Here is a 57,671-nt window from a genome sequence, read left to right on the forward strand (position 1 = left end):
TTGAAAATCAGGAATATTTAATGGAAACTATAGATGCTATATATGAGCATGATAGAGGATGGATAGGGCTAGATAAAATCCCGATTTTGAACGATGCTAAAAATGTTCCATATACATTTATGGATTGTCCAAGCCCATTGCGCTTTGTTTTTTATACGATTGGCTTAAATGAAATTGAAGAATCTAGTCCATACGGGGCATTACTTTGTAGTAAACACTTTTTATCATTTCCACTAAATGAAGAAGATGAAGAGATGATGTCTTTTTATAAACATGAATTGGAACGACAAAAAAGAATATTGAAAACGTTAACAAAAGAACAATATACGATGTTCGATAAACATTATAGATTATTAAAGTTTTGTGATGAGCTTTCATTATATGTATGTATGAATAAACCTGGTGTAAAAAAGAAAGATGAAATTGATTTATTTAAAGATGGTTTTGAGGGAACAGAAATGTTTAATAGTAAGGAGGAGAAACTTATTCAAGCTGAGTGGGTGGATGAAGAAACAATTCGAATTACACCGTTTCCATTTAAAAAAGAATTTCATGCGTATGTAAAATATAAAACTATAAATAAACATGAAATTGAAGAAAAAGGGATTGCAAGGGAGGATAGAGAATCGGAAATTCAGAAGCAAACGATATATTTTATACAATAGAGAGGGCATAACAAGAAAAAGGAATGATCTCACTTTATGAGTCATTCCTTTTAGAAATAAATTAACTTACACGTTTTTTATTTAATTCCTTTAATTTTTCTGCTTGTAGAAACCGATTTGTTTCAGCGACAACTACACCACTTAATCCAATAAGGCCAATTAGGTTTGGAATTGCCATAAGTCCATTTGCAATATCAGCAAATGTCCATACGATGCCTAGCTTTAAATTAGCACCAATAGCAATCATCACGATGAAAATTGCTTTATAATATCGAACAGCACCTTCTCCAAATAAATAAGCGACGCATTTCTCACCGTAATACGACCAGCCTAAAATAGTAGAGTAGGCGAATAAAATAATAGCAATACCAAGGATCATACTGCCAGCGGTGCCGAATACAGACTGGAATGCAAGTGTTGTAGCTTCAACACCGGTTTTACCTGATTTCCATGCCCCTGTTGTAATTAATACAAGTCCTGTAATTGTACAAACAATAAACGTATCTAGAAAAGTACCAGTCATAGAAACGAGTGCTTGCTTTGCAGGTGAATCAGTTTTTGCTGCAGCGGCTGCGATAGGAGCACTCCCTAAACCAGCTTCGTTCGCAAATACACCGCGCGCCATTCCGATTTGAATAGCTGATGCAACTGTTGCTCCAATAAAACCACCAGCAGCTGCTGTACCTTGAAATGCACCAGAAAAAATAAGTGAAAATGCTTCTGGAATTTGATCAAAGTGATAGAAAATAATAATAAGACCAGCAATTATATAAAAGAAAGCTTTAATAGGAACGATAAATCCCGTCACTTTCCCGATTTTTTTTACACCGCCTAAAATGACAATAGCGATTAAAAATGACATTAATATACCAGTTAAAGCAGGGGGGAAAGAGAAATTAATTCGCATTGCCTCTGCAACTGAGTTAGATTGCACCATATTACCGATACCGAAAGAAGCAGTTGTACCGAATATAGCGAATAAAACAGCAAGCCATTTCTTACCTAAGCCATGCTCTAAATAATACATCGGTCCACCTGAGTATTCACCATTTTCATTACTAACACGGTATTTCACCGCAAGGATTGCCTCGGCATACTTTGTTGCCATTCCGAACAAAGCGGTAATCCACATCCAAAAGATAGCGCCGGGTCCACCGATTGTCACAGCGGTTGCGACACCGGCTATATTTCCCATACCAATCGTTGCAGCCATAGCTGTCATGAGCGCCTGGAAGTGACTAATATCTCCAGAAGAAGATGTATCTTCTGATTTTTTAAATGCAAGTTTATGAGCGTATAATAGTTTACTAAACTGTAAACCTTTTAGACGCACTGTGAGAATGATTCCAGTTCCGACTAGTAGCAACAAAGTCGGTAATCCCCACACATAATGATTCATTTGTTCTAATACTTTACTTACTGTCTCCATCTTTATTCTCCTTTTTTTAGAAAAAATAAAAACCACTTCAAGTAAATGAAATGGTCTCTGGAGAAACAAGGGATAGAAAAATAAACCGATACAAATCGGCTTTTTCTTTCGCTTGTCTCTGTCCTTTTACCTGAGAGATTATCCGCTAAAGTAGCGGATTTGCTCCTTCGGTGCTCGTTTTCCTCCGCGCTATACAAAAGCGAGAGGGAGTCTCTCCAGAGATTCGTCCCCATGCAGTTCTACTTGTAACCAAGACCTGAGAGTTTCAAAGTTCGTTTAACAACTTCTTGCCCCGTCGGTAGATCAATAGATCTTCTCCTGAATGGTTCATCCGAATTATAAAATTAATAACTTAAACGCATTGAATGTAAGTAAATATACATAATCAATAAAAACATTATAGATAGACATTAAGTAGATTGCAATCATTTTTTATTTTGAAATAGTAAAAATATTTATTTTTTTGATATTCCTAATTTATCTTCTATTTCATTTAAAGTAGACAAAGCGATTACAATATGTTGATCTGCAAGCCCTAAAGCATGCTTTGTATTTTCAATTGTTTCATTGGTTGGAGTAGAATTGTTGTATCCGTCTATAATCAAATCTGCTGCATTTTTCATGAAATTAGAAGCGGCCTTAAATTCAGTTGTGAAATAGACTAGTTGCTTTTGTATATGTGGTTCTGTTATATTTTCTTCGTTTTTCATAGTGTCTATATCTTTAATAATTGCTTCATATTGTTTGGAAACAGCATTCATTGTAACTAATAGTTTGTTTTTATCTACTGAATCTCCGTTTGTGTTAATCTCTTCCCAGGCAGGCAACCAATCTTTCTCAATTATGTCATTATAATTAGTAGTTAATTCATTCATTCATTTTAGGTTGTAATTGAGTTCGGAACGTTGTGGTATCAACGGTTTCTACAGTTGTTTTTTTAGCATTTTTTCGATCTTTAGCTGCGTAGAAAATAGTGCCGGAAATAATAAGAATAGAAACCAAAAGCAGCCATTTGTTTAAAAGTAATTTCTTCAATATATAAATCCTCCAAATTCTAAAAACTTATAATATATAATAATAATAATGTTAATGAGGGCAAAGAGTATAGTACAGAAGTGATTTGAATTACATTTATTCTATACACGAATAATTAAAACTAGTAAAATAATGAAGATATTATGTAAGAAAAGAGGATTTTTAGTGGGAACGAAAAGAAAAAAACGAGCTTCAAGTATTGCAACGGCTATGTTATTAGTTGGTTTACTTGCACTCATATATATGAGCAAAGAATCCAAAATTGAAGATTTTCCAGTACCAATGTCAGCGATACATGTTAATGATGATAATGAAGAGACTTATCAATATATAAGTGTTATGCCTATTACGGAGGCAAACGGATGGGAGAACTTAGGGGAAAACGGACATACTGTTAGTTTTAAAAAAGGGAATCGGAAAGTAACTGTATTACATTATCCGGGAGAGATTACTTATTATTTATTTGAGCAATAGATATACAAGGGAGATAAGATTGAGATGTAATTCGTATAGGGTTACATCTTTTTTTATGTTCCGAATTATTTGAAATTAAAATAGATAGATGGTTTGATAGATATAGTGCTAAAAAATGATTGTTTGTATATTTGTACAAAAGTAAAAATCTTTAGTTACCATAGTTTTATTATGTAAATTGATTATTGTAAGAGAGAGATTGTATTATAGGGGGAAATTAGAAATGTTACTAAAAACAATTTACTGTAAAGTGGAAGAAGAGAAAAGGGAATTGTTTTCTGATGCGCAAGAAAAATGGCGTGACTTACAGCATTTAGATGGATTTCATGGACAATTTGGTGGGTGGAATGAAGACGAGGCATGTGTATATACTTTATGGGAAGATAGAAATGCATATCAATCATTTATGAATGGTGCTCACGATACAATTTATTTAAATAGTAATCAAAAAGATACGTTTTTTTCATGTGAAATTGAACTATTTCAAACGTTGTATGATATAAATGATATTCCTTTGAAAGATGTTATTACACAAGGATCTTTTGTAAGAGTTGCTATTTGTGATGTAAAACAACAGAAAGGAAATCAATTTTTACATAAGCAAGAAACAATTTGGGATAAAGAAATGGAAAAAATAAAAGGAATGTTAGGTGGAGTAGTTGGGAAGTCTTTAAAAAATGAAAATCGTTACATAGTGTTAACTTATTGGAAAGATGAAGTAGCACATGAACGTTATATGAAAGAAATTTTCCCTGAGTTATATCAGTTAGCAAATGTAAATGAGTATGTTGAAAGTATAAATGGAAAGAAAATTATTCGGAAGGAAGAATGGTCTGTTACCGTTTCGAAATAAAGTTAGAACTTGTTAAAGTATCTGGTTTAGATAAAGTTGATATAGAACATTTGTTCTTGTATAATTGTTTTGTACAAGAACAAGAGGGGGAGTTAAAATGGGTAAAGTTTTAAGATTTGAAATTCAAGTTCCAAACCCTGAAGAAGCTATTCAATTTTATACAAAAAGTTTTGGATGGAAGTTTGAAAAAATGCCTGGGCCACATGACTATTGGTTCATAATTACAGGTGAAAGTGATAGACCCGGTATCGATGGTGGACTAATGAAATCCCCTGATGGTGCTACTAGGACGACTAATTCGATTGAAGTACCTTCAGTTGATGAGTACATAAATAAAGTTATTGAAAATGGTGGACAAGTAGTTGTACCGAAAACTGCTATTCCTAATTGGGGTTACTTTGCTTATTGTATAGATAATCAAGGGCTTCTTTTTGGAGTATGTGAAGAAAATATTGAAGCGTAAAAAATTAGGGGTTTTGAGATTATTTTGTTTGTTGAACGATGTTTTCAATTAAAGGTTATAATTATTAAAAACCCTTTTGTATAAAAACTAGTATTATTTGAGCTGAAGAAGGATCCATTTTGATTATTTTCAAAAGGATTCTTTTTTTGTATTTCACATATTACGAGTTATTTAGGCATTATTAATCAAACTTATATCGGTATATTATCTATGAAAAAAGTAAATAAATGATGTTATATTCAAATGTAAATCTATGGACTGCAAAATAGTTTAAAGTGAAAAGGAAAAGAGGAGCAATTATTTTCTCATAAACATGTAATTAAAGGAAGACGTCATATACCCTTTCATGTTAATATATTTAAGTTATAATAGGAGGCTTACCCTTTTTTATTGTAGGGTAGAAGCAGTGTGAGCTTGAAATTTTTTTTAGAAAAGGATGTGCCTAATTTGCGTATAAATAAATTTATTAGTGAAGCTGGAAAAGCGTCTCGACGTGGAGCAGATAAACTAATTAATGAAAGAAGAGTAATTATTAACGGTAAGGTTGCAAAAATTGGTGACCAAGTAAATCCAGGTGATGACGTGCGCGTAAATGGAGAGCAACTTCGTATTGCTCGAGATCATGTGTATATAGCTTTAAATAAACCAGTAGGTATTACATGTACGAGTGAAAAAGCTGTAAAAGGTAATATTATCGATTTAGTGAATCATCCTTTACGAATTAGTCATATTGGACGTCTTGATAAAGACTCAGACGGCTTAATTTTGTTAACGAATGATGGCGATATTGTTAATGAAATTTTACGTGCTGAAAACAAGCATGAGAAAGAATATATCGTTTCAGTAGATAAACCGATTACACCGGAGTTTTTAGAGAAAATGGCAGCAGGGGTTAAAATTTTAGATACAAAAACTCTTCCTTGTGAGATTACACAGTTATCAAAATATGAGTTCAAAATTATTTTGACACAAGGGCTAAATCGCCAAATTCGCCGTATGTGTGAAGCTTTAGGTTATCAAGTATATACGTTAAAACGTACGAGAATTATGAATATTGAATTGAATAATTTACCGGTTGGACAGTGGAGAGATTTATCGAAAAAAGAGAAAAAACGACTATTTTCAGACTTAAATTACGAACCACAAGATTGGTAATAAAGAGAAGGGGAAACCAAAAATGGATTTTTGGTTTCTTTTTTTATTGGCTCTGTTAAAGGTAAATAAAGGTGTAGCTACAAAATATCTGGATAACTACCTGTTTTGGTTCTTGTTTGTCGATAGTCGTAGTAATGAAAGTACTAAACATAATATTAAGGAATTTCTATTATCGTCGTTTGTATTTGAAATGTCAGATATTTATGAGAGTTTATGTTTATTTAAGTTTATCGTGTAATTGTTCATTCTTAGGCAAATAAAAAATGATTATCGTTCACCCCTTAAAATGGTAAAATCATATTTGGAGGTGGAATTGTGAAAAGATTTAGTATATTGTCAATAACTTTTATGGTTATAGGGCTATTATTATTCGGATTAAATTGGATAATAGTTGGCTATTCTGAACCCATTGTCCTTTTAGGCTTTATTTCTTCTTTAGTAGGAATTGTATTAAGTTTTATAGCAATTGCTAAACGGGAAGTGGGAACCATAAAATTCATATCACTTCTTTCTTTCTTTGTTGTTATGTTTTTAATTACTTGGTTTGAACCATTTCAGGTTCTTCGTATTATTACTTGGTTAAAAAGTAGCTCTTAATAGCGAAAATATAGGAATTAGTGGGAAACCTTTAAACTTAGGTTTCTCACTAATTTATTTAAAAATCAACATTAAAATTTAACAGAGCCTTGTTATTAAATAAAAAATGTTTTTTAAACACTTGCAAAAATAAAATGAATAAGATATAGTAAATAACAATTAATGGATGTACTTTTAAAAGCAAAGAAAAGGACACGAGTTATTTTAAACGGTTATACAGAGAAGGAAGAAAAGCTGAGAACTTCCTAACGCAGAAAAATAACTTACCACCTTAGAGCTGCACTGGGGAAATTAAGTATCTAGTGCCGTGTAAGCGACGTTACCGCAAAAGAAGCCATTATGTTTTTTGTAATGGGAATCTGGGTGGAACCACGAATATAAGCATATTCGTCCCTATTTACTAGGGATGAATATGCTTTTTTGCATTCAATTTCATAATAAGCGAAGAAAAGGACACGAGTTATTTTAAACGGTTATACAGAGAAGGAAGGAAAGCTGAGAGCTTCCTAACGCAGAAAAATAACTTACCACCTTAGAGCTGCACTGGGGAAATTAAGTATCTAGTGCCGTGTAAACGACGTTACCGTAAAAGAAGCCATTGCAATTTGTGATGGGAATCTGGGTGGAACCACGGGTAAAAGCACGCTCGTCCCTATTTTAGGGATGAGTGTGCTTTTTATTATGAAATGGAGAGATGAAAAATGAAAGAACAGATGATTGAAATTAAATTTCCAGATGGTAGTGTTAAAGAATTTGTAAAAGGAATTACTTTAGAAGAAATTGCAGGATCCATTAGTAGTAGTTTAAAAAAGAAAGCAGTCGCAGGAAAAGTAGACGATCAGTTATTTGATTTACACCGTAATATTGAAGGAAATGCGAATGTTGAAATCATTACTATGGATTCAGATGAAGGGGTAAAAATTGCAAGACACTCCGCTGCACATATTTTAGCGCAAGCTGTAAAAAGAATGTATGGTGACATAAACCTGGGGGTAGGACCTGTTATTGAAAATGGATTTTATTATGATATGGATCTTCCAAGCAGTGTAAACGTAGAAGACTTACCGAAAATCGAAAAAGAAATGAAAAATATTATAAATGAAAATGTAAAGATAGAACGAGTTGAAATCTCTCGGGAAGAAGCAAAAAAACTGTTTCAAGAAATGAATGATAGTTTGAAATTAGAACTGTTAGAAGCAATTCCTAATGATGAAAGTGTAACTATTTATAAACAAGGTGAATTTATAGATTTATGTAGAGGACCTCATTTACCATCTACAGGTTATTTGAAAGCATTCCAATTAACTCATGTTTCAGGAGCATATTGGAGAGGAGATAGTAATAATCAAGTGCTTCAGCGTATATATGGTGTTGCGTTTTCTTCTCAAAAAGACTTAGAAGAGCATTTACATTTTGTTGAAGAGGCGGCAAAGAGGAATCACCGAAAACTAGGTAGTGAACTTGAATTATTTATGTTTTCAGAAGAAGCGCCAGGAATGCCATTTTATTTACCGAAAGGGCAAATCATTCGAAATGAATTAGAAGCGTTTTTAAGAGAAATTCAAAAAGAGTATGATTACCAAGAAGTACGCACTCCATTTATGATGAACCAAGAATTATGGGAGAAGTCAGGACACTGGGGCCATTATAAAGACAATATGTATTTCTCGGAAGTAGATCATAAAAGCTTTGCGTTAAAACCGATGAACTGCCCGGGTCATATGCTTATATTTAAAAACAAATTGCATTCTTATCGAGAATTACCGATTCGCATGTGTGAGTTCGGTCAAGTGCATCGACATGAATTTAGTGGCGCTTTAAACGGATTATTAAGAGTTCGTACTTTCTGTCAAGATGATGCTCATTTATTTGTAACACCAGAACAAATAGAAAGTGAGATTAAGTCAGTATTGAAACAAATTGATTATGTGTATAAAACTTTTGGATTCCAATATGAAGTAGAACTTTCTACTCGTCCAGAAGATTCAATGGGTGACGCTAAATTATGGGAGCAAGCAGAATCGGCATTAGAAAATGTATTACAATCATTAAATTATAAATATAGACTAAATGAAGGTGACGGTGCATTCTACGGACCGAAAATCGATTTCCATATTAAAGATGCTTTAAATAGAAGTCATCAATGCGGAACAGTCCAACTAGATTTCCAAATGCCCGAGAAATTCGATTTAAATTATATAGATGAGAATAATGAAAAGAGAAGACCAGTTGTCATTCACCGAGCAGTTTTAGGATCTTTAGACCGCTTCTTAGCGATATTAATTGAACACTTTGGAGGCGCGTTCCCAGCGTGGGTGGCACCGGTTCAAGTGAAAGTAATTCCAGTTTCAAATGCAGTTCATGTACAATATGCAAATGAGGTTGCAGACAAGTTAGCACAAGCTGGAATTCGAGTTGAGCGAGATATAAGAGATGAAAAATTAGGATATAAAATAAGAGAAGCACAAATGCAAAAAGTTCCTTATGTTCTCGTTATTGGGGATCAGGAAATGGAAAGCGAAGCTGTAAATGTCCGAAAATATGGTGAAGAGAAGTCAGAAGTTATTGAATTAGATGCGTTTGTGGAAAGTATGAAAGAGGAAATAAAAAATAGGAAATGAGATTGATAATAAAAAACACCATTAATATGTAATACTGAATTTAAAGTAATTAAAGATATATAAGATATACTACACGACGACGCATGTTGTTTAACAAAGTAGTTTTAAGGTGTATCAACACTTTGCTTGATACGCCTATTTTTTATGTTTTTTATCACTACATTCCTCAAAACGACAAATATATTGCTTTGAAATAACGTTGTTTCTGTAATATTTAAAGAATAGCGTTATATAAAATGACAATAAAGGTATTTAATTTTAAAAACCCAAACAAGCATAACCCCATTCTAAATGTAGGACGGGGTTATGCTTGTTTTTATTGAGTGTATTCGTCGCTTTTATACTCCAAAATATCACCTGGTTGACAATTTAAAGTCTTACATATCGCTTCTAATGTTGAAAAACGAACCGCTTTTGCTTTCCCATTTTTCAGAATGGAAAGATTCGCCATCGTAATCCCGACCCTCTCCGAAAGCTCCGTTACGCTCATTTTTCGTTTTGCTAACATCACATCAATATTAATAATAATTGCCATATCCTCCACCTCAGACCGTTAAATCATTTTCTGATTTTATATTAATAGCTTCTTGTAAAAGTCTTTGGAGAACAGCAGCAAAAACGGCGATCACCATAGAGGCGAAAATAATGACCAATCCGATTGGTATGAAACTTGGAGGGTCAATTTTTTTCGCCATGAGATAGTAGAGTGGCATACCTAGCAAGTACAAGGTACTGATCGTGATGGCACAGTATTTTATATTCTTTAAAGCCTTTACCGATAATTCCGAGAACGCTTGGCTCTTATCAATATAGCTTAAAAGTTTAAAAGCTTGATACAGAGCAAAGTAAAAAGGTATCGTTGCCGCGTACATATCGATTAAAACGAGATATTGCATATAAGCAATATCTGGATATAATTCTTCAGCAAAATTCCCGATCTTAGGCACCAAAAATATGCACAATGCAAGAACTGGGATTCCTATAAAAATAATAGCTAGCTTTAAAAAGAGTGTCGTAACTTGTTTCATAAAAAGCACCTCGTTTATTTAATGACAACATGATTTTATCATACGATTTATCGTTTTACAATAAAATTGTATTGTTTTTTATTATGTTATTATTGTTATTGAAATATCCTTTTAATTTTGACAAAAATAAAAAACATTTCTCATTACAAAGAAATGCTCTTATGAAGTGGTGTGTTTTATTTTTACCTTACAAAAATGTAAGGTAAATGTAAGGGAAATCGAATGAACGGATTTTAGAAAAATGAGAATATTAAGTAGAGAAATCGTTCGTATTTCTTATGTATTTCAATGTGTGGTTGAAAAAATTAAAAATTCTTAAGAATTTTTATGAGAAAAATATAAGAAATATATGGGAAATTAATACTATACAAAAGGGATGGAGTGAATGAGATGTCAACAAATGTAGTAACAGTAGAAAGTGTAGAAAAAACGTATGGGAAAAGAAATGAGAATCAGTCGAAAGCGTTAAGGGGTGTATCACTAAGTATTAAAGAAGGAGAATTCGTTGGGATTATGGGTCCTTCTGGATCTGGAAAAACGACTTTACTTAATGTCATTAGTACACTGGATCAAGCGACAGGTGGTAGTGTAACAATAGCTGGCACAAATATTACTTCTATGAAGGGGAATGCATTATCAGATTTTCGCTCTCAAAAATTAGGATTTATTTTTCAAGATTTTAATTTACTAGAAAACTTATCAATTTATGAAAATATCGCTTTACCACTTTCTCTGCAAGGCGTACCTTCAAGTGAGATTACTGGAAAAGTAAATGGAGTAGCAAAGAAATTAGGGATTACTGAAATTTTAACGAAATATCCGTCATCCGTTTCTGGTGGACAAAAACAAAGAACAGCGGCAGCACGAGCTTTAGTACATAATCCAGCAATCGTATTAGCAGATGAACCAACAGGAGCGCTCGATAGTAAAAATGCAAAAAGTTTATTAGAAGCGATGCAAGATTTACATGAAAATCACAATGTAAGTATTTTGATGGTAACACACGATGCATTTAGTGCGAGCTATTGTGAACGTATTTTATTTATTCAGGATGGACTTCTTTATAAAGAGTTAAATCGTCAAGGAACACGAGAAAATTTCTATCAAGATATTTTAGGTGTGCTTGCCCAAATGGGCTCAGCAACTGAGTCGAAGTAAGGGGGCGAGACTATGTTATTCAAATTATCACGTCATAGTATGAAAAAAATGTTAAAGGATTATATGGTTTTACTTATTGGTCTAGTCATTAGTATTAGTATTTTTTACATGTTCCAAACGATGGCGATGAATAGTGAATTTACAAAAGATAATAGCCTCATTAGTAGTATTAGGCTCGTCTTCTGGGTTGGTGCAATATTACTTTCTTTCATTACAGTTTTTTACATCATATATGCCAATTCTTTTTTACTTACATTAAGAAGAAAAGAACTCGGGATGTACATGATGCTTGGGGCGAAAAAGAAAAAAGTAGCGCAATTATTATTTATTGAGACGTTTGGTATGGGTATTGTCAGTATTATTATCGGTATTTTAGTAGGAATAGTACTTGCTAGTGTAGCAGGGAATTTTTTAATGAATGGAATGGAAATTTCAGCAAAAGGTAATTACGCATCTGTGTACACACCAGCTATATTAGTTACATCTATTTTCTTCGTAATATTATTTTTCATTACTGGTTTAATGAATAGTTTCCGATTATTACGTAAAACAGAATTAGAGTTAATACGTGAAGACGAAACGCAAGATGAGGTTAAGAAAAACAAAACTCGTACTGTTATTATGACAGTACTAGGTGTGTTACTAGTAAGTGCAGGATACTATTTTATGGTAAATATAAAAATGTTTGCTGAACTAGGATTTATAATAGCGACAATCGTTACGACATTAGGAACGTATTTCATTTTTAACTCATTACTTCCACTTTTTGTAATGAAAATTAAGGGGAATAAAAAACGAAATGAAACGGGCTTAAATAGTTTTACTTATGCACAGTTACGTTTTCGAGTAACTAGTTTATCGAGAGTACTAGGTACTGTAGCGATGTTAATTGCATTAGGTGCAGGTGCGATGACAGCAGGTATGGCATTTCAAAAAAATGTAGGCATTATGACAGACTTTTCACGTGTATATGATGTCGTAATTCATGATCCAAATGAACAAGATACAGCAGCATTAAAAGAAATGCAAATTGTTGAGGAAAGCAAGTATAAGTATAAGGTAGATGGAGAGGCGGTTTATTATTTACGTAACGACTTAACTGCAAAACCGCCACTTGTTTCCGATCATTTTGATACAAAAACTTTAAAAGAGCCTGCACGTAAACGTGTGGCTGAACCTTTAACTGAACCTGTCTATTCTGCTTTGGAAGCTCCCGAAGCAGCGAAAAAGCTTCCTCCTATGCCAAAAGATTGGGAAGATGCAGTTGTAAGAGAAATACAAATTACACATAATCAATTTAACGGAAAACCTGTAAGAATTGCTGATGAAGAACACTACAAAGCAGTTCAAGGAACAGAACATAGTGTAATGCTAGTAAGAGTAGACGATATGAAAAAATATAAACCATTGTTACTCGACATAGATAAGAGACAAAAAGAATTAATTGAAAAAACAACAGGCGCAAAAGTAGAACTATATACGAAAATGACAATTTATCAGTTTATGAACAGTTTCATGAGCGGAACAATGTTTATGGGATTTTTCCTCGGAATTGCCTTTTTAGCTATGATGGCAAGTTCCCTTATGTTCAAAATATTAACAGGTGCTTCTCGTGACGTACGCCGATATGAAATGCTGCGGAAAATTGGTGTGAGACGTAGTATGTTAACAAAAAGTATATATAAAGAAATCTCATATTTATTTATCTTCCCAGCAATTATTGGAATTTCCCACGTTTTAGTAGGGCTTAACTTATTCAGCTTCATATTAGTTGACCCGTTTGTAAAAGTGTGGATGCCAATAGGAATCTTCATAGTAATTTATTTCATTTATTATTGGATTACTGTCCAACTCTATAAAGGTATGGTAATGCCGAGAGAAGAAGTGGCGAAATAGTAAAAAAAGACTCTTGTTTTCATAACAGGGGTCTTTTTTATAGGATGTTCTTTATAAAGAAGGAAAAGATTGGATAATAGTCGAAAAATATAATATAACTTCCTAGAAATGACTGAAATAACAATATTTTGTCGGAAGAAATGCTACAGTTATTTCGTAACAAAGTTTATTTAGCCCATTAACGACAGGATTCCAACTGTTATCTCTTGGCGCCATAGCAATGTTGTTCCCAAAATGGATTAGTGCAGATACATTGTATATTATTTTATTTGGTTTATTATTATTTGTTACGTGTTTATATCAAGCTCTTTTACCTAGTGGGCAAAAGAGAGAGCAGGGTGTAGCTGAAGAGATGTAATATATCTGGGTTTTAAATTCTGAATATTCTTTCTAAAAGTAAGGGGTAATAGTTATGTTCATTCGAATTGGTAAGTGGTGTGGGGTTACTTGTTTACAGTTATTTGCTGCAATCTTATGTATTATCTGTCTAGGTGCGCTCCCTCGGTTATTTAAGGGATTGCAAATTGATTTAATCGGTTTTTGGAATGCAATCATATATGTAGGAGAGAAAGTACTTCACCCAGCTGAAATTACATATGGGTTTCAGGTACCGAAAAAATTGTTCCCGCAAATTTGGACCCATTATATTGAAACGATGATAGTATTTCTTTCGGCTTTTTTACTTTCTTTATGTATAGCGTATGTACTTGTTGTTTTTGTACTACAGCGTTCTCCTATGAAACAAAGAATATGGAACGGGATTTTTCTTGCGCTTGAAAGCATACCAGATATTTTACTTATTTTATTATCGCAACTTCTTGTCATAATTATTTTTCAAAAAACAGGTTTTATGCCTATCAAACTTGCTGGATTAGGAGAAGAAAAAGTACGTTTGTTACCAATAATATGTCTTGCTATACCTACAACGTTATTATTTATGAAGCTACTATTATTACGTTTTAGGGAAGAATTAGAGAAAGATTATAGTATATTTGCAAAGAGCAAAGGACTAAGTTTAAGACATATTTTGACGCACCATATTTCAAGGAATGTCTTGTTAACAACAGTCTATTATGCAAAAACAAATATTTTATTTATGCTATCCAATCTATATATTATTGAATGGATTTTTAACACATATGGAATGTTTGTATTCGTAAAAGAATATTCGAATATAGAAATTTTCACAGTAAGTTTAATTATATTATACGTACCGATCTTTATCATATTTCGCTTATTACATACGTTCTTACAAAATGTAATACAGGAGGATGCGTAATATGTGGCAAGTTGTAAAAAGAGATATAAGATTTTGGTTTGGTGTAACTTTTTTAAGTGTCCTTATGATTACTAGTATTGGGAATACGTTGTTTTTCGATGGGAATATTCGTGAACTAACGATGATGTATGACGAAAAAGGAGAATTAAAGGTTGCTCCGTTTTCACCATCGAGTAAATTTTGGTTCGGAAGTGATGTGAAAGGCCGCGATCTATTTCAATTAATAATAGAAGGGGCAAAATGGACCGTAGGAGCGAGTATAGTTATCGCAGTTTTACGTGTAGTGATTGGGGGAGCTATTGGTTTATTACTTGGTATGTACAGTAAACGCTCATTTCCAGTTATCTCATCTTTTTTTGATCCGTTTAGTATCGTACCGATGATTATGATTTCCTATTTTATATTAAAGACAGTTTTAATGTTCGACAGTGGGGAGGTAGCTGCTCCGTTTCATTTGCGAGTTACGTTTCAAATTTTAGTTCTTACATGTCTTGCAGTACCAACAGTTATGTTGTATGTAGCGCAAGAAGTCAAACGTATTAAGAAAGAAGAATTTATGTTGGCGGCAACAGTGCTTGGCGGAAATAAGTGGCAGAGACTGAAACGCCATGTATGGCCGCATATGTTATCATCATTTCTTTTGTTAGTAGCTCAGCAATTTGTAAGCACTTTATTACTTCTCTTACACCTTGGTTTGTTGCAATTGTTTTTTGGTGGAACAATAATCTTTGGTACAGAGGCAGATAGTGTAACAAAAGAATGGACAGGATTAATTGGTCAAAATTTCCGTCATTTAACTACTCATACTTGGATCGTGGTAATACCAATACTTTTTTATAGTATGACAATCTTATCTGGAAATTTGATTAGTAATAGTATGCAAGATGCGATTAAACTAGGAAATGTGAGAAGGCCAAAGAGGGAAAAGAAAGAAGGGAAAGTAGAGAAACAAACACAGCCTACCGTGAACGATTTTTCATTTCATAGAGAGGTATCAAAATAGAGAAAGGTAGCTGGAAATAATAAGTTTTCAGCTACCTTTCTTTTATATTTTTAAGTGGAGGTAAAACTGCAAATAATTGTTTATCCGGAAAAACAATTGTTCCAGCAAGTGCACCAGGAAAATTATAATTTCCATTTATAAAAATGAATCCATAGTAAAAAAATAAAAATAGGTATATAAACAAGGTGCATCATCTAGTGATAGGTCATATTTTGTTGGTGTACGTATTGAACTTAGTTTATAGCGCTATTTCTACTTAGATTTAACAAACAGAAATATAGGAAAACATCGATGGGGTTGTAGTTAACAAACGGAGGTCATGAAAATGAATAAGTTTCAACAAGAACTACAAGCGTTAAGCCTGAATGATTACCATTCTGGAAATATTGTGTATTGGGACCAGCAAAATCAATATCCATATTACTATATAGAAGATGCTGCTCGTCGCTGTGGTGGCTGTGGTGGCTGTGGTCGTTGTGGCGGTTGTGGTCGTTGTGGTGGTGGCGGTGGATTTCGTTGTGGTGGATTCCGTTGTTTTGGTTGCTTCGGTTGCTTTAGTTGTGGCGGCTGTGGCGGTTGTGGTGGTTGCTCGAATTGTTTTGATGGTTTTACTGATACTACTGGTACTATTGTAACATATGAATATTGATAAGAGACAAAAGGAATCCATTTTGAAAAAGATTGATTAAGTAGATAATATTAATGTGAATACTCAATAAATCATTCGTGATATTAGTAATAGTATGCAAGATGCAATTAAGCTAGGAAATGTGAGAAGGCCGAAGAGGGAAAATAAAGAAGTGAAAGTAGAGAAGCAAATACAGTCTAATGTGAATGATTTTTCTTTTTATAGAGAGGTACAAAAATAAAAAAAGATAGCTGAAGACAAATTGTTTTCAGCTATCTTTTTTCGTTTAAAGTGGAGGTAAATCAATCTTACCTTCTTCAAATAATTCTTTTATCATATGTTTCGTATAACCAGCTGCTTGCCCAAATGTGATTTTTGCGGGCATTGGCGCTTCATTTACATCTACAACTACATCAATAATACATGGTTTATTTTGTTTTACTGCGTTTTCAAAAGCAGGGAGTAAGTCATCTAACTGTTCGACGCGGTATCCAATACCACCACAAGCTTCTGCGTATTTTGCGAAATCAGGATTTGTTAAGTCTGTGCCGAATTCGATATTACCCATAACCTCTTGTTCGAATTTAATCATGGCGATTTTATTATTATTTAATACGACTACAACGATTGGCAGTTTATATTTAACAGCTGTTACGAAGTCATTCATTGTCATTCCGAACCCGCCGTCACCACAAACTGCAAACACTTGTTTATCTGGGAAAGCAATTTGTCCAGCAAGTGCACCAGGTAAACCGCAGCCAAGTGTTGCAAGCCAACTAGAAATGATAAATTGCTGATTCGTCATACGGAAGTGCCTTGCCGTCCATACTGTTACATTTCCAACATCGACTGAAAGAATTGCGTCATCTTCTGCTACTTTCTGCAGTGCATGCATAACTCGCTGTGGTTTAATTGGAGTCGAAGAATCTTCTTCTTGATTGTGTAATTTTTCTTCCCACTTTTTCATCATTTCTTGATGATGCTCTAAGAAGGAATGGTCTTCATGTTTTTCTACATTTTCAATTAACCATTTTAATGTTTTATCAGCATCACCAGCTAAGCCGATGTCGGTCGCATAACGTTTCCCGATTTGAGCAGGATCTGTATCAATATGAAGTGTTTTTGCTTTCTCAGGTAAGAAACCAGTGAACGGATAAGAAGTACCAACCATAATTAAAGTATCCGCATGCTTCATTGCCTCATAAGATGGTTTCGTTCCAATTAATCCTAATCCACCAATACAAAGAGGGTGTTCATCAGGGATGATTCCTTTAGCGGGTAATGTAAGTACGATTGGAGCACCGATATGTTCTGCGAATGCAAGTAAAGATTCTCTCGCATGCTTTGCTCCTTTCCCAGCTAAAATAACAGGTTTTTTTGCTTCATTTATTGCGAGTTTCGCTGCATGTAAATCTTCTTCTTGCGGAAATAACTCAGGCAATGTAAAAGAAGTGTTTGTAACACGAGCACCATTTTTCACTTCGAATTTAGGAACATCATCTGGAATAGTAAGAACAGATACCCCTTTTTTCGTATAAGCCATTCGAATCGCTTGATTCACTACAGCAGGTAGTTGTTCTGCTGACATGATGCGCTGGTTATAAACCGCGACATCATCAAACATTCTTTCTAAGTTTACTTCTTGGAAAAAATCTGTTCCGAGTAAATCAGATTCCACTTGTCCTGAAATTGCTAGTACAGGGGCTTTATCGAGTTTCGCATCATATAAACCGTTTAATAAATGAATAGCGCCAGGTCCTGCGATTGCCATACAAACACCAAGTTTTCCTGTTAATTTTGCATAGGCAGCCGCTGCTAATGCACCAGCTTCTTCATGGCGAACTTGAATAAATTTAATTTTATCTTGTTTTTTTCTTAAAGCTTCAATTATAGAATTGATGGAATCTCCAGGCATTCCGTATATGTGTTCTACTCCCCAGTCAATTAATAGATCAACTAATGCTTCACCGGCTGTTTTCCCAAACATAATTGTTCCTCCTTATAATAGGTAGATACTATTATGTTTTGGAAAAAGAGGGAAAATATACAAATAATAAAGTGAATTTATTTTAGTGGTGTCCAGAGAATAGAGTGAATACTGTTATTAGTAAAAAACCGCTAGTCGCCCATGTTAGAAATGTAAGGAAAGAAAGCTGTTTCTTTGCTTTCCAAAGCATTTCATGAATTGTGACATAGCCAAGTGAACCGATAGCACTTCCCATAATGAGTCCTTGTAAATGAAGAGCTTTTCCTTCCATCAAAATGCCAAAAACAGTACCGGTACCGAGAATAAGAGAAAGTAATAAAGTGGTTAATAAAAATGAAATATATTTATGTTTTGTAAAGAGAAAGGGGATAATTAAAGCTAATCCCTCAGGAATATGGTGAATAACAATCGCAAGCAAGAAAGGAATGGCAGATTCGTTATGATTAATAAAAGCTGTGCCTAACGCAAATCCACTCGGCATATTGTGGATGAATATAGCGAAAGAGAGAAAAAGGAAGGTTTGCCATGCTTGTTGATCCTTTTTATGTATCATAGGATGATGACAATAGTTATCTAATAAACTCATAACTAAAATACCGACAGCTATACCAAGTATAGGGCCAATGATTTCATAGCTTGAAAATGTTTCAGGAATAATTTCAAGTGATAATAGCCCAAGTAAAATTCCGCCACATAATGCGTATAAACGATGCATCTTTTCTTCAATTAGTTGGCGTGTTGCTACTCCAACAGCACCTCCTAATAGTAATCCACCGAACGAAAAAAATGTAACGATTATTGGAATCCATAAACGTTCCATATTATCACACTCCGATTTTATACCCTTTTTTTAGCTTACTAACAGGCGAGGCAGATTAGTCCAAATAATAGTGTTTGATTATGGAGAAAAATATACTGATTCTTTATAATTTATATATTGAATTTAAATGGATGTAATAATGGAATATGCAGGGATTTCTTGAAAAGGTTTCGAAGTAGTTATTATACTGACGTTATTCAAAGAAGCAGGAAAATATATTAATTCTTTTAAGTAATGTAACATTAAAATAGTTGAGAAAGAGAAAGAGAAAGAGAAAGAGAAAGAGAAAGAGAAAGAGAAAGAGAAAGAGAAAGAGAAAGAGAAAGAGAAAGAGAAAGAGAAAGAGAAAGAAATATCAAAAATACAGAGGTGGCTTGCTTGCTAAGAGAAGAATTAAAGAAACGTGCAATATCGATGGTCCAAATTCCTAGTCATTTTCAACCTATCATAGAGGAGTATGTTGAGCGAGAGAATGGAGAAGGGGAGGCTATTTTTTCATGGACAAACGAAGAACAAGATGAGGGTATTACTATTAACCTAGATTTATCTGGTAATTTGACGGGTTTATCAATTGATAATAACGATAAAAATTCAGATGTGATGCCTTTAAATATAGAGGAAAAAAGAGAATGTGCCGAACAATTCTTACTTAGCAATTATCCTGAAGCATTAAAAGATTTAACATACTATAAAACAAAAAAAATTACTTGTGCAGACCGTTTTTACTATGAACAAATTGTTATGGACTTACCGTTAGAACATGCGGGCTGTTATATTGATATAGACCTCGCGGGGAATATTGTTAACTTTACATATAAAGGTGTAAAAAGGATTCATGATATTCCAAAAATGTTGATTTCAAAAGAAAAACTAGTTGAACACGTACAAAATAGACTTAATTTTCAACTGACAATTGCAAAGTTGTCTACCGCTACTCATGATGTAGCAGTAGATGGACTCCGTCTTGTGTACGAACCTGAGCAATTTTTTATGAAATATAAAGCTGACGTTTTGAAACCAACGTTAACGATTATACATGAAGAAGACGCTCCGCATACATATGTCTCGCTTACTCCTCCTTCGAGTACGACCGTACGAAGAGATTTATCTATTGAAGATATCATTGGTATTACCGAGAGGATGGAAGTCATTCGTGAAGTAGATATGGGAGAAGAAACGGGCATAGTGTGGCGTAATCGGGACTGGGAGATGAAGGAAGGGGATTTATCTATAAATGGCTTTTTCAAAAGACAGTCAGAAGATACAGTTAAAGCCTTCATTTCCAAGAAAACTGGTAAAATCAGAAGCTTTATGTGGTTTAATGAACGAAGTGGCAATCTTAGACTTAGTCGTGAAGCATGTTATCAAAAAGCCATTGCGTTTTTACAAATGATTGTTCCAGATTATTATCGGTATTTACAAATGATTGTTCGAGAAAACGAGGAAGAAGAGGATGATTCTTCAATGAAAGAATCATATACATTCCATATGCATAACGGTCATGGTATACCAATTCAACTTGAATTAGTTATGGTTGTTGTTAATCGTCAAACAGGACAGGTTGATCATTATAGTGGACCGTGTTTTGATATGGAACAATTGAGCCATATCCCTGTTGAACCGGTTATTTCAAAAAAAGAAGCGAGTGAAATATTTATCAATCATTTGGATTTTGAATTAGCTTGGAACAAAAATTATGATAGTGAAACAGAATCCTATATCCTTGTTTATCAAGCGTGTGATCGTCATTCCAGGACCGCTATCCAGTACATTGATGCCATGACTGGAGCGGTTATTTCCAATATAGATAAATAATATGTGATGATTTCAAATTGGACAGGTTCAAAGGGATAAAATTAACTAACCAAACTACAACTATGTTTTCTTTTTCATGGTATTTCAAATGTTAACGTTGACTGGGATTTATTTCTCATGCTAACATATAGATAATTTAATCAAGGCGGTGGAAATGTATTGGACTCAGATGTTGACTCGGATAGGTGGCTAAATGACCTCGATTTTCTCAGAGTACCCCTCATCATTTTGAGAATGTAGATTGTATTCAATCTCATGTTAATGTGTATGAAATTGTAGGTATGGAAAGAGAAAATATATCAGGAGGTGAATCCTTTAGTTTCAAGGAAGCTAAGGGAATTAGTTGGACATATTTAATTTAATCATGGTAGCGGTTTTAGTCGCATGTACTGCATTTTTCGTGGCAATTGAGTTTGCTATTGTAAAAGTAAGAGGATCAAAGATTGATCAATTTGTATTAGAAGGAAAGAAGGGTGCACTGGCAGCTAAGAAAGTGACATCAAACTTGGATGAATATTTGTCAGCTTGTCAATTGGGGATTACAGTTACAGCAATGGGACTCGGGGCACTAGGTGAACCAACGATTGAGAGGCTTTTACATCCTTTATTTGATAAGTGGAACATCAATCCTTCCATTGCAGGTGTATTATCTTTAGGAATTGCTTTTACTATAATGACGTACTTACATGTTGTAGTTGGTGAATTAGCACCAAAAACATTGGCGATTCAAAAGGCTGAGAAGGTTACTTTATTACTTTCGGCTCCGCTTATCTGGTTCTACAAAATCATGTATCCGTTTATTCGCTTGTTAAATGGCTCTGCAAGGATGATAACAGGAATGTTCGGCTTAAAACCTGCATCAGAGCATGATGTAGCACATACAGAAGAAGAATTACGACTGATTCTTTCTGAAAGTTATGAACGTGGAGAAATTAATCAAGCTGAATACAAATATGTAAATAATATTTTTGAATTTGATAATCGGATTGCGAAAGAAATCATGGTCCCACGTACAGAAATTATAGGGCTACATGTAGATAATTCTTTAGCAGACCATATGAAAATAATCCATGATGAAAAGTACACACGTTACCCAGTATTTGGGGAAGATAAAGATGAAATCATTGGTATGGTGAATGTGAAAGATTTCTTTATTCGTTATATGAATAAGGAAACAAAAGAATTCAGTTCTATTCAATCGTATACACGTCCAGTAATCGAAGCAATTGAAACCATACCAATACATGATCTTTTACTACAAATGCAAAAGAAACGTATTCCATTGGCTGTGTTATATGATGAATATGGCGGTACGGCTGGTATTGTAACCATTGAGGATATATTGGAAGAGATTGTAGGAGAAATACGTGATGAATACGATGAAGATGAGCGTCCGCCCATCCAGCAAATGAATGAAGGTCATGTTGTCGTAGAAGGTAAGGTATTAATTAGCGAATTAAATGATTTACTAGGATTACATATGAATGATAGTGATGTTGACACGATTGGTGGTTGGATTCTGATGCAGAATTATGATATAGAGGAAGGGCAAACAATAAATAGCGAAGGATATGCATTTAAAATTCTTTCTAAAGACCCTCACCAAATCAAACGTGTTGAAATACAAAAAGAAATGTTGGAAGCAGCAACTGTATAGTTGCTGCTTTTTATTCAGCTGATAACATGGTAGCCCTCCTCATTAAATTCATTGATTGATCAACTCTTTACCTGTTAACACATTACCGAAATAGGGAACGATTGTTTTCTTTGCATTCAAGGTTCAACACCCCTTCGATATTGTAAAATGTATCTCATTTATACAAATTGTAATATAATTTAAATGTAAATTCGTAGCGTAAAATAGATTAAAAGTAACAAATGTTGAGAAAGGATTCCCTTGTCAAAATTAGTATTTATATTTCACTAGATAATAAAAAATGTAGAATGATTTCATTTCTGACATTGTTATTTAATAGTAATCAAAATACAAAATAAAGGAATTTCTCGTCTGGAAATTGTTACACAGTCATAAAATGGAGGAATTAGTTATGCAGCAAATTAAAAAAATAGGAAACTCATTTTGGTATATGACACCAGTTTCTGAAACAGATAGACCTATATTAGGAATGGTCGTTGGAAAAGAAAAAACTTTAATGATTGATGCAGGAAATTCAGAAGCACATGCGAGATTGTTTTTAGAAATGCTAAAAGAACAGAATGTATCAAATCCTGATTTCGTAGCATTAACACATTGGCATTGGGATCATATTTTTGGATTGCCTGTACTACAAGATGCATTGTCTATTGCACATTCTGAAACGAAAAAAGAGATGAGTACACTTGTTTCTTATGAATGGACAGATGAAGCGTTGGACGCACGTGTAAAAGAGGGTACTGAAATTGAATTTTGTGCGGATTGTATCAAAAAAGAGTTTAATGAAAAAGCGAGAAATATTAAAATTATTCCTCCGACCTTAACGTTCCAGAATCAACTTGAATTAGACCTTGGTGAAGTGACATGCGTGTTAAAACATGTGGGCGGAGATCATTCACATGACTCTGTTGTTATGTATATAAAAGAAGAAAAGATATTGTTTTTAGGAGACTGTATATATGCAGATATTTTTTCTTCGAAGTGGAACTATACGACGAAACGAACGTTTACATTAATAGAAGAATTAGAGAAATTTGATGCTGAGACCTATATTCTTTCTCATGGAGAGGCAATAGATCGGGCTGAATTTTTACAAGAAATTCATTTGCTTAAAACAGTAGGAACTTATACGGAAACTCATAAAGGCGATGAAGAGAAGATAAAGGCAGCGTATAAACAAAAATTGGGTAGAGAATTAAATGAAGATGAGCTAGAAACAATAACATATTTTGTGAATGGTTATGAAATGGTTAATCTGTAAAACTTAACTCAAATTAAATTGAAGCTTATGCTGTTCAAATATAATTTAAATGTACGAAAAGAGTATTGAAGGTAAATTCAATACTCTTTTTTATGTTTTGTCATGATTCATATATTTACAGATTATTGGCAGTTGAAAAATCATCAATAATTTCCACCACTTCAATTTTCCCGTTAATTAATAGCTCAGGAAGTTCATTTCTAACATTTCCTTTCCAATACTCTCTAGCTTGTTCAATTTTTTGAGCGAAAGGAATACCATCTTCTTTCGGTAAAAGATTCCCGTCACCTTCAAAAGAACTTCCGATTACTCGTAGTTTAACAATCTGCAAAACTTCTCGATTGTAAGAATCAAATAGCGCTTTCCATTTCAAAGCATCTTCATAGCTTTTGGAAGCATATAAGCAAGACAACCTTGAAGGATATTCAGGAAATTCTTGCAGTCTAACCATTTCGACAATGGTTTCCCTAACAGCTCTAATTGTTTGATCCATATAATTCATAACTACTTGAGCATTTTCATTATTTATATGTAGTTCGTTATTTATATAATGGCTTTTTAAAATTTGAATAGAATCTTCGCCAGTAGCATTTAATTGTTCTCTTTCAAAAAAGAAGTGATATAGGGTATTAGTTTGATTTTTATCAAAATGAATGATTTGTCCGATATTCATTTTTTTCTTTGTAACGATGTGATATGCGTAAAATTCTGCTTCATTCATAGTTATCCTCCTAGTAGTAATGCATTTCAATGTTAAAATTAGTAATTCAACATTGAAATATATAAAACCTTTATAAGCATACAGTTATAGAATGGGAAGATTTGAGTGAAGAGTGAAAGAAATACACGTAAACGCTTTTGAAACGTTCACAAAATGTTCACTTACGAAGAGGTTTCCAATATCGATATAATGACAAAGACTCAAAGAGAAGGGATGATGGAAATTGCCAACAACAAGAAAGGAAAACCTCCAATTTGGTATGATGATGTGCCTCGGGATGGTTATCGTTATGACGTTTTACAATTTATTAATGAATGGAGCAGGATGGCCAATTCATATTAAGGAGATCGTATTAGAACTAATAATTGGATTTATTATTGCGCTATTAATTGAAATATGTATCGTTGGACCGTGTGCGAAAAAGATTGTATTTGCATTACCATTTGATAAATCAAAAAAAGTAAACATAATTATTGCGATGGCAACAACAATGGTAATCGGAATGGTATTCTTTATGTCATTTTACGGAATGGCTATGATGTATTTACATAATGGGTTACATGGTGACTCATTCGTTGCTATTTACTTTTCAATTTTTATTAAAAATTTCATTATGGCGTATCCATTACAATTAATTATTATGGGGCCACTTGTGCGTTTCTTATTTGCAAAGTTTGTTATGAAGAATAAACCTGTTAATATAGCGTAGTTTTAATTTGTTAAATGTTATATATTGATCATTCTATAAAGGCGCATCTCAAATATTTTGAGGTGTGTTTTTTTGTTCATTTCTCGTTATTTTCATAGTGATGTGACATTTGTCCTTTTGCCTTTGTAGGATTATAGCTTTTAATTAAGTCAGAAATAGAAGATTAGGAGATGATTTTTTGAAAGGTATTGTATTTGCTGTTTTTGCTGGCGTATTTATAACACTCCAAGGAACCTTTAATGCGAAACTTAGTTCACATATCGGCATATGGTCAACAAGTATTATAACTCATTTAATGGGGTTCCTTATTGCAACAACTGTATTTTTGTTAAAGAAAGAAGAGAAAGTAACTGATTTAAAGGGTGTGAAAAAAGTATATTTAGCAGCTGGTGCATTTGGTGGATTAATTATTTGTGCAGAAACTATGGCGATATATTCACTGGGAGTTACATTGACAGCTGGAACACTTATGGTTGCTCAATTGTTAACAGCAACCTTTATTGAAATGAAAGGATTATTTCAAATAAAAAAGATACAGATGGAGAGATATCATATTGTGGGAACAATAGTAATGATTATAGGTATTGTTGTGTTTAATATGTAAGGAAAGAAGGGACTGTAAGTGGAGAATAAATCAGACTTAATTATTCAATATTTGAAAGCTTATAATATGCTTGAAATTTTTTCAGGAATAAGTACTGATTATTTTCAAGTAAATCATTTTGAAAAAGGCAAGCTTATTTGCAATATAGATGATGAAATGGATCGTTTGTATTTTGTTGTTAAAGGTAAAGTAAAAGTGTACACGATTACACCAGAAGGAAAGAAGCTAATCCTTCGCTTTATCAATCCATTGGCAATTGTAGGTGATATTGAATTAATACAAAATAGCAAAGCACATAATGTTGTTGAAGCTTGTTCAGATGTTGTAGCTATCTCCATTTCTAATACGGTAATGAGAAATAAGTTATTACATGATCCTATATTTATAAATTTCCTGCTTGAAAACATTGCGAATACGTTAAAAATATCGACTCGTTTTACAGCTCTAAATTTACTTTATTCAGTAGAAGTACGTGTAGCTAGTTATTTACTTTCAATTTCAACAGATAGTAACGGGAATATGTATAAAGAGGATTTGGATGCAACTTCTGTATCAAGTATTGCAGATTTTGTAGGAGTAAGTTATAGGCACGTAATTCGGGTGTTACAAAAATTTTATAAAGAAAAATTAATTGAAAAGGATAATGGAGTTATTGTAATTAAAGATCTTTCTGGAATGAAGGAAGTTGCTAAAGATAATATATATGAGTAATGAAAGGGAGAGGAAGATTTTGATTGGATTTAGTTTAGCTATATTAGCTGGAATATTAATTAGCTTACAATCTGTTTTTAATACGAAAGTGAATGAAAATGTAGGACAGTGGTTAACAACTGCATGTGTTCTTGGAATAGGTCTCATGAGTTCTGTTCTATTTTATATCATAACAGAGAAAAGTATTAGCATTAATTTTTATACTACAAACTATTTGTTTTATATAAGCGGATTGTTTGGCATTGGATTAATTATTTGTATAATGGGTGCAATAAAGAGTTTAGGTCCAGCGTATACGGTGTTAATTAGTCTTATTACTCAATTAGTTGTTGCATTATGTATCGATACATTGGGATTGTTTGGAATGGAGAGCGTTCCAATACAAATAAATAAATTAGTTGGAATAGGTGTATTAATTGTAGGGGTAGGAATTTTTAAAAATCTATTTTCGAATAAGAAAGCTATTCATATAAACAAGGATAGGGTCTAACGAATTTAAAGGGAAAATGAGTATGTTTTGCTTGTACGTCTGTCCATGTTGGTTTCATTATTGGTAGTAAAAAACAAAGCTCACTTATTCCATTTCATTTTATTTTATAGTTTTCTTTTTAAGTAGGTTGGTTTTGAACAATAAGAAGGGCTCTTATTTACAAATTTATAAAATAAAAAAGCACTCAAAATGAGTGCTTTTTTATTTTAAACTTGTACTTGTTGTACTTGTAAAACTTTTAAAGTAAGATCTAGTACAATTTTTTCACGAAGAGTCTCAAATGGTTCGTTTAGGTCTGTTGGACAAGGTGAAAAGTCTAATTCGAAAAATTGAGCGCTGACTAATTCGCAATACGGTTGTTCATTATAAAAAACTGTATTTTCGAAGAAGTATTTGTCTAAACGTGGTAGATCACCATTTTTAGGATTAATAAAGTGAGAAGTAGTATCTGAGGAAGCCGCTACTATAGCTTGTGATAGAAAATCACCAGCTGTTAAATCAGCAAAACCTGAAAATGGAACATTGGCAATGCGGTCATATAGCACTCCATTACACTCGTCATTTGCATATTCAATGTTTTTACGAATATATCCTTGTACAAATAATTTTGCTCTTGTAACTCGGCGGTAATTTGTACCTGGTACTGGAGTAAATGCTACAGGAACTAACTTACATTGTGTTAAAAATGCATTTTTTAAGATACGTTTAATTTCAACTGCTGGAGGATCTAATGAAATATCAGATTCTACAACAATTTGAATCGTTCTTTCTGCTAATACAACTGGTATTTTTACAATCGGTGCTCCCGGAGTAAGAATTGGTGTTGCTGCCGCATCACTTAATGGTGTTTGAGTTCGTCCGTCTACCTGACATGGTACATTAATTGGACATTGTTCGCTCATATTATCTAATCTCCTTTTTGAAATTACTTTAGATTTTTAAAACTATTCAATGTCAATATATTCGTTTTTTTTATTTATGTATGAGCATGTACAATGGTTTTTAAAATTTATTTATTAAAGTGTATTAATAAAATACCGACAATAGCCTATAATCATTAGTATTTTATTAATAGGAAATGTTTTTATAAGGTATATCCTTCTATTACATTTAATTATCCTTATATAGAAACCAAAAGGAGTTTTGTGCTAATAAGGTTTATAGAAAGAGCAATATGAGTTTTTTATTTTTGAGTCTTTTGATTTCTTTTATGATGAAATTAAATCCTAGTATATCTTTGTTATTTTGCAGCGTTTTCAAGTGCAATGAAACTACGATCTTGTTGACGTCCATCGTGCTGCTCAAAAGCCCGTTAGATAGCGTTACCAAATGTGAAATTTCTTACCAATTGTAAAAAAAAATATTACTAAACATATATAACTAATGAATGCAATGTCTTTTTCAGTTATTATGTTGTAAATCATTTTATGATAAAATCTTTTACATAATTAAATAAAGGGGTAGTATTCTATGGGTTATTTCTCAAATAGTTTATTAGTTTTGTTTGTTCTTATCGTATGTAGCTGTATGATTTTTGGTTGATAATATAATGATAGTCTTATATAAAAGAAGTTAACTCAGGTGAGGTAACTTCTTTTTATTTTATGTTGAGAAGGAATTCTATTTTTCTTATTGAAGTTTGTACTAGTTATTTTCACGTCGATCAAATTTTTTTTATAAAGGGTAGTTTTATGAAATATAAACAAGTCAGAGAATAGGGAGTATTACATGGAAAATAGTATACGCTACACAAGTGAACATCCTACAGATTTTAATGGATTATTAGTCTTATACGAATCTTTAGGATGGAATTCTCTTAAATTAACGGTTAATGAATTGGAACAAATGTGTAAACAAAGTTGGTATGCAATATATGCTTTTAAAGAGCAACGATTAATTGGGATGGGGCGTGTTATATCCGATGGAGTAATAACAGGTGTTATTTGTGGTGTATGTGTATTGCCAGAATATCAGTCCATTGGTATTGGAAAAGAAATAGTAGAACGATTAATCCAGCACTGTGAACAAAACAAAGTTATTCCGCAACTAATGTGTGTAGATAAATTGCAATCTTACTATGAAGCTATAGGGTTTCAGGCATTCTCTATTGGGATGACAAAACAAATTATAAGATAGCAGGGTTTTAAATTCTCGGTGTAATCGTACATATTTTCAAACTTCATTATAAAGGAGAATTACTGTATGGAGATTGCTAAAGGAGTAGGAATGCTACATCTTGAGTTTCAAGAGTATATTATTCACCCGATTCTTTTATGGGATGATGAAATGGCAGTTTTAATAGATACTGGATTTCCTGGACAATTTAGAGATATACAAGTAGAGATGGAGAGGGTTGGGGTATCATTTGAAAAGCTAAAAGTCGTGATTTTGACGCATCAGGATATAGATCATATAGGTAGCCTTCCTGAATTATTAGAGAACGGTGTAAGCGATATTAAAGTTTATGCGCACGAGCTAGATAAGCCATATATTGAGGGGGATTTACCTTTATTGAAAGATGGAAATGTAGAGAATCCACCAAAAGGAAAAGTAAGTGCTACTGTGATTGATGGGCAAGAACTTCCGTATTGCGGTGGGATACTAATTCTCCATACTCCAGGGCACACTCCGGGTCATATCAGTTTATATTTGAAACAAAGTAAAACTCTTGTCGCTGGGGACTCTATGTATAGTGTGAATGGAAAGTTAGGAGGAGTTCATGCCCCAACTACACTAAATGTAAAGGAAGCACAACAGTCTTTAGAGAAGTATTTAAATCTAGATATCGAATCTGTAGTTTGTTACCATGGGGGATTAAGTAAGGAGAATATAAATGTTCAACTTCAAAAATTGTAAAAGTTGAGGATAAAATTTTTTTGTTAAATAGTGCTAAAGTATCATCTAATTACTAGTATATAAATAATAAAAGAGCATGTTTGAATTATACCAAACATGCTCTTTTATTAAAGGAAATCTATTTAGTATTAATTACTTAGTCCATTCCAATAAAAAGAAACGATTTCTTTTGCTAATTCATCTATATTTGCAGTAATAGGATTGTGATTCTCATCCTTAAAATTCCCCATTGATAATAAAGCTACGAAAGCGTGGGCAGAAAATTTAGGATTTCCTTTAGGTATTTCTCCAAGGTTAATAGCGTTATCGAGTGCTTTTTCCAATACTTTATACATGTTATCTTCTGCATTTTTTAATTGTTTCAATTGTTCTTCAGATAATGACAGTTTTGCATCTTTCATAAAATTTTTCATATCAATATCCATCGTTGCGTGTAAGTATACTTTAGCGAAGTCTAACAATCTTGCTTCCAAAGCTTTATTCGTGGAAAGTATTTGATCCATATTCTCTCTTATACGTATCATCATTTGAATCATAGTAGCGGTAAATAAATCGGCTTTTGTTGAATAATAATAGTAGACGGTTGCTTTCGTAACACCGCATTCTTTCGCGACCTCATCCATTGAAACTACTTGATAATTTTGAGTAAGAAATAACCGAGTTGCAACTTCTAAAATCAGTTCTTTTGTAGATTTTGTATTTTTATTTTGACGAGGCCTTCCGAGAGGACGTTGTTTGTGCTCCAAATACATTCGCTCCTGACATTTATTATTGAGTTAATTATAACATAATTTTTAAACATTCTTGATTAATTAACTGACCAGTATATATAATTAATATTGGATGGAAAAAGGAAGGTGGGTTTTTATGAAAAAGCACCCGTTACATATGTTAGGGAGGCTTGTAGCAGGGAAGCATACGCAATGGATAACTTTATCGGTTTGGATTCTTATTACATTAGTACTTTCATTTACGTTACCACAAGTAAACAGTACGAAAGAACCGAATCCGAAAAATTTACCTGAAACAGCTATGTCACAGCAAGCTGAAGCAGTTATGAAAAAAGAATTTCCTAATAATGCAGGAAATCCGTTGCTGGTAGTATGGCATAGAGATGGTGGATTACAGTCAAAAGACTATAAACTAATACAAGACGTCTATAAAGAATTAAAGGCTAGTCCTTTAAAAGAACAATCAACATTACCACCATTTGATACAATTCCAGAGCAAGTACTTTTGAAAAGTGTATCAAAAGATGGTACATCATTTGTAACACCTATATTCTTTAATAAGGCTGCTGGAACTGATGTATTAAAAGGTAATTTAGAAGAGTTACGGAAAGTAGTGAATAGTAAGGTGGATGTAGATCCATTCAAACAAAAAATAAATGACTCCGGTTTACATGTTCGATTATCTGGACCTGTAGGGATTCAAACGGACGCAGTTAGTTTATTTAGTCAAGCAGATGTGAAATTATTAGTTGCTACTGTACTACTCGTATTAGTTTTATTAATTTTACTGTACCGTTCACCAATTTTAGCAATTTTACCTTTACTTGTTGTTGGCTTTGCATACGGTATTATTAGTCCGACACTTGGTTTTTTAGTTGATCATGGATGGATTAAAGTAGATGCCCAAGCGATATCAATCATGACAGTATTATTGTTTGGCGCTGGAACGGACTATTGTCTATTTTTAATTTCGAGATATAGAGAGTACTTGTTAGAAGAAGAAAGTAAATATAAAGCATTGCAACTTGCGATTAAAGCATCTGGCGGGGCAATTATAATGAGTGCATTAACGGTCGTACTTGGGTTAGGAACATTATTACTTGCTCATTATGGTGCCTTTCATCGATTTGCAGTACCATTTAGTGTTGCTGTATTTATAATGGGAATCGCAGCTTTAACAATTCTTCCTGCATTTTTATTAATTTTCGGTAGGATTGCATTCTTCCCGTTTATACCGAGAACAACTTCGATGAATGAGGAGTTTGCAAGAAAGAAAAAGAAAGTAATAAAAGTCAAAAAATCAAAAGGCTTATTTAGTAAAAAACTTGGAGATATTGTAGTACGAAGACCGTGGACAATTATTATGCTAACTGTATTTGTATTAGGTGGATTGGCTTCATTTGTACCACGTATTCAATACACTTATGATCTATTAGAATCGTTTCCAAAGGATATGCCTTCACGTGAAGGATTTACGTTAATTAGTGAGCATTTTTCAGCTGGTGAATTAGCACCTGTAAAAATTGTGGTTGATACGAAAGGAAAAAATCTTCCTATTAAACAAGAGATAGAGAAATTTTCTTTTGTAAATACGGTGAAAGAGCCAAAAGAGGGAAAAGAAAATAATCAAATCAAAATGTATGAAGTTTCTTTAGCAGAAAATCCGTACTCAATTGAAGCATTAGATCAAATCCCTCAATTAAAAAGTAGTGTAGAAAAGGTATTAAAAACTGCTGGGATTAGTAATGCTGAAGATCAATTGTGGATTGGGGGAGAAACAGCTTCATTGTATGATACAAAACAAATAACGGAACGTGATGAAGCGGTTATTATTCCCGTGATGATTAGTATCATCGCTTTATTATTGCTAGTTTATTTACGGTCTATCGTCGCAATGGTTTATTTAATTGTAACTGTTGTTTTATCATTCTTTTCAGCGTTAGGAGCAGGATGGATTTTACTTCATTTTGGTATGGGAACTCCGGCAATACAAGGAGCGATACCGTTATACGCATTCGTATTTTTAGTTGCTTTAGGAGAAGATTATAATATCTTTATGATTTCTGAAATATGGAAGAATAAAAAGAAACAAAATCATTTAGAAGCAGTTAAAAATGGCGTTATACAAACAGGCAGTGTTATTACATCCGCAGGTTTAATTTTAGCAGGAACATTTGCAGTATTAGGTACGTTACCAATTCAAGTTCTTGTTCAATTTGGTATTGTGACAGCAATCGGTGTATTGCTAGATACATTTATTGTAAGACCACTGCTTGTGCCTGCGATTACAGTCGTTTTAGGACGCTTCGCTTTTTGGCCAGGAAAGCTTTGGAAAGAAGAAAAGCAATTACAAAAAGAAGATACTTTATAAAAGAAGGTTGCCGATAAAGTCAGTAAAACTGATTTTTAGGCAACCTTCTTTTTTGTTGGGATGATAAAGAATGGTCATTTTGAACAGGCTTCGAAAAATATAGAGTAAATGTATGACGAAGTTTTAAGTGCATTAAAATTTTTCTTAACAGACATAATAATTCATAAGAAATTCCAATTGAGTGAGGAATTTCTAAAATTATGTATTGTTATAGGATGATTAAAATGTGGGACACGATTGTTTCGTATGTACCTGAGTGGAAAGTTTTTATACAAGCCTTTATCGCACTGTTCATTCCATATATAATTTCAAGATTTTTTAGTTGGATTCGCACATTAGAAAAAGAATAATATAACGAACTATACGGGGCATTTAAGTGAGAATAAATATTGATATGTAAAGAAGAGTAGTATAGGAAGTTTTTTGAGAAAGAGTGATGAAGGTGAAAGCGCAGGATTCAATAGTTAATCAAAGCCAAGAACAAGGCAATGCATATGAGAATAACACGACCAAAGTTTCTGAAGACTATTTTACAGGTGATTTCAACTTAGATTTAGAGGTCATAAAAAAAGAAGCTCTTGATAATTCGGACGTGTATTGTCGAGAGTTTAATATCGGCGGGACTAGCATCCGGGCAGTTCTTGTTTTTGTAGAAGGGCTGTCAGATAAAGATCTTATTGATACGCACATTATGAAATCATTAATGTGTAATTTTTTTGATGAGTATAAAGATGAATCATCTTATAAGGAAGAAAGAGTTTCAAAAGAGTTTATTAAAAACCGAGTGCTTCCTATTAGTGGCGTGGAAGAGATGCAATCTGCACAAAAAATGATGTCAAAAGTGTTAATTGGTTCCACAGCATTATTAATTGATGGATTGTCAGATGTATTTATACTTAATACAAAAAAAGGAAAAACACGTAATATTGAAGAGCCAATATCTGAGGGCTCGGTCAGAGGTCCACGGATAGGTTTCACAGAAGTTTTGTCGGATAATACTGCTTTGTTGCGGTTACATGGTGAAAATGAAGGATTATCTTTAATGAAATTTCATGTAGGAGAACGGGCCAAGAAAGAGTTGGTCGTTGCCTTTATGAAAGAAATTGCTGATCCAGAATTAGTAGAAGAAGTTAAGAAGAGAATTCAGAAAATTAATATTGATAATGTGCCAGAATCAGGTTATATAGAACAACTTATTGAAGATAATTATCTTAGTCCTTTCCCGCAAGTACAGAGTACGGAACGTCCTGATAAAGTTATCGCTGCATTAATGGAAGGAAGGGTTGCAATTTTATTGGATGGAACACCTTTTGTATTAATTGTTCCGGTTACATTTAGCATGATGATGCAATCACCCGAAGATTATTATGAACGCTGGATACCAGGTACGCTGATTCGGTTATTGCGCTTTGGAACGGCTATTATTTCTCTATTTGCTCCCGCTCTGTACATTTCATTTATTTCATTCCATCCTGGATTGATTCCAACTAAGTTAGCCATTTCAATTATAGGAGGGCGAGAAGGCGTCCCGTTTCCTGCAATTATAGAAGGATTATTTATGGAAATTGCAATTGAAATTTTACGAGAAGCAGGGCTACGACTACCTAAGCCTATTGGTTCAGCGATGGGAATTGTAGGAGGATTAATCATTGGGCAATCAGCTGTATCAGCTGGAATTGTGAGTCCAATAATGGTAATTGTTGTGGCGGCCACAGCTATTTCTTCTTTTGCACTTTCTCATTATAGTACAGCAATTCCATTACGTATTCTTCGCTTTGTAGCTATGTTTTTCGCTGCTATATTCGGATTATATGGAGTTATTCTATTTTTCTTATTTATATGCAGTCATATTTCAAGGCTTAAAAGTTTTGGTGTACCTTATGCTAGCCCAGCTGTCTTATATCAATTTACCGATTGGAAGGATTTTATTGTTCGTATGCCAATTCAGATGATGAAGCGACGTCCAAAAATGTTGAATTTAAAAGACTATGTACGGAAAGGAAGTGAAGAGGAATGATTATGAATTCAAAGGACAAAATTCCCACTTCACAAGCAGCTGTGATTCTTATCAATTATATACTTGCTGTCGGAATCCTCACTTTACCTAGAACAGCAGCTGAGAAAGTGCAAACTCCTGATGTTTGGATAACGGTTATTTTAGGAGGATTAATTGCGATAGTTGCAGGCATAATTATCGTGAAGTTAAGTCAACAATTTCCTGAAAAAACATTTTATCAATATAGCCAAGAACTTGTAGGGAAATGGCTTGGAGTGTTAATTAGTTTGTTGATTATCGGTTACTTTTTAACACTTTCTTCCTTTGAACTTAGAACGTTGGAAGGTATAACAAGTTTCTTTCTATTAGAAGGTACGCCTGACTGGGCTATTCTTATACCATTCATGTGGATAAGTCTGTATTTAAATCTAGGCGGAATAAATGCGATAGCACGTTTATTTGAAATTATTTTTCCAATTACAGTTTTTATTTTTTTAGTGACATCTTTTATGAGTATAGGAATATTTGAACTCGATAATCTTCGTCCTGTATTAGGATTAGGGATTGTTCCGGCATTAAAAGGCCTAAAAACAACAACTATGGCATATTCGGGTGTTGAAATTATGTTGTTACTTTTAGCATTTATGAAGAAACCGTCTCAAGCAGTAAAAGTTGTTATAATTGGCACTACGATTCCTTTATTTTTTTATGTTATTACAGTAGTAATGGTTATAGGAGCGTTTTCTATCGATGGTGTATTGCTGAGAACATGGCCTACAATTGACCTTATGAGAAGTTTTGAAATTCAAGGTTTAATTTTTGAACGGTTCGAATCTTTACTATTAGTGATATGGATTATGCAAATCTTTGCAACATATACAATCTGTTATTATGCAGCTGCTTTAGGGTTAGCACAACTTTTTAATAAAAACATTCATTCCTTCTTGTATGGATTACTCCCAGTCATATATATCATTGCTGAAGTTCCAAAAAATATAAATGAGTTATTTGAATTTGGAAATTTGATTAGTAACGCAGCGATAATATTATTTGGTATTCTCCCGTTTCTTCTCCTTATGATTTCGAAGAGGAGGAAAAAAAGGCATGAACCAAAATGTTAACAGTAGAAAAATTATTATAAGAATAACGTCAATACTTTTTCTCTTATTACTTACAGGATGCTGGAGTAGTCATGAAATTGAAGAGCTAGGTTTCGCCGTAGGTTTAGCAATAGATAAAGAAAAAGAAACAAAGATTGAGAAAGAAATTGAAGAAAAGGGCGGTGGATATAAAAAGAAGAATTTAATAACAACCACCTATCAATTTGTTAAAGCACAATCATCATCAGACGGAGGAAAAGGTGGAGTATCACAACAAAAAGCTTATATGAATGTTGCAGAAACAAGTGATTCTCTTCATCAATCAATACGTGAAGTTGCATTAAGAAGACAACGGCCTATCATTTTTCATCATACGAAAGTAATAGTTGTTAGTGAAAGTATCGCCCGAACATATAATTTAACGCAGTTATTGGACATCTATGTTCGTGATAATGAGATGAGACCTAGTTGCTTTATTATGGTTAGTAAAGGGCTAGCTAGTGATGTGTTAGAATCGAAAGAATCTGGGGAAATTCCAGCATTTCGCTTGATTGAAATCGAGGATAATCAATATAGATCCTCACGAATTTTACCACCTATGCCACTTGCAAAACTACCAGGAAAGGTGAAATCTGGTGCGAGTTTTCTTTTACCGAATGTGATTTCCATAAACGGAGAAGTGAAATATGTAGGTGCAGCTATTATGAAAGGGAGTACAAAAAAACTCCGGGGCTTTTTGAACGAGAATGAATTAGAAGGCTTAATGTGGATTACTGCAAAAGGGAAAAGTGGCTTGGTGAAAAGTTATGATAAAAAGACGAAAAAATTAGTTATGTATGAAGTGAAATCTATAAAAAGTAAAATTACGCCCCATGTTAAAGGAGATAAAATATCTTTCGACGTCAATGTTCAGTCTGTAGGTCGGTTAACCGAAAATTGGTCTGAGTCAGAGGAAGCTTTTAAAAATGCATTTCTCAAAAGAGCGGAGCAAGCAGCGGAGCAAGAAGTGAAGCGATTAGTGAAACATACATTGCAAAAAATTCAAAAGGAATATAAAACTGACGTTGCTGGCTTTAACACTAGATTGAAAATCGAGTATCCAGAAGTATGGAAGAAAGTTGAAAAGGATTGGGATAAAGTATTTAGTAAGACTCCAATTAAATATAATGTAAAGTTAACAATTGAAGATTATGGCACGGAAGGTGCTTAATAAATGAACAACATGAAATATACAAAAGCTCTGAAGCATGAACTTATTCGTGAATATGCTTCAGAGCTTTTTATTGTGTAGATTTATTGTATTAAGTAAATTAATAAGAAGATATATATTTCGTTTTAATATTCTTTATTTTATAATTATTTACAAGTGCTGGTAAATACAATCACTAAAAATAGGAGTGGGAAAATGACAATATTACCTATACGAAAAGATGAAGCCATAATTATTAATATGGCAAAACTATATTGTAAAGTATTTAATAAAACAAATTTTGATGAAATGGTAGAACGAATTACAAGACATATGGGATATACAGATTTTAAAGGAGCAGTAGCAATAAATGATGAAAATGAAATAGTTGGTTTTACTTATGGTTATCGTTCTTTGGAAGGACAGTACTATAATCAATTAATGAGAGAAGCTTTAAATTTGGAGCAAGTAGATTTATGGTTACAAGATTGTTTTGAATTTGTAGAGTTAGCAGTCCACCCACAATATCGAAATGAAGGTCTTGGAACGAAATTACATAATGGATTATTAGAAGGAATTTCAAATAAAACGAGTGTTTTAACAACACAAATAGACAATGAGAGAGCACGTTCTTTATATAAAAGATTAGATTGGGTGAATGTATTAGAGCCATTTCATCCAAGTGGAAATGATGTTCCGTATGTAATAATGGGAAAAGTATTAAAAACAAAAGTAATTCAATAACGTTTTTGATTAAATAAATTATTGGTTTGTAACATTAAAGGGGAAAACAAAATGACGATAATATCTATAGAAAAAGCTACAATTTTAGACGCTGAAAAGTTAACAGCAATAATGAAAAGAACATTTGATGAAGAAGCAAAACAATGGTTGTGTGACCAAGAGCATGTAATTGATTACAACATTCAACCACCAGGATATTCTTTGGTTGAAATGACTAAGTATTCAATAGAAGAGTTAGATTATTTTAAAGTGATGATGGATGAAGAAATTATCGGGGGAATTATAGTTACGATTTCTGGTAAGTCTTACGGTAGAATTGATCGTATATTTGTAGATCCTATACATCAAGGAAAGGGGATTGGATCACAAGTTATAAACTTAATAGAAGAGAAATTCCAAAACGTAAGGATTTGGGATCTTGAGACATCTAGCAGGCAAATAAATAATCATTACTTTTATAAAAAAATGGGCTATGAAACAATTTTTGAAACGGAAGATGAGTATTGCTATATAAAACGTATGAAGAGATCTGTAACTGAAGGGAATTTAGTTGGAAATAAAGATATGAGAAGTGGACAATATGAAAACTGTAATATGGCAAATACAGAGTATTACCAAGTAAATTTAAAAGGGAGTTCGTTGACTAATAGTAATGTAATGAATAGCCATATTAGTAATTGTAATTTTAGTCATTCAAAGTTCCAAAATATAAATTTAAAGAACTCTCTATATACGGACTTGAATTTATCTAATAGTAAGTTTAAATTAGTGACATTAGGTGGAGTTCATTTCATAGATACAAACCTTGGAGAGGGTAAGGAGCCTATTTCTTTTGAAAGATGCGACTTTGAAGGTAGTAAAATAAATAATAGTAATCTAAAAAATGTTGAAATACAAAATAGTGATCTAACTGGTATGAAAATAAATAATATTCCTGTAGAGGAACTACTTGAATTGTATAATCGGGTGAATAGTTAAAATCAAATCACTTGGATTTTTCCAAGTGATTTGATTTTTTCATAGAGTGAAGAGTGTTGAGATTGAAAAGTTACTATTATACCGAAATAATTGTATGAAAATGACACAATTAAATGAGGTCAGGAAGGATTTTTACATAACATATTAGAATGTCTATATGATTATTTGAATGGAGGGGAGAAAGATGGAGATTAATGTGAGAGCAGTAGAAATACAAGATGCTAGAGCAATTCATCGTATATGTATTCAAGATGATGTTTTACCTTATATGGTTTTCTTACCTAGTATGCGCGTAGATGCGATGGAGAATAGAATTCGGAATTTAGCACCGAATCAATTTGAATTTGTTGCAGAGTATGATGGGGAAGTTGTTGGATTTATCGGTTTAACTCAAAGTCCAGGACGTAGATCTCACTCGGGAGATTTATTCATTGGAGTAGATAGCGAATATCACAATAAAGGAATTGGAAAAGCATTACTTACAAAAATGCTTGATCTTACTGACAATTGGTTAATGTTAGAGCGAGTAGAACTTGGTGTATTAGAAATGAATCCCGGAGCGAAAGCTTTATATGAACAATTTGGATTTGTAGAAGAAGGTGTAAAAATAGGGAATTTGAAGGCTCATGGAAAGTTTATTAATGAAATCATGATGAGTCGTTTTAGACCAAATGGTTTGATTGTACATAATAAATAGAGGTATAAATTGAACTGAAATATCGATTTGTTTTGAAAAAAGCATGGCAAAATGACGCCATGCTTTTTTTAGTTTATTAAAAGTAAAGAGCAATTTTTATTTAACGGATGTTTTAGCAGGTGAAGCATTAGGAATCATCTTGATGTGGAAAGCATATTACTTAATAGAATCTATTTCTATGTGCAAGGGGAATGAACAAAATGGACATAAACATCGTATTAAAGGTATAGATCAACCTGCGCCAAAGTATGAGATAGGGAAATGTATATGTGGAAATTTCAAAAACCTTGAAAAAATCATCGCATAAGTATATTTAAATTATATTTATTTTTATACATAGCAAAATAGCGTATTCAAGGAATAAGGAGTGATTGTAATGTCAAAAGAACAACCTATTCCTGGCCATTTTATTATGGACCCGCAGCGAGCTATGCTTTTGCCGCCGGAGTTGAAAGCGGCTCCACCTGAATCATTAACAGAACAATTATTTATTGAGCGATCTATAACTGAAAATAGATTTTGGTTACGTATAATGAAAGAGCATGCTTTATTTCTTGGTGAGGGATTTAATCGTAACGATAAAAATTTAATTCAGCAAGTTGAGCAATTTTATAATCTGTTTGATAGGCAGCTGCAAAAAGCATTTACTATTCCACAAACTGTTCAAGCAGTTCGGCAATTAAATGAAGAGAGTATTCAACTCGTATATGCTTTTCGTAATTATAAAAGAAATTTACTTATTTTAATTATTAATTGTAAGGTAAAAGGGTTTAATTTCCCACTTTTAGTGGATCATGTTGCACGAGAAGCAGAATATTTTATGCGGACACTCCAAAAGTTTAACGAGGGGAAAATGGATCCTATTCAAGATGCAATTATTAGTGAGAATGTTTTTTGGTTACGTATTATGATGGAACATTCCCGTTTTATTGGGTCATTACTGGATCAATCGGAGAGAAATCTTGTTCATACAGCACTGAAATTTGGTGATGATTTTGAAGTTCTTCTAAATCAAGCTAGAGATGTTGAATCCATGTTATATCAAAAAGAACCAACATATCCGATTATAGGAAAAATGAATAAGGATAGTGAAAATGCCACTGTTGAGTTAAGGAATTTCAAAAAAGCAGGGTTAGAGTTAATTCAAACATGCCAAATTCGAAGTGTCATAAATCCATTGCTTGCGGATCATGTTACAAGAGAAGCAGAGCATTTCCTCTTCATGATTCATGTATTGGAGCAAAGGTTACAGCAAAAACAGATGGAACAATCTCCGCAATAATAAATAAGCAAGAAAAGCATGGCAAACTAATGTCATGCTTTTCTTGCTTTTTGAAATTGTTGATTACGATTCGGCAGCTTCGGTTGAAGCAAAAACAAGGTTAATCCAATAAAAATAAGTAAAATACCTGCACCTTGCTGTAACGAAATCGTTTCATTCAAAATGAAATACGCTAATATGCACGTTCCAATCGTTTCTCCTAAAATACTCATTGAAATAACAGTAGTACTCATCCATTTTAATAACCAATTGAAAATTGTTTGTCCTAAAATCGTTGCAATGAATGCTAGACCTATAAAGGACCACCATGTTTGTGCAGAGTAATTGAAGAAAAATGACTGCTGAGTGTAAGCAAATATACCGAGAAAGAGTGAACTGCTGCCATAACTAATTACCGAATACGGTATTAGGGATAGGTCTTTACGAACATGTTGACTAATGAAAAAGTAAGCTGTTATGACGCCAGCAGCAATAAAAGCTAAAATATCGCCGTATAAAGCCTCGCCACTAATTTGAAAATCTTGCCACCCAATCACGATACTTCCTGAAATTGCAATAAGGCAGCCTACAATCGCACCTTTCGTAAACCTTTCCTTAAATAAAAAATAACCACCGACCATTGAAAATAAAGGTTGCAACGTTACGATAACTGTAGAACTAGCTACAGAAGTATACTGTAATGATTCAAACCATAGGACATAATGAGCTGCTAGAAATAATCCAGATAAGAGTCCAAATCCCCATTGTTTTTTTGATAATGAGCGAAGTTCGCTTCGATTGTTTGTATTAAATATTAGAAATGGTAAAAGAATTGCTGTAGCAAACAATAATCGATAAAAAGCAGTGATTGCTGCAGGAGCATCTGCTATTTTTACGAAGATTGCTGAAGTAGATAAGGCGAACACGCCGAAAAATAAGGTGAAATATGAAAGAATAGGTGATTTCAAAGTTTGTCCCTCCGTTTGATTGTTTATTATAATAAACTGTATATAATATAATGTACAAAAGTTAGTATATAAGCCTAAGATGAAATAAGGAAGGATTAATTACCACTGTTTAGTATGTCAGCACAAAAGGAATGAAAGATGTATTATGATGGACGAAAGGAAGTTGTAACAATGATTCATTATCGACTAGGTCAAACTGTTTTAAGTTATCGTAAGAAAAATAATATGACGATTCGTGAATTTGCTGATTATGCAGGAATCAGTACTTCACTTATTAGTCAAATTGAAAGGGGACATGCCAATCCTTCTTTAAATGTATTGGAATTAATAGCGAAAGCATTAAATGTACCGCTATTTACTCTTTTTATTAATGATATTGATACAGACACGCTTATTTCGAAGAAGAAAGATCGGAAAAAAGTATATCGAGAAAATAATGATCATATTGTTTATGATGTGTTAACACCAGACTTTATGAAAGCTCGCATTGAAATGCTAATGATGGATTTAAATGAACACGCAAATACAACAGAAAGTCATTATTCTCACGAAGATAAAGAAGAAATTGCTGTTGTAATGAAGGGTGAAGTGTATGTGGAACTTGAGGGGAATGAATATTTTTTAGAAGAAGGAGATGTTGTGCGTATTCCACCGAATGTGAAGCATAGATTTTTGAATAAGAGTGATGAGATGAATCATATCTTATTTGTGTTAACACCTTCGTTAAGCTAAGGTAGAAATGTTTCGAGAGTTTTTACCTGGCTTTTTGGCAACTTTGTAGATGCTAAAAGGCCATTTTTATTAGGATTGAGAGGGGATAATAGATATGGAAAATATAAATGTATTAAAAGAGGGGCTTTCAATTATATCTCAATGTAAAAAAGAAACAAATGATATTTGGCATGCGCATTTTGGAGCAGCTGCAATTGCTAGTTATTTTTTTACGAAAGATAATAGCATTGATGAAGAAACCGCATGTAACATTTATTCTCAAACGAAAATGATGCTTCATAAGCAAAGGTTAGGCGAAACAATTGATAATAAACAAGGGGTCGATTATCAAAGTGCTGAAGAAACGATAATCAAATCTTTGGAACAAACAATTGATGAACTCCATTGGGTTGGTCATAATGTAATTTACGCTTCTTTAAGTTTATTAGCAATTAAGGAGTTATGTCATTGGGGGAGTGACCAAGATATTAATAATATTGCAAACCTTATATTATCGTTTCAAAAAACAATTCCAGGTAGATCTTGGATTGGTCTTACAACTAAAGAAGTAAAGCAACTAATTATAAATAATGATGAGATTAAAATTAAAAATCCAAAGCAATTATCTAAATTCATTTTAAATGAGCTATCTAAATTCAATATTATTTATAGGGCAGAATCACATCACGATTTAATTGGTCATATGCTAACTTTTTCGCATGCTATTAATATATTATATGACTTAGGACATATAGAATTATTTCAACGAGGAATAAAACCACTATTAAAGCTAGTTTATGTACTTAGAAAAAGTCGCGATTTCACATCGAATAATCATATAAATATAAACTCTCCAGTAGATCGTCTACCGCTCATACAAGCAAAACAAGTTGATATACTTCCGATTGAAAACGTATTTTGGCATAAAGACTATAGTGAATTGAATTGGGATTTTGGACATATATTTAAATTTTCATACAGTTATTTCGATCACTTGAAAAGAGCTCCAGAATATAAAAATAAAACGTTAGATAAATTTCGTTGTATTATTAGCGACTAACAGATGGTAGAGAATTAATACGATCTGTAAAAAGGGACTTAGTGTAAGTCTCTTTTTTTGTTAGTATTATATTATTTTTTCAAATATGTAAGATTTTACATTAGTATGAGACTTTTACTTATTATGTAAGTAGGCTATACTAAAATACATATATTTTAAAATTGGAGCGAATAAAGACGACATGGAATTAGTAAAGTTAGAAAAAGTAATTGAATTGAAAAAAGAAGAGTTATTGTATTTAGTCTCAAATTATGGATTGCAACATGAAAAAGTAATAGCGCTTAGCCAAGAAATAGACAAATTAATAAATTGGTTTATGTTTTTAGAATAGAGAGAACTATGACGTGATTTGAATTATGTTATAGTTCTTTTTTATTTATATATATTGTCTAATTTCTTACAGAATGCGCAAGCTGCTAGTCGAATATGAGGAGTTTTGGGTATAATAAAATAGGATTTATTAATTGTATCGGTTAGGAGCGCAGCAAATATGAAAACAGTCGTTGTCATCGGTGGAGGTATTACTGGACTTTCTACTATGTTTTATTTAGAAAAATTAAAGAAGGATTATAATATAGATTTGAATTTAATCCTGATAGAGAAAGAAGAGTATTTAGGTGGGAAGATCCACAGTGTGGAAGAAAAGGATTTTATTATGGAATCAGGAGCAGATTCAATCGTAGCTCGTAATGAACATGTTTTGCCGCTTGTAAAAGATTTAAATTTAGAAGGTGAAATGGTATATAACGAAACAGGTATTTCTTACATATACGCTGATAACATATTGCATCCAATTCCTTCTGACACTATATTTGGGATCCCTATGAGTGTTGAATCATTATTTAGCAGTACACTTGTCTCAACGAAAGGGAAGATTGTTGCTTTAAAAGATTTTATAACGAAAAATAAAGAGTTTACAAAGGATACATCACTTGCTATATTTTTGGAAAGCTTCTTAGGAAAAGAATTAGTTGAAAAACAAATCGCTCCTGTACTTTCAGGTGTATATTCTGGTAAATTAAATGAACTTACTATGGCATCTACATTGCCATATTTACTGGATTATAAAAATAAATATGGAAGTATTATTAAAGGTTTTGAAGAGAATAAAAAGCAATTTCATTCAGCAGGAAATAAAAAGTTTGTATCATTTAAAGGTGGACTATCTACGATTATTGATCGCTTAGAAGAAGTGCTGAATGAGACGGTCATTAAAAAAGGTGCTGTAACGACAGCTGTAAGTAAACAAGGTGATCGATATGAGGTTTCTTTTGCAAATCATGAGACAATACAAGCTGATTATGTTGTTTTAGCAGCTCCGCATGATATCGCACAAACTTTATTACAGTCTAGTGAGTTAAACGAGCATTTTAATAAATTTAAAAATTCATCGCTTATTAGTATTTACTTAGGTTTTGAAATACCAGATGAACAACTACCGGCAGATGGTACAGGGTTTATCGTTTCAGAAAATAGTGATTTACATTGTGATGCTTGTACATGGACGAGCCGAAAGTGGAAACACACGTCTAGTAAACAAAAGCTGTTAGTAAGAATGTTTTATAAGAGCACAAATCCAGTATATGAAACGATTAAAAATTATAGTGAAGCAGAATTAGTCCGAGTTGCTTTATATGATATTGAAAAGAGTCTCGAAATTAAAGGTGAACCGGAAGTAATTGAAGTTACAAATTGGAAAGATTTAATGCCGAAATATCATTTAGAACATAATCAAGCAGTGCAAGGATTACAAGAAAAATTGATGGATTTGTATCCTAATGTATACTTAGCTGGCGCTTCATATTACGGTGTCGGAATTGGTGCGTGTATTGGAAACGGGAAGAATACTGCAAATGAAATAATTGCGACATTAAATAAACCATCAAAATAATGTAGAATACAAATAAAATGTCCCTCCAGCATAATGGAGGGGCATTTTATTTGTATTTATCTCACTTGAATTGAAACTTTTTTAATTGTTGCCTTTTTCTCTTTAATTGTTAATGTTATTTTTCCAGACTCTTTAAATGAATACGGTGATAGTTGATAAATTTCTTTTATATTATGTTTTTCTTTTAACTTATTTGTAGGTATTAAAATTATATTTGGCTTCCATGTTTCCTGTTTTCCTGAAGGGTACTCTATTAGTATTTCTGGATTTTCCAACTGCATTACTTCCCAAGAGACGAAATATAGTTCAACTTCCGCATCTTTTTTTAGTAATTTTTCTGAGAAATAACCGAATTCACCAACATTACCGAAAACGGTGTAATTTTGATTTTGTAATTTAATATCTAAATAACGAGGCTGGTATGTTGCTGCATGATAGATTCCATATGAAAGAGAGAGTGTAGCTGCGATTAAAATGCCAATTGAAAATGTCTTAAAGCTATTTCCTTTAAAATTAGTCATCATGAATGAGTTTGGTGTGAATTTTTTTGCGAATAAAAAAATGAGAAAAATGAGTAAGAGAGATAAGCCAATAAAAATATACATAGAAATTATACACCTCCATGATAGAAATGTGAATTTTTCTATATTTTAACACAAGTGTATTAATTAGGGTGTTTATTTAGAAGGGGAAAATGTCGCCAAATTTATAAAATATAATATTACGAATGGAGTGATGGAAATGAGAAAAATACAATTTATGTTTAAAATGAAGGTGAGAAAAGGAGAACTGGAGACAAACAGCTCCTTGGCATTGAGCGTTAGTTACATATAAATAGAGAATAAAGAGATGATCATCTCTTTATTCTTGTTGTTTTCAATTTTCAAGAACAAAATATTAATAATTTTATCATTATAATAACCTATTTACAATTATTGATAATTTTAAGTTCAATCTATAGCCATAAAAGCATGATGCACTAGTAGTAATCAAAAGGTAAGAAGGTATACAATTAGCTAGTATAGAATAAAGAGATAAGTATCGCTAGAAATGTTTGATTTATGGAACATTGAGGACTTTCCTAATCATAAATATTTTTTCTGCTATAATGAATTAGTAGAGAGAAAGGAGTGATCCTATGGCATTTCCTATGTTAGAAACAGAGCGTTTGCGTTTAGTTGAAATAGAACAATCTTATTGTCAAAAAATATATGAAATATTTTCATTAGATGAGGTAACGTGTTATTACGGTATGAATTCTTTTACTGAGTTTGGACAAGCTTCACGTATGATTGAATCTTTTTCAAAAAATTACTTTGAGAAAAAGGCAATACGTTGGGGGATTGTATTAAAAGATACAAATACTTTAGTAGGGACAATTGGATTAAATAACTTACAACTTTGGAGTAAACGCTCAGAGATTGGATATGATTTGCATCCTCGTTATTGGGGGAATGGCTATGCTTCTGAAGCTGCTCGAGAAATTATTACTTATGGATTTCGAGATTTAGGTTTATTTAGAATTGGAGCTATTACATATCCTGAAAATATAACTTCGTGTAATATGTTATCTAAATTAGGTTTTCAACAAGAAGGGCTGTTACGTGGATACATTCATCAAGGAAATAAGCAACACGATGCATTAATGTATTCTATTGTACGAACAGATATAGAGGATGTTCATTATTAATAAAAAGCCCCTCTTATTTTAAATAAGAGGGGCTTGTAAAAATCAACCTATTTTAGGTAATAGACGTTCTCCGCTTTTCATACTGCTTTTACATAAAGGGCATTTAGGCTCTTCTTCAAATGAAAAGTTCTTTCTCATCCATCCTAAACAATCCTCTGATTCACATTCCCAAACAGGGGTTTGTTCTGGTGGTACTTCTGCTACATCGTTCTTTCGATTGCGATACATGTAACCACTCCTTTTATGTAAAAATTTTTAGTTATATATTAAAAAGGTTGTTAACCGAGCTGGTAACAACCTTTTTATTGTTTGAATTATAGCTTTACAACGTTTTTAGCTTGAGGTCCACGGTTACCGTCTTCAACTTCGAAGCTAACTTCTTGACCTTCGTCAAGAGATTTGAAGCCGTCGCCAGTGATAGCTGAGAAGTGAACGAATACGTCGTTACCGTCTGCAACTTCGATGAAACCGAAACCTTTTTCGCTGTTAAACCATTTTACTTTACCTGTTAATGTCATGGTAATGCCTCCTAAAATTTAAAAAGATTACAATATGATCGGCCTTATTTGATTGAAAATAAAAGTTCACATATTATCAAAAACCCATAAGGAGTAAAAGATGTCCCTGATTGATACTTGATAATATGCAAAGAAAATATAGTGTGAAATTGACCTTAATTACTATCTTACAACAAATGGTGTGAAATAGCAAGTGCTGGTAATACCAGTAATTGACACTCCCACCCCTAAAGGGGCTAGCTGACTAACGTCAGTGGGATTCTTGCTACCAAAGGCGAAGTCCATTTCTGGTATCGCTGACGTGCAAGATTGCGGTGTGCCATCACCACTCCCACAACAGACCATATAGGTTCGTGGGCTACGGTACTGTGACCATATCGTACAGATTGTTCGTTCTCAAATGTTTTTACGTCTTTTGCATGACTATGAATAAAGTATACCGTGTTTTGTTATGCAAAAACGATGCTTTCATCCCACGTCTAAAGACGGGCTAAAGTCCTGCGTGGGCTTTCCCGTATCATAAATTCTGTAATGTGAGGAGAAAATGGTAAAAGGCACAAAGTCATCTTTTTTATTTATATATTATTCCTAATCTAGATTTATTCCAAACAAAAATCATTTATATTAAAAAATAAGTTTAAAGGAAAGGCTATATATATTTTAAGAATACTGATGAGTACAATAATTAGGAGGGGGATAGAATATTGCACAATAAACAATTTAAAATAATTGAAGCAGCAAAAGAAGGAAGAAGAAAAGTTCATCCTATATTCGCTGTTATACTTGCAATTGTATTTTTAACGTTAGGTGAATTGTTTATGTTATTTATGCTGTTTTTACCGAAAGCAGAAACAACCTTTATAAAGGCGGTTTATAGTAATATTGAGATGATACTAACGTTTGGCGGTGCTATATTTTTTGTTTTTTTATGGATTAGATTTGTAGAGAAACGATCATTTTCATCAATTGGTTTTTGGAAAGATCAATGGATAAGAAAATATTTGAGAGGTGCATTCATAGGGTTTATTTTCATTTCAATACCAGTAATGATACTTTTATTAACAGGAATTGTAAAACTACAAATGCAACAAATTACGCTAACCGCGATATTTGGTATTGTAGGATCTTTAGTTGCATTTTTAATACAAGGGGCAACTGAAGAAATTATTGTACGAGGTTGGTTATTCCCAGTTCTTTCTGTTAGAAGCCGTATATGGATTGGGATTGTTGTGACGTCGTTTTTATTTGGTTTTCTTCATTTACTTAATCCAGGTATTACAATTCTTTCAATATCGAATATAATATTAGTTGGTGTATTTGCAGCTTTTTACGTATTAAAAGACAGTAGTCTTTGGGGGATATGCGCGTGGCATTCTATTTGGAATTGGGCGCAATATAACATCTATGGTTTTGCAGTTAGTGGTATGACGATATACTCAACGCCACTATTTAAACCTGTAACAAATGGATCAGAAGTGCTTCATGGAGGCTCATTTGGTATTGAAGGTAGTATCATTACAACAATAGTGCTTTCAATTGCTTCAATCGTTTTATGGAAACAGTTGTGGGGGCGAAAGTCGAAACAACGAGATGTTAGCTAATGAAAGAGGGAGAAAATATGGGGATTATAGCGTTTGAGGGAGCGAGCGCAGTTGGTAAGAGTACAACATGTCGAGAATTAGAAAGAAATTACGGTGCATTTATTATTCCAGAAGTTAACGTTTTATTTGAAAGACCTAGAAATGAACATAGAACATGGTATTTTGAAAAACAAGTGGAGCGCTGGAATATGGCAGTGCAGAAATCACAGCAATATGAAATAGTAATACTTGATGGTGATATTTATCAGCCACTTAGTTATAATTGGTGTTTTCATTTTGATATATTTAATCAACCATTATCTTTAATAGAAAATTTTTATAAAGAAAAGTTGATAAATAGGGAAATTGGTTTTCCTGATCAATATTTTTATTTATACACGGGTGATGAAGAACTTAGAAAACGGAAAGAATCTGATCAAACGAAAAAAAGAAGAAACTTTGAAAAACATTTACATATATCTAAAGCATTTCAGCGTTATTATGAAAATCTCAATACCGTCACAGACGGGTACTGTAAATTGATTGAAGCGAAAAGTGTAAAGTCGAATGAATTAGAAATTGTGAAAAGTTTAAACAGCTTAAACGTGTGTGAAGAAAGACGTTTTGATGTTTCTAGACTAAATGCTATTACGAAGTGGTTAAAAGAGAATCGTGCATAAAAAAACAACGAGTGCCTTATAAGGTACTCGTTGTTTTTTATACATATTGAATATGTGAGTTCGAATTATATATTGTTTTTAAAATTTGTAAGTTTGCTGTTTCATTTTTCTTAATAGCGTTTGTATATTTAGGTAAGAAAAGTTGAGAAGGATAAACTTATTCATCTCCTTTAAATATTAGGCTAACATTTATTTTTATAAACTTAAAATGAAATGCTTAAAGTAGAATTTGCATTTGAAAAAGAAGGTATTTTTAGACAGAATAATCTTTCAATTTATAAAGAAAAGAAATACAATATAAGGAAATATACATGTGATTTAGGAAATAGTAATCATGTAATAGAGTTATCTCGTATTTACGGTAACTGGTAGTAAGGTTCAAAATCAAGCTGGGATAAAGAAGTTAGGTGGGAGATCAATCGCCTGTATAAGCTAGATTAGTTCAACTAGTATTTATTGTATCAAGTATAATTTTTGAAGGGGGAATAAATACAAACATGAAAAAGATTATAATTTCAGATCTTGATGGGACTTTATTAAGAAGTGATAAAACAATTTCAGAGAAATCTATTAATATTTTGAGGGAGTGCAAAAATAATGGAGACGAACTAATTTTTGCTACGGCAAGGCCTCCAAGAGCTATAAATCAGTATATTCCCAATGTGTTAAAGAATGAGATTATCATTTGTTATAACGGAGCTCTAGTTCTTAAAGGAAAGGATATTTTATATGAAATGAAGATTTCTAAAAATAATATTTTAGAAATTATAGAAATAGCAAAAAAATATAATCTTCATCAGATTTGTCTTGAAATAAATGATAAGCTGTACTCAAATTTTGATGTTACTGATTATTTTGGTGATGTGCCGTGTGAAGTCATGGATATAAGAAAGCTAAACTTTGAAAAAGCCTCTAAATTAATTGTTTGTACTAATGGTCCAATAAATAAGGAGTTCACTAAGGAATTGCCTGATGAGTGTAAGGCAGTCATTACAGATAACGGAACATTGTGTCAAATTATGCATACAGATGTTTCAAAATGGAATAGTATTCAGCATGTTCTACAGCATCTAAATCGAGACGCATCTGAAGTGATTGCATTTGGAGATGACTACAATGATATGGAAATGATAGAGAAGTGTGGGATTGGTGTAGCGATGAGTAATGCTGTTGAGGAATTAAAATCTGTTGCTAAATTTATTGCGAAAAGTAACGATGAAGATGGCGTTGCTACATTTTTGGAAAGTAATAGTTATATTTATATTAAGTAGTATGAAAAAAATATGCTACACCTGCTTTTAATAGATAGAAATTATGAAAAGGGATATTTGGGAGGAAACAGACGAGATGAAAACATTCTTTAAAATAATAGGAATTATAGCTGGTATGGCAGTAATTGGAGTAGGTTTAACATATGGTATGCTGTATTATTTAAATAATAGTAAACCAGCTGCGAAAAAGACAACACCAGCAGCTCCCGCAATAGAAGTGTTAGCTGATATTAATGTAAAAGCGGAAGATGCAAAGCTTTTAGAAAATGGCAATCATTCATTACCGAATAGCGGTTTTAATAAAAATTTTAAATGGACAGATGAGAACATACAGACAGCATTACATGAAATGGCACATCAAAAAACGAAAGCTGATCAAAAATGGGGTTATATTTTTATTACACAAGAACGTATTGAAAGTTTACTTGAAATTATAAACAGTAATGATGTTGCACAAAAAAGTACATATGTGGATATTTTAGAACGATGGAAACAAGGAAAATATGAAAAGGTTGATACGGATCACAATAAAATTTGGAAATTACAAAGTGGGAATTTAGGAGAAGGAAAAGGAGTAATGTCACAAGCGGAACAAAAGGAATTAATTAATCAAGTGTTTATACAAAAAGGTACATATTCAGGTAGTAAATTAATTGCAGGTGGGGGACAGGCTAATAAATAATATACATATTGATTTTGAAACATCTTTGTTGTGATAAACGCAAATATTTTAACAAAAATGAGTAATTGCTTTTTAGAGCAGTTACTCATTTTTTTTATTACTCTTTTACTTTTCTAGTTTCTCAAATAGTGAAAGAAACGATTGTAATACCGGGGGGATCCATCTAGATTTATGATAGATTACATGGCTTTGAATGACTGCTGGAGTTTCGATGGGCTGGAAACAGAGTTGCTCTTTTTGATAACTTTCTTGTACAACGATGTAAGGGAGAATAGAAATTCCTAACTCACACATAACGGATTGTTTAATGACTTCAACATTGGAAGTCTCAAATGTTTTATTAGGATTTCTTCCGCTTTGACGTAAAAAACGATCTACCATTGGTCTATAGCCGCAGCTTTGTTCTGTAAATATAAATTGAGTATCTTGTAATAAAAGGAGTGGATCAGTGTTTGAAGGGAAATGAGCAGGGAAAATCCATCCAAATGTTTCATTACATAAATTGTATGTAATAAAATCATTATGCTCTATACTTTCTCCAATTATGAAGATAACATCGGTTTCCCCTTCATGTAGTTTTTTCAGTGCTTGTTCATTTGTATTTGTCTCAAGAACGATATTTACTTTCGGATTTTCCTGTTTGTAAGTACGTAATAATTGTGGTAAACGATATACTGCCAATGATTCATTAGATGTAATAGTTAATGTTCCTTCTAAATGCTCACTGTTTTGAGGGATTTCTTGAGCTTTATCATAAATAGAAAGTAATTCTAATGCATAAGGATGAAATTGATAACCTGCTTTTGTAAGAAGTACTTTTTTGCCTAAACGATCGAAAAGAGGAATGTTTAAATCGTTCTCTAATGCTTTAATATGCGCTGTAACAGTAGGTTGCGCATAACCTAATGCATGAGCAGCTTTCGAAAAACCACCATGCTTAACAATGGCACAAAATGTTTTAACATGTCTCATCTCCATAAATGATACCTCTTTTATTATCATGATTTGTGATCGATTATATCATGTATTTCAATTTTTCAAATGATTAAATTTCTTTTAAAATTAAGTTGTGGAGAAATTTATTCAAAGGATATTGGAGGAGAAAAAAATGAGCGAAAAGGGCTATCATGTAGCTGTTGTTGGAGCTACAGGTGCAGTAGGACAAAAAATCATTGAATTGTTAGAGCGAGAACAGAAGTTTAATATAGAAGAAGTTACATTACTTTCGTCAAAACGATCTGCTGGAAAGACAGTACAATTTAAAGGGCGAGAGATTATTATACAAGAGGCAAAAACAACTAGTTTTGAAGGGATAGATATTGCATTTTTTAGTGCTGGAGGAGAAGTTTCTAGACAATATGTAAATCACGCAGTATCTAGCGGTGCGATCGTAATCGACAACACAAGTGAATACCGAATGGCACACGATGTACCACTCGTTGTTCCAGAAGTAAATGCACACACTTTAAGGGAACATAAAGGGATCATTGCAGTTCCAAATTGCTCAGCACTACAGATGGTAACAGCTCTTCAACCAATTCGACAATCATTTGGTTTAGAACGAATTATTGTTTCAACGTATCAAGCCGTATCAGGCTCAGGAATTCATGCGATTCATGAATTAAAAGAACAGGCTAAGTCAATGCTTGCAGGTGATGAGGTGAAGAGTGATATATTGCCAGTAAAAAAAGATAAAAAACATTATCCAATTGCGTTTAATGTATTGCCTCAAGTAGATATATTTACAGACAATGATTTCACATTCGAAGAAGTAAAGATGATTCAAGAAACGAAGAAAATTTTAGAAGATCCAAATCTGAAAATGGCAGCTACATGTGTCAGAGTTCCAGTTGTATCGGGGCATTCTGAATCGGTTTATATTGAACTTGAAAAAGAAGCGACCGTTGCAGAAATTAAAGACGTACTACGGGATGCACCAGGTGTTATTTTACAAGATAATCCTAGTGAACAAATTTATCCAACGCCATTATGTGCAGAGGGTAAAAGAGATACATTTGTAGGTAGAATACGTAAAGATCCTGATACACCAAAAGGATTCCATCTTTGGATCGTTTCTGATAATTTATTAAAAGGTGCGGCTTGGAACTCAGTTCAAATCGCAGAGACATTGGTGGAAAAGGGGATTATTTAGTATAGGTTAAAAGCTGGAAAACCGTTTATGATTAAGGTTTCCCAGTTTTTACTTTATGATTGTTTTCTTTATTTCAATCAAATATAATTTGAATTTCCCTAAAGTTGAAATTTTTTCGCGAAAAGGAAAAAATAGACCGAATAAATGCATGATGTTCAGATAAAGAAAGCTAATGCTGAGATTGCTCGCCTTAAAGGTAAAGATAGTGAAGAATCCGAAGACGTTGGTTTCAAGTAAACGCTAGAAGGAAAGATAGAGGAAGTGTGGGATGACTATGACGACGCTTCCGAAGTGTAAAAAGAAACCTGCTCTCTTTAAATTTAAGCTATTTTCCAAGAAGCAGCTGAAGGTATTAACCTGGTGGAAGCCTAACAGTCCCGTTAAAGATTATGACGGGATTATTTGTGATGGCCTCCATTCGTGCTGGGAAGACAGCAACAATGGCTCTTTCCTATGTTATGCGGGCGATGGAATCATTTGAGGGTGAAAACTTTGGTATGTGTGGTAAAACCATTGGTTTACACCGTTGTAACGTTATAACATCACTCAAAAAGATGTTAAAATCTCGCGGTTATAAAGTTAAAGATCATAGAAGTGAGAATATGGTTACCATTACTAAAGATGGCGTGACAAACCTGCACATGGTGTAGGAATTTTTTCGTAAAGGGGTAGCACGTATATTTTTATACGTTAAGAGGTTCTAAAAATGCATTGCTACTAATTTTAATTGTACCGCTAGTAAGGACAATTTTGTGCAAATTTGGATGAATATGATATTCATATATAGTTAACATAACGTCCTATTATAATAACTAAGCCTTTACTAAACTATTAATCTCCTTCATAAGTACAGGCATCCAGTCCGATATATTCATAGTATATTGTACTTGAATTTGTTGTTTTAAATTTTATATTGAAAGGAATAATAGCATGTCAAAAAAATATATTTTTGATTACATCGTGATTGGTGCAGGTACTGCCGGAGGAGTAATCGCTAAAAAATTAACTGATGACAAAAAAACTTCAGTCCTCGTCCTTGAAGCAGGAACGAATATGCCAAACAGTAGCCCTTCTATTGTGACAGCAGTAAATTTAGCTAATGATAATAAGCTTTCCTTTAACGCGCTTTCTAAAATAGAGGAAAATATTGGACGTCCACTCAGATTGTTGGGTGGTAGAGTAATTGGTGGAGGCTCGCAACATAATTTTATGGCTGCAGTACGTGGCAGTCGTGATCTTTATGATACATGGGCACAATTAGTTGAAAGTAACGCATGGAATTACGATAGTATTCGCTCATTATTTATTGAAAATGAAACGTATACAGGAATGACACAAAGCCCTCAAGAACGTGGAAGTAACGGCCCTATTTTTATTAGACAACAAAACATTCCTGATCAAGGATTAATCCAAACCCTAGCACAAGCCACTTCAGATGTTTTAGGTATACCAATTGTCGAAGATTACAATACAGGCATAAGAGATTGTACATTTTTCAAAACACAATTTATCCAAAAAGAAATAGAAGATGGAAAATTTGTCCGTTCCTCTACTGCAACCGGATATTTAAATGAAAATATTGTCACGCAAGGGAATGAATACCATCCGGATGAGTTTGGGGTTGATCAAAGAAAATTGGTCATTTTTGCAAAGACAACAGTAGATAAAATTCTATTTAAAGAAAAAAAAGGGGATAGCATTGCTATTGGCGTTCAATATGTTAGGAACGGGGTGTCACAACGAAGTTATGCCAGAAAAGGAGTCATTGTCTCTGCAGGTATGTTTTCCTCGGTTATTCTACAACGTTCAGGTATCGGAAAACCGACTGATTTGGCTGCAGCAGGAATTTCAACATTAGTAGAAAACCAAAATGTTGGTCACAACTTTCAAACTCATTATGCTATTGGGATGGGAGTAGAAGTAGAAACAACTCGTCTTCTACAGGTATTGTCTGCTGACCCTGATCAGCCAATAGCATTAGGTGCTTTTAAAAAGGAAGAAGAGCTTGGCGGTCGTCGCCTTCAACTAATAGGCTTTCCACTATCAATCTTTCTCCCGATTCAAGATGTATTTATTAATCAATGGCAATTTAACCCGAACAAGCAGAGCAATGTTATAAGTCTTGCGATGACAGACCTTAACCCGAAAAGCAAAGGTAAGATTACAGTTGCACATAGCGATCCAGAAGCTTATCCATCGATTAATTTTAATCCATTAGCAAATCCTGATGACTTAAATTTTATGGTGGGTCAATATATTAAGACTTTCAATATTATGATGAAAGCTCGTGAACTAGATCCAAATGGTATATATAAGGTTGTATACCCTCCTGAAAATATATTTAATTTAACCAACGAAGAAGAAAAACGAACTCTGCTTGCTGATTACGCTAAGGCCAGCTACACAAATTTAGCTCATTATGGAGGGCAATGTAAAATGGGTAAGAGTATTGAAGATGGAGTTGTTAACGAATCCCTGAATGTATTTGGAACCAAAAATCTTAAAGTCGCTGATCTTTCCATCGCTCCTATTTTACCGGACGGCAATACGTCAATACCAGCCCAAATGATAGGATTGAATGCAGTACGATTTATTCGTGAGGATATTTCCCCATATGTGGTGAATGATAAGGAAATTAAGGATTATGAATGTAATTTGATAAGAGATAAAAAATGAATACTATATACAGCAATAATTAACATAACACAAAATTATCGGTAGCAAGAACAAGGGGAAGTCCCATTTTTACAGGGGAACCTCCTTTTTTGTTCTATCGATCTATGCAATTGTTTATACACTCCAATCTTGGCGCGGTTTTATAGTTCTCGTTTGTTACTGGATTAGCCGAAAAACTGTATAAAATCTTGCATGCTCTTAGCACGCTCTTTTTCCGAAATGCTGACGATACCCTTTTAAGAAAAAAGAAAAGACACCCTAAGGTGCCTTCCTCCGACTTGAACCATCTTAATTTTAATAATATGTATTGGACTCCCATCCGAATATTATTTTATCATGTTAAATTGTTTTGTTCCGTAAAAAATAGTGTTCAACAAAATTCAGATTCTTTACTTTCAATTAAAATCTATATTTTGTTCAAACGACCTTTTAAAAGAATCTTTTAGCATTCCTTCTAGCTCTTTTTTTGATTTCTTCAGGTTTGATCTGGTCAACGGGTTTATAACTACCATTAGTTTTGTAAAGAATGTACTGTTATTTTTAGTTGCCCAATAAATTCTTGAGTTGCAGCGCACATGTATTTATCTTTCCTATAAATAAGTCCTATATCTATTGTTGGAGTGGGGTTTTCAATTTGAATAGCTTGTATGTGCTCACTTTGCAAAAATTCTATATAAGGTTTTGGTAACACTGTAATTCCCATACCTTGTGCGACCATTTGAATTAAAGATTCCATTACATCAAATACAATTAAAGTATGAAGGAGCAACTTGAAGGAACGAAAGAATAGGTGAATTATATTTGCGCAAAATG

56 protein-coding genes, 6 pseudogenes, 1 riboswitch and 2 other annotated features (2 of these 65 only partly in view) are annotated in these 57,671 nt (G+C 33.0%); of the genes and pseudogenes, 46 read left to right on the forward strand and 16 right to left on the reverse strand.

All coding sequences use genetic code 11. The annotated features are described in order from the left end of the window. Positions 1-665: the 3' portion of a DUF3891 family protein gene (locus QUF93_RS13900; RefSeq protein ID WP_088058780.1), read on the forward strand. It extends 103 nt beyond the left edge of the window; 665 of the gene's 768 nt are visible here — the last part of the coding sequence; its start codon lies beyond the left edge, outside the window; it ends in the stop codon at positions 663-665. A gap of 61 nt (positions 666-726) precedes the next feature. On the opposite strand, the gene QUF93_RS13905 is transcribed toward QUF93_RS13900, so the two are convergent. Continuing rightward, positions 727-2,094: an alanine/glycine:cation symporter family protein gene (locus QUF93_RS13905; RefSeq protein ID WP_289359118.1), complete on the reverse strand. Its 1,368-nt coding sequence runs from the start codon at positions 2,092-2,094 to the stop codon at positions 727-729. 108 nt (positions 2,095-2,202) lie between these two features. Next, positions 2,203-2,323, reverse strand: a riboswitch (glycine riboswitch). 226 nt (positions 2,324-2,549) lie between these two features. Next, positions 2,550-3,129 (reverse strand): annotated as a pseudogene (locus QUF93_RS13910) (hypothetical protein). A gap of 129 nt (positions 3,130-3,258) precedes the next feature. On the opposite strand from QUF93_RS13910, the gene QUF93_RS13915 reads away from it, so the two are divergent. The 7 genes and pseudogenes from QUF93_RS13915 to thrS all read left to right on the forward strand — a co-directional run bounded on the left by QUF93_RS13915 (position 3,259) and on the right by thrS (position 9,292). Beyond that, entirely contained in the window at positions 3,259-3,603 is a 345-nt protein-coding gene (locus QUF93_RS13915) for a hypothetical protein (protein ID WP_289360979.1), read from the forward strand. Between the two features lie 223 nt (positions 3,604-3,826). Continuing rightward, positions 3,827-4,456: a YdbC family protein gene (locus QUF93_RS13920; RefSeq protein WP_289375425.1), complete on the forward strand. Its 630-nt coding sequence runs from the start codon at positions 3,827-3,829 to the stop codon at positions 4,454-4,456. 97 nt (positions 4,457-4,553) lie between these two features. Then, positions 4,554-4,919 (forward strand): VOC family protein, encoded by a 366-nt coding sequence (locus tag QUF93_RS13925; protein WP_289375427.1) that lies wholly within the window; start codon positions 4,554-4,556, stop codon positions 4,917-4,919. 447 nt (positions 4,920-5,366) lie between these two features. Continuing rightward, positions 5,367-6,074, forward strand: coding sequence for a pseudouridine synthase (locus QUF93_RS13930; protein WP_289359121.1), 708 nt, complete (start codon positions 5,367-5,369; stop codon positions 6,072-6,074). Positions 6,075-6,141: 67 nt separating this feature from the next. Then, positions 6,142-6,312: pseudogene (locus tag QUF93_RS13935) on the forward strand (IS1595 family transposase); the annotation flags it as partial. 77 nt (positions 6,313-6,389) lie between these two features. Beyond that, positions 6,390-6,671 carry a hypothetical protein gene (locus tag QUF93_RS13940; RefSeq protein ID WP_289375428.1) on the forward strand — a complete coding sequence of 94 codons (282 nt, stop codon included), beginning with the start codon at positions 6,390-6,392 and terminating at the stop codon, positions 6,669-6,671. 174 nt (positions 6,672-6,845) lie between these two features. Then, positions 6,846-7,069, forward strand: a binding site (T-box leader). Positions 7,070-7,106: 37 nt separating this feature from the next. Beyond that, positions 7,107-7,328 (forward strand) — a binding site (T-box leader). Between the two features lie 44 nt (positions 7,329-7,372). Beyond that, positions 7,373-9,292, forward strand: a complete 1,920-nt coding sequence (thrS, locus tag QUF93_RS13945; protein ID WP_289375430.1) for a threonine--tRNA ligase — start codon at positions 7,373-7,375, stop codon at positions 9,290-9,292. A gap of 316 nt (positions 9,293-9,608) precedes the next feature. Here thrS and QUF93_RS13950 read toward each other — a convergent pair whose 3' ends face one another. Further along, positions 9,609-9,827, reverse strand: a complete 219-nt coding sequence (locus QUF93_RS13950) for a helix-turn-helix domain-containing protein (protein WP_002119312.1) — start codon at positions 9,825-9,827, stop codon at positions 9,609-9,611. A gap of 10 nt (positions 9,828-9,837) precedes the next feature. Continuing rightward, the gene (locus tag QUF93_RS13955) at positions 9,838-10,320 is read right to left on the reverse strand and encodes a DUF2975 domain-containing protein (protein ID WP_289375432.1); all 483 of its coding nucleotides are present in this window, start codon (positions 10,318-10,320) and stop codon (positions 9,838-9,840) included. 390 nt (positions 10,321-10,710) lie between these two features. On the opposite strand from QUF93_RS13955, the gene QUF93_RS13960 reads away from it, so the two are divergent. The 7 genes and pseudogenes from QUF93_RS13960 to QUF93_RS13990 form a co-directional block, all read left to right on the forward strand. Continuing rightward, positions 10,711-11,478 carry an ABC transporter ATP-binding protein gene (locus QUF93_RS13960; protein WP_289375433.1) on the forward strand — a complete coding sequence of 256 codons (768 nt, stop codon included), beginning with the start codon at positions 10,711-10,713 and terminating at the stop codon, positions 11,476-11,478. 12 nt (positions 11,479-11,490) lie between these two features. Beyond that, the gene (locus QUF93_RS13965) at positions 11,491-13,374 is read left to right on the forward strand and encodes an ABC transporter permease (protein ID WP_289375435.1); all 1,884 of its coding nucleotides are present in this window, start codon (positions 11,491-11,493) and stop codon (positions 13,372-13,374) included. A gap of 160 nt (positions 13,375-13,534) precedes the next feature. Further along, positions 13,535-13,732, forward strand: a pseudogene (locus QUF93_RS13970) (MFS transporter); the annotation flags it as partial. Positions 13,733-13,786: 54 nt separating this feature from the next. Further along, complete coding sequence (locus QUF93_RS13975) at positions 13,787-14,653, forward strand: ABC transporter permease subunit (protein ID WP_289375437.1); 867 nt, start codon at positions 13,787-13,789, stop codon at positions 14,651-14,653. Between the two features lies 1 nt (position 14,654). Continuing rightward, entirely contained in the window at positions 14,655-15,656 is a 1,002-nt protein-coding gene (locus tag QUF93_RS13980) for an ABC transporter permease (protein ID WP_289375438.1), read from the forward strand. Between the two features lie 325 nt (positions 15,657-15,981). Next, positions 15,982-16,305: a heterocycloanthracin/sonorensin family bacteriocin gene (locus QUF93_RS13985; RefSeq protein WP_289375440.1), complete on the forward strand. Its 324-nt coding sequence runs from the start codon at positions 15,982-15,984 to the stop codon at positions 16,303-16,305. An 82-nt stretch (positions 16,306-16,387) separates the two neighbouring features. Then, positions 16,388-16,525: pseudogene (locus QUF93_RS13990) on the forward strand (peptide ABC transporter permease); the annotation flags it as partial. 45 nt (positions 16,526-16,570) lie between these two features. Here QUF93_RS13990 and QUF93_RS13995 read toward each other — a convergent pair. Together QUF93_RS13995 and QUF93_RS14000 are read right to left on the reverse strand one after the other, a co-directional pair. After that, positions 16,571-18,271, reverse strand: coding sequence for a pyruvate oxidase (locus tag QUF93_RS13995; protein ID WP_289359129.1), 1,701 nt, complete (start codon positions 18,269-18,271; stop codon positions 16,571-16,573). An 82-nt stretch (positions 18,272-18,353) separates the two neighbouring features. After that, the gene (locus QUF93_RS14000; RefSeq protein WP_289359130.1) at positions 18,354-19,091 is read right to left on the reverse strand and encodes a ZIP family metal transporter; all 738 of its coding nucleotides are present in this window, start codon (positions 19,089-19,091) and stop codon (positions 18,354-18,356) included. A gap of 378 nt (positions 19,092-19,469) precedes the next feature. Here QUF93_RS14000 and QUF93_RS14005 point away from each other — a divergent pair, with 378 nt between their 5' ends. The 3 genes from QUF93_RS14005 (at position 19,470) to QUF93_RS14015 (ending at position 23,821) form a co-directional block, all read left to right on the forward strand. Next, positions 19,470-20,906, forward strand: coding sequence for a YcdB/YcdC domain-containing protein (locus tag QUF93_RS14005; RefSeq protein WP_353050855.1), 1,437 nt, complete (start codon positions 19,470-19,472; stop codon positions 20,904-20,906). A 343-nt stretch (positions 20,907-21,249) separates the two neighbouring features. Then, positions 21,250-22,563 carry a hemolysin family protein gene (locus tag QUF93_RS14010; protein WP_289375444.1) on the forward strand — a complete coding sequence of 438 codons (1,314 nt, stop codon included), beginning with the start codon at positions 21,250-21,252 and terminating at the stop codon, positions 22,561-22,563. A gap of 391 nt (positions 22,564-22,954) precedes the next feature. Beyond that, on the forward strand, positions 22,955-23,821 hold the full coding sequence (locus QUF93_RS14015; protein WP_289375447.1) for an MBL fold metallo-hydrolase: 867 nt from the start codon (positions 22,955-22,957) through the stop codon (positions 23,819-23,821). Positions 23,822-23,936: 115 nt separating this feature from the next. On the opposite strand, the gene QUF93_RS14020 is transcribed toward QUF93_RS14015, so the two are convergent. Next, complete coding sequence (locus QUF93_RS14020; protein WP_289375448.1) at positions 23,937-24,542, reverse strand: DUF2441 domain-containing protein; 606 nt, start codon at positions 24,540-24,542, stop codon at positions 23,937-23,939. Between the two features lie 223 nt (positions 24,543-24,765). Here QUF93_RS14020 and QUF93_RS14025 point away from each other — a divergent pair, with 223 nt between their 5' ends. The 4 genes from QUF93_RS14025 to QUF93_RS14040 all read left to right on the forward strand — a co-directional run bounded on the left by QUF93_RS14025 (position 24,766) and on the right by QUF93_RS14040 (position 27,056). After that, positions 24,766-25,251 (forward strand): DUF2798 domain-containing protein, encoded by a 486-nt coding sequence (locus QUF93_RS14025; RefSeq protein ID WP_289375449.1) that lies wholly within the window; start codon positions 24,766-24,768, stop codon positions 25,249-25,251. 178 nt (positions 25,252-25,429) lie between these two features. Next, positions 25,430-25,855: a DMT family transporter gene (locus tag QUF93_RS14030; protein WP_289375450.1), complete on the forward strand. Its 426-nt coding sequence runs from the start codon at positions 25,430-25,432 to the stop codon at positions 25,853-25,855. 18 nt (positions 25,856-25,873) lie between these two features. After that, positions 25,874-26,566, forward strand: coding sequence for a Crp/Fnr family transcriptional regulator (locus QUF93_RS14035; RefSeq protein WP_289375452.1), 693 nt, complete (start codon positions 25,874-25,876; stop codon positions 26,564-26,566). A gap of 19 nt (positions 26,567-26,585) precedes the next feature. Next, on the forward strand, positions 26,586-27,056 hold the full coding sequence (locus tag QUF93_RS14040) for a DMT family transporter (protein WP_289359138.1): 471 nt from the start codon (positions 26,586-26,588) through the stop codon (positions 27,054-27,056). Positions 27,057-27,262: 206 nt separating this feature from the next. Here the strand turns inward: QUF93_RS14040 and QUF93_RS14045 are convergent, their stop codons facing one another. Continuing rightward, entirely contained in the window at positions 27,263-27,958 is a 696-nt protein-coding gene (locus tag QUF93_RS14045) for a CsxC family protein (protein ID WP_289375454.1), read from the reverse strand. Positions 27,959-28,784: 826 nt separating this feature from the next. On the opposite strand from QUF93_RS14045, the gene QUF93_RS14050 reads away from it, so the two are divergent. Together QUF93_RS14050 and QUF93_RS14055 are read left to right on the forward strand one after the other, a co-directional pair. Further along, positions 28,785-29,192, forward strand: coding sequence for a GNAT family N-acetyltransferase (locus QUF93_RS14050; RefSeq protein WP_289375455.1), 408 nt, complete (start codon positions 28,785-28,787; stop codon positions 29,190-29,192). Positions 29,193-29,258: 66 nt separating this feature from the next. Continuing rightward, on the forward strand, positions 29,259-29,912 hold the full coding sequence (locus QUF93_RS14055) for an MBL fold metallo-hydrolase (protein ID WP_289375456.1): 654 nt from the start codon (positions 29,259-29,261) through the stop codon (positions 29,910-29,912). Between the two features lie 128 nt (positions 29,913-30,040). Here the strand turns inward: QUF93_RS14055 and QUF93_RS14060 are convergent, their stop codons facing one another. Beyond that, positions 30,041-30,658: a TetR/AcrR family transcriptional regulator gene (locus QUF93_RS14060; protein ID WP_289359140.1), complete on the reverse strand. Its 618-nt coding sequence runs from the start codon at positions 30,656-30,658 to the stop codon at positions 30,041-30,043. A gap of 121 nt (positions 30,659-30,779) precedes the next feature. Between QUF93_RS14060 and QUF93_RS14065 the strand changes: the two genes are divergently transcribed. The 9 genes from QUF93_RS14065 (at position 30,780) to QUF93_RS14105 (ending at position 41,000) form a co-directional block, all read left to right on the forward strand. Then, entirely contained in the window at positions 30,780-33,014 is a 2,235-nt protein-coding gene (locus tag QUF93_RS14065; protein WP_289375457.1) for an MMPL family transporter, read from the forward strand. 436 nt (positions 33,015-33,450) lie between these two features. Further along, complete coding sequence (locus tag QUF93_RS14070; protein WP_289375458.1) at positions 33,451-35,031, forward strand: spore germination protein; 1,581 nt, start codon at positions 33,451-33,453, stop codon at positions 35,029-35,031. Beyond that, positions 35,028-36,131, forward strand: a complete 1,104-nt coding sequence (locus tag QUF93_RS14075; RefSeq protein ID WP_289375460.1) for a spore germination protein — start codon at positions 35,028-35,030, stop codon at positions 36,129-36,131. Before QUF93_RS14070 ends, QUF93_RS14075 begins: the two co-directional genes overlap by 4 nt. Next, complete coding sequence (locus QUF93_RS14080; RefSeq protein WP_289375462.1) at positions 36,115-37,320, forward strand: Ger(x)C family spore germination protein; 1,206 nt, start codon at positions 36,115-36,117, stop codon at positions 37,318-37,320. Before QUF93_RS14075 ends, QUF93_RS14080 begins: the two co-directional genes overlap by 17 nt. Positions 37,321-37,515: 195 nt before the next feature. Beyond that, positions 37,516-38,043 (forward strand): GNAT family N-acetyltransferase, encoded by a 528-nt coding sequence (locus QUF93_RS14085; RefSeq protein ID WP_002119374.1) that lies wholly within the window; start codon positions 37,516-37,518, stop codon positions 38,041-38,043. 51 nt (positions 38,044-38,094) lie between these two features. Beyond that, positions 38,095-39,021, forward strand: a complete 927-nt coding sequence (locus QUF93_RS14090) for a GNAT family N-acetyltransferase (RefSeq protein ID WP_289375464.1) — start codon at positions 38,095-38,097, stop codon at positions 39,019-39,021. A 184-nt stretch (positions 39,022-39,205) separates the two neighbouring features. Continuing rightward, positions 39,206-39,718: a GNAT family N-acetyltransferase gene (locus QUF93_RS14095; RefSeq protein WP_289375466.1), complete on the forward strand. Its 513-nt coding sequence runs from the start codon at positions 39,206-39,208 to the stop codon at positions 39,716-39,718. Between the two features lie 142 nt (positions 39,719-39,860). After that, complete coding sequence (locus QUF93_RS14100) at positions 39,861-40,025, forward strand: hypothetical protein (protein WP_289375467.1); 165 nt, start codon at positions 39,861-39,863, stop codon at positions 40,023-40,025. Between the two features lie 69 nt (positions 40,026-40,094). Further along, the gene (locus tag QUF93_RS14105; RefSeq protein WP_098266777.1) at positions 40,095-41,000 is read left to right on the forward strand and encodes a DUF2935 domain-containing protein; all 906 of its coding nucleotides are present in this window, start codon (positions 40,095-40,097) and stop codon (positions 40,998-41,000) included. A gap of 32 nt (positions 41,001-41,032) precedes the next feature. On the opposite strand, the gene QUF93_RS14110 is transcribed toward QUF93_RS14105, so the two are convergent. Continuing rightward, positions 41,033-41,947, reverse strand: coding sequence for a DMT family transporter (locus QUF93_RS14110; protein ID WP_289375470.1), 915 nt, complete (start codon positions 41,945-41,947; stop codon positions 41,033-41,035). A gap of 138 nt (positions 41,948-42,085) precedes the next feature. Between QUF93_RS14110 and QUF93_RS14115 the strand changes: the two genes are divergently transcribed. From QUF93_RS14115 to QUF93_RS14130, 4 genes are all read left to right on the forward strand, one after another. After that, complete coding sequence (locus QUF93_RS14115) at positions 42,086-42,679, forward strand: helix-turn-helix domain-containing protein (RefSeq protein WP_002119382.1); 594 nt, start codon at positions 42,086-42,088, stop codon at positions 42,677-42,679. Between the two features lie 94 nt (positions 42,680-42,773). Continuing rightward, complete coding sequence (locus tag QUF93_RS14120) at positions 42,774-43,718, forward strand: hypothetical protein (RefSeq protein WP_289375471.1); 945 nt, start codon at positions 42,774-42,776, stop codon at positions 43,716-43,718. A gap of 181 nt (positions 43,719-43,899) precedes the next feature. Further along, positions 43,900-44,049 (forward strand): aspartyl-phosphate phosphatase Spo0E family protein, encoded by a 150-nt coding sequence (locus tag QUF93_RS14125; protein ID WP_289375472.1) that lies wholly within the window; start codon positions 43,900-43,902, stop codon positions 44,047-44,049. 159 nt (positions 44,050-44,208) lie between these two features. Next, on the forward strand, positions 44,209-45,609 hold the full coding sequence (locus QUF93_RS14130; RefSeq protein WP_289375473.1) for a protoporphyrinogen oxidase: 1,401 nt from the start codon (positions 44,209-44,211) through the stop codon (positions 45,607-45,609). A gap of 56 nt (positions 45,610-45,665) precedes the next feature. On the opposite strand, the gene QUF93_RS14135 is transcribed toward QUF93_RS14130, so the two are convergent. Next, positions 45,666-46,214: a hypothetical protein gene (locus QUF93_RS14135; RefSeq protein ID WP_088058829.1), complete on the reverse strand. Its 549-nt coding sequence runs from the start codon at positions 46,212-46,214 to the stop codon at positions 45,666-45,668. 533 nt (positions 46,215-46,747) lie between these two features. Here QUF93_RS14135 and QUF93_RS14140 point away from each other — a divergent pair. After that, the gene (locus tag QUF93_RS14140; RefSeq protein WP_289375475.1) at positions 46,748-47,299 is read left to right on the forward strand and encodes a GNAT family N-acetyltransferase; all 552 of its coding nucleotides are present in this window, start codon (positions 46,748-46,750) and stop codon (positions 47,297-47,299) included. Positions 47,300-47,341: 42 nt separating this feature from the next. On the opposite strand, the gene QUF93_RS14145 is transcribed toward QUF93_RS14140, so the two are convergent. Beyond that, positions 47,342-47,527 carry a cold-shock protein gene (locus QUF93_RS14145; protein ID WP_000286202.1) on the reverse strand — a complete coding sequence of 62 codons (186 nt, stop codon included), beginning with the start codon at positions 47,525-47,527 and terminating at the stop codon, positions 47,342-47,344. A gap of 86 nt (positions 47,528-47,613) precedes the next feature. Beyond that, entirely contained in the window at positions 47,614-47,817 is a 204-nt protein-coding gene (cspD, locus tag QUF93_RS14150) for a cold-shock protein CspD (protein WP_000176365.1), read from the reverse strand. A gap of 704 nt (positions 47,818-48,521) precedes the next feature. On the opposite strand from cspD, the gene QUF93_RS14155 reads away from it, so the two are divergent. Together QUF93_RS14155 and QUF93_RS14160 are read left to right on the forward strand one after the other, a co-directional pair. Beyond that, positions 48,522-49,418, forward strand: a complete 897-nt coding sequence (locus QUF93_RS14155) for a CPBP family intramembrane glutamic endopeptidase (protein WP_289375477.1) — start codon at positions 48,522-48,524, stop codon at positions 49,416-49,418. Beyond that, on the forward strand, positions 49,418-50,077 hold the full coding sequence (locus QUF93_RS14160; protein ID WP_289375478.1) for a nucleoside/nucleotide kinase family protein: 660 nt from the start codon (positions 49,418-49,420) through the stop codon (positions 50,075-50,077). Before QUF93_RS14155 ends, QUF93_RS14160 begins: the two co-directional genes overlap by 1 nt. A gap of 37 nt (positions 50,078-50,114) precedes the next feature. Here QUF93_RS14160 and QUF93_RS14165 read toward each other — a convergent pair. Further along, positions 50,115-50,234: pseudogene (locus QUF93_RS14165) on the reverse strand (arginase family protein); the annotation flags it as partial. A 56-nt stretch (positions 50,235-50,290) separates the two neighbouring features. Between QUF93_RS14165 and QUF93_RS14170 the strand changes: the two are divergent. The 3 genes from QUF93_RS14170 (at position 50,291) to QUF93_RS14180 (ending at position 52,030) form a co-directional block, all read left to right on the forward strand. Beyond that, positions 50,291-50,449, forward strand: coding sequence for a hypothetical protein (locus QUF93_RS14170; RefSeq protein ID WP_289375480.1), 159 nt, complete (start codon positions 50,291-50,293; stop codon positions 50,447-50,449). A 125-nt stretch (positions 50,450-50,574) separates the two neighbouring features. Continuing rightward, complete coding sequence (locus QUF93_RS14175) at positions 50,575-51,348, forward strand: HAD family hydrolase (RefSeq protein ID WP_289375482.1); 774 nt, start codon at positions 50,575-50,577, stop codon at positions 51,346-51,348. Between the two features lie 76 nt (positions 51,349-51,424). Continuing rightward, positions 51,425-52,030, forward strand: a complete 606-nt coding sequence (locus tag QUF93_RS14180) for a PRK06770 family protein (RefSeq protein WP_289359157.1) — start codon at positions 51,425-51,427, stop codon at positions 52,028-52,030. A 105-nt stretch (positions 52,031-52,135) separates the two neighbouring features. Here QUF93_RS14180 and QUF93_RS14185 read toward each other — a convergent pair whose 3' ends face one another. Next, a complete protein-coding gene (locus QUF93_RS14185) occupies positions 52,136-53,008 on the reverse strand; it encodes a LysR family transcriptional regulator (RefSeq protein ID WP_289375483.1) in 873 nt (290 codons plus the stop codon). 130 nt (positions 53,009-53,138) lie between these two features. On the opposite strand from QUF93_RS14185, the gene QUF93_RS14190 reads away from it, so the two are divergent. The 3 genes and pseudogenes from QUF93_RS14190 (at position 53,139) to QUF93_RS14200 (ending at position 56,858) form a co-directional block, all read left to right on the forward strand. Next, positions 53,139-54,182, forward strand: a complete 1,044-nt coding sequence (locus QUF93_RS14190; protein WP_289375485.1) for an aspartate-semialdehyde dehydrogenase — start codon at positions 53,139-53,141, stop codon at positions 54,180-54,182. 268 nt (positions 54,183-54,450) lie between these two features. Next, positions 54,451-54,829: pseudogene (locus QUF93_RS14195) on the forward strand (PBSX family phage terminase large subunit); the annotation flags it as partial. A gap of 283 nt (positions 54,830-55,112) precedes the next feature. Next, positions 55,113-56,858 (forward strand): GMC family oxidoreductase, encoded by a 1,746-nt coding sequence (locus QUF93_RS14200; RefSeq protein ID WP_289375486.1) that lies wholly within the window; start codon positions 55,113-55,115, stop codon positions 56,856-56,858. Positions 56,859-57,369: 511 nt separating this feature from the next. Here the strand turns inward: QUF93_RS14200 and QUF93_RS14205 are convergent. Then, positions 57,370-57,671: the 3' portion of a LysR family transcriptional regulator substrate-binding protein gene (locus tag QUF93_RS14205; RefSeq protein WP_289375487.1), read on the reverse strand. 37 nt of this gene lie beyond the right edge of the window; 302 of the gene's 339 nt are visible here — the last part of the coding sequence; its start codon lies beyond the right edge, outside the window; the stop codon is at positions 57,370-57,372.

This window comes from Bacillus hominis, assembly GCF_030348325.1.
Lineage (GTDB): Bacteria > Bacillota > Bacilli > Bacillales > Bacillaceae_G > Bacillus_A > Bacillus_A hominis.

Excerpts from the sequence above, each read along its gene's own strand:
- QUF93_RS13905 (WP_289359118.1), bottom strand. The coding sequence starts at position 2,094 with ATGGAGACAGTAAGTAAAGTATTAGAACAAATGAATCATTATGTGTGG.
- QUF93_RS13920 (WP_289375425.1), top strand. The coding sequence starts at position 3,827 with ATGTTACTAAAAACAATTTACTGTAAAGTGGAAGAAGAGAAAAGGGAA.
- QUF93_RS13925 (WP_289375427.1), top strand. The coding sequence starts at position 4,554 with ATGGGTAAAGTTTTAAGATTTGAAATTCAAGTTCCAAACCCTGAAGAA.
- thrS (WP_289375430.1), top strand. The coding sequence starts at position 7,373 with ATGAAAGAACAGATGATTGAAATTAAATTTCCAGATGGTAGTGTTAAA.
- QUF93_RS13950 (WP_002119312.1), bottom strand. The coding sequence starts at position 9,827 with ATGGCAATTATTATTAATATTGATGTGATGTTAGCAAAACGAAAAATG.
- QUF93_RS13955 (WP_289375432.1), bottom strand. The coding sequence starts at position 10,320 with ATGAAACAAGTTACGACACTCTTTTTAAAGCTAGCTATTATTTTTATA.
- QUF93_RS13960 (WP_289375433.1), top strand. The coding sequence starts at position 10,711 with ATGTCAACAAATGTAGTAACAGTAGAAAGTGTAGAAAAAACGTATGGG.
- QUF93_RS13965 (WP_289375435.1), top strand. The coding sequence starts at position 11,491 with ATGTTATTCAAATTATCACGTCATAGTATGAAAAAAATGTTAAAGGAT.
- QUF93_RS13975 (WP_289375437.1), top strand. The coding sequence starts at position 13,787 with ATGTTCATTCGAATTGGTAAGTGGTGTGGGGTTACTTGTTTACAGTTA.
- QUF93_RS13980 (WP_289375438.1), top strand. The coding sequence starts at position 14,655 with ATGTGGCAAGTTGTAAAAAGAGATATAAGATTTTGGTTTGGTGTAACT.
- QUF93_RS13985 (WP_289375440.1), top strand. The coding sequence starts at position 15,982 with ATGAATAAGTTTCAACAAGAACTACAAGCGTTAAGCCTGAATGATTAC.
- QUF93_RS13995 (WP_289359129.1), bottom strand. The coding sequence starts at position 18,271 with ATGTTTGGGAAAACAGCCGGTGAAGCATTAGTTGATCTATTAATTGAC.
- QUF93_RS14000 (WP_289359130.1), bottom strand. The coding sequence starts at position 19,091 with ATGGAACGTTTATGGATTCCAATAATCGTTACATTTTTTTCGTTCGGT.
- QUF93_RS14015 (WP_289375447.1), top strand. The coding sequence starts at position 22,955 with ATGCAGCAAATTAAAAAAATAGGAAACTCATTTTGGTATATGACACCA.
- QUF93_RS14020 (WP_289375448.1), bottom strand. The coding sequence starts at position 24,542 with ATGAATGAAGCAGAATTTTACGCATATCACATCGTTACAAAGAAAAAA.
- QUF93_RS14045 (WP_289375454.1), bottom strand. The coding sequence starts at position 27,958 with ATGAGCGAACAATGTCCAATTAATGTACCATGTCAGGTAGACGGACGA.
- QUF93_RS14050 (WP_289375455.1), top strand. The coding sequence starts at position 28,785 with ATGGAAAATAGTATACGCTACACAAGTGAACATCCTACAGATTTTAAT.
- QUF93_RS14055 (WP_289375456.1), top strand. The coding sequence starts at position 29,259 with ATGGAGATTGCTAAAGGAGTAGGAATGCTACATCTTGAGTTTCAAGAG.
- QUF93_RS14065 (WP_289375457.1), top strand. The coding sequence starts at position 30,780 with ATGAAAAAGCACCCGTTACATATGTTAGGGAGGCTTGTAGCAGGGAAG.
- QUF93_RS14070 (WP_289375458.1), top strand. The coding sequence starts at position 33,451 with ATGAAGGTGAAAGCGCAGGATTCAATAGTTAATCAAAGCCAAGAACAA.
- QUF93_RS14075 (WP_289375460.1), top strand. The coding sequence starts at position 35,028 with ATGATTATGAATTCAAAGGACAAAATTCCCACTTCACAAGCAGCTGTG.
- QUF93_RS14080 (WP_289375462.1), top strand. The coding sequence starts at position 36,115 with ATGAACCAAAATGTTAACAGTAGAAAAATTATTATAAGAATAACGTCA.
- QUF93_RS14085 (WP_002119374.1), top strand. The coding sequence starts at position 37,516 with ATGACAATATTACCTATACGAAAAGATGAAGCCATAATTATTAATATG.
- QUF93_RS14090 (WP_289375464.1), top strand. The coding sequence starts at position 38,095 with ATGACGATAATATCTATAGAAAAAGCTACAATTTTAGACGCTGAAAAG.
- QUF93_RS14095 (WP_289375466.1), top strand. The coding sequence starts at position 39,206 with ATGGAGATTAATGTGAGAGCAGTAGAAATACAAGATGCTAGAGCAATT.
- QUF93_RS14100 (WP_289375467.1), top strand. The coding sequence starts at position 39,861 with ATGTGGAAAGCATATTACTTAATAGAATCTATTTCTATGTGCAAGGGG.
- QUF93_RS14105 (WP_098266777.1), top strand. The coding sequence starts at position 40,095 with ATGTCAAAAGAACAACCTATTCCTGGCCATTTTATTATGGACCCGCAG.
- QUF93_RS14115 (WP_002119382.1), top strand. The coding sequence starts at position 42,086 with ATGTATTATGATGGACGAAAGGAAGTTGTAACAATGATTCATTATCGA.
- QUF93_RS14120 (WP_289375471.1), top strand. The coding sequence starts at position 42,774 with ATGGAAAATATAAATGTATTAAAAGAGGGGCTTTCAATTATATCTCAA.
- QUF93_RS14125 (WP_289375472.1), top strand. The coding sequence starts at position 43,900 with ATGGAATTAGTAAAGTTAGAAAAAGTAATTGAATTGAAAAAAGAAGAG.
- QUF93_RS14130 (WP_289375473.1), top strand. The coding sequence starts at position 44,209 with ATGAAAACAGTCGTTGTCATCGGTGGAGGTATTACTGGACTTTCTACT.
- QUF93_RS14135 (WP_088058829.1), bottom strand. The coding sequence starts at position 46,214 with ATGTATATTTTTATTGGCTTATCTCTCTTACTCATTTTTCTCATTTTT.
- QUF93_RS14140 (WP_289375475.1), top strand. The coding sequence starts at position 46,748 with ATGGCATTTCCTATGTTAGAAACAGAGCGTTTGCGTTTAGTTGAAATA.
- QUF93_RS14145 (WP_000286202.1), bottom strand. The coding sequence starts at position 47,527 with ATGTATCGCAATCGAAAGAACGATGTAGCAGAAGTACCACCAGAACAA.
- cspD (WP_000176365.1), bottom strand. The coding sequence starts at position 47,817 with ATGACATTAACAGGTAAAGTAAAATGGTTTAACAGCGAAAAAGGTTTC.
- QUF93_RS14160 (WP_289375478.1), top strand. The coding sequence starts at position 49,418 with ATGAAAGAGGGAGAAAATATGGGGATTATAGCGTTTGAGGGAGCGAGC.
- QUF93_RS14170 (WP_289375480.1), top strand. The coding sequence starts at position 50,291 with ATGCTTAAAGTAGAATTTGCATTTGAAAAAGAAGGTATTTTTAGACAG.
- QUF93_RS14175 (WP_289375482.1), top strand. The coding sequence starts at position 50,575 with ATGAAAAAGATTATAATTTCAGATCTTGATGGGACTTTATTAAGAAGT.
- QUF93_RS14180 (WP_289359157.1), top strand. The coding sequence starts at position 51,425 with ATGAAAACATTCTTTAAAATAATAGGAATTATAGCTGGTATGGCAGTA.
- QUF93_RS14185 (WP_289375483.1), bottom strand. The coding sequence starts at position 53,008 with ATGGAGATGAGACATGTTAAAACATTTTGTGCCATTGTTAAGCATGGT.
- QUF93_RS14190 (WP_289375485.1), top strand. The coding sequence starts at position 53,139 with ATGAGCGAAAAGGGCTATCATGTAGCTGTTGTTGGAGCTACAGGTGCA.
- QUF93_RS14200 (WP_289375486.1), top strand. The coding sequence starts at position 55,113 with ATGTCAAAAAAATATATTTTTGATTACATCGTGATTGGTGCAGGTACT.